This window comes from Nocardia sp. NPDC051052 (genome assembly GCF_044456045.1).
In the GTDB taxonomy this organism is placed as follows: Bacteria; Actinomycetota; Actinomycetes; order Mycobacteriales; family Mycobacteriaceae; genus Nocardia.
This window is the reverse complement of record NZ_JBITFL010000001.1, coordinates 179,871-237,541: the sequence shown is the minus strand read 5'-3', so window position 1 is coordinate 237,541 and position 57,671 is coordinate 179,871. Positions and strand designations below refer to the sequence as shown.

At 67.2% G+C, this 57,671-nt stretch carries 45 protein-coding genes and 1 tRNA gene (1 of these 46 only partly in view); 13 read left to right on the top strand and 33 right to left on the bottom strand.

Annotated features, from left to right (window positions below; translation table 11 throughout):
* Positions 1 to 179: 179 nt before the first annotated feature.
* Positions 180 to 253, bottom strand: a tRNA-Ile gene (locus ACIBCN_RS01090).
* A gap of 118 nt (positions 254 to 371) precedes the next feature.
* Here ACIBCN_RS01090 and ACIBCN_RS01085 point away from each other — a divergent pair.
* On the top strand, positions 372 to 803 hold the full coding sequence (locus ACIBCN_RS01085; protein ID WP_396989417.1) for a nitroreductase family deazaflavin-dependent oxidoreductase: 432 nt from the start codon (positions 372 to 374) through the stop codon (positions 801 to 803).
* A 6-nt stretch (positions 804 to 809) separates the two neighbouring features.
* On the opposite strand, the gene ACIBCN_RS01080 is transcribed toward ACIBCN_RS01085, so the two are convergent.
* Both ACIBCN_RS01080 and ACIBCN_RS01075 read right to left on the bottom strand, forming a co-directional pair.
* Positions 810 to 983 carry a hypothetical protein gene (locus tag ACIBCN_RS01080; RefSeq protein ID WP_396989416.1) on the bottom strand — a complete coding sequence of 58 codons (174 nt, stop codon included), beginning with the start codon at positions 981 to 983 and terminating at the stop codon, positions 810 to 812.
* Between the two features lie 55 nt (positions 984 to 1,038).
* Complete coding sequence (locus ACIBCN_RS01075) at positions 1,039 to 2,046, bottom strand: zinc-binding dehydrogenase (RefSeq protein ID WP_396989415.1); 1,008 nt, start codon at positions 2,044 to 2,046, stop codon at positions 1,039 to 1,041.
* A gap of 552 nt (positions 2,047 to 2,598) precedes the next feature.
* Here ACIBCN_RS01075 and ACIBCN_RS01070 point away from each other — a divergent pair.
* Complete coding sequence (locus ACIBCN_RS01070) at positions 2,599 to 3,111, top strand: hypothetical protein (RefSeq protein ID WP_396989414.1); 513 nt, start codon at positions 2,599 to 2,601, stop codon at positions 3,109 to 3,111.
* Here ACIBCN_RS01070 and ACIBCN_RS01065 read toward each other — a convergent pair.
* From ACIBCN_RS01065 to ACIBCN_RS01055, 3 genes are read right to left on the bottom strand one after another with little or no spacing between them, the layout of a single operon-like run.
* Positions 3,108 to 4,886: an SDR family oxidoreductase gene (locus ACIBCN_RS01065; protein WP_396989413.1), complete on the bottom strand. Its 1,779-nt coding sequence runs from the start codon at positions 4,884 to 4,886 to the stop codon at positions 3,108 to 3,110. The genes ACIBCN_RS01070 and ACIBCN_RS01065 overlap by 4 nt on opposite strands.
* Positions 4,887 to 4,917: 31 nt before the next feature.
* Positions 4,918 to 6,024 (bottom strand): PDR/VanB family oxidoreductase, encoded by a 1,107-nt coding sequence (locus ACIBCN_RS01060; RefSeq protein ID WP_396989412.1) that lies wholly within the window; start codon positions 6,022 to 6,024, stop codon positions 4,918 to 4,920.
* Positions 6,021 to 6,923 (bottom strand): metal-dependent hydrolase, encoded by a 903-nt coding sequence (locus ACIBCN_RS01055; RefSeq protein ID WP_396989411.1) that lies wholly within the window; start codon positions 6,921 to 6,923, stop codon positions 6,021 to 6,023. Before ACIBCN_RS01055 ends, ACIBCN_RS01060 begins: the two co-directional genes overlap by 4 nt.
* Before the next feature lie 247 nt (positions 6,924 to 7,170).
* On the opposite strand from ACIBCN_RS01055, the gene ACIBCN_RS01050 reads away from it, so the two are divergent.
* Positions 7,171 to 8,562: a wax ester/triacylglycerol synthase family O-acyltransferase gene (locus ACIBCN_RS01050; protein WP_396989410.1), complete on the top strand. Its 1,392-nt coding sequence runs from the start codon at positions 7,171 to 7,173 to the stop codon at positions 8,560 to 8,562.
* 55 nt (positions 8,563 to 8,617) lie between these two features.
* Here the strand turns inward: ACIBCN_RS01050 and ACIBCN_RS01045 are convergent, their stop codons facing one another.
* Both ACIBCN_RS01045 and ACIBCN_RS01040 read right to left on the bottom strand, forming a co-directional pair.
* Positions 8,618 to 9,514: an alpha/beta fold hydrolase gene (locus tag ACIBCN_RS01045; protein WP_396989409.1), complete on the bottom strand. Its 897-nt coding sequence runs from the start codon at positions 9,512 to 9,514 to the stop codon at positions 8,618 to 8,620.
* An 86-nt stretch (positions 9,515 to 9,600) separates the two neighbouring features.
* On the bottom strand, positions 9,601 to 10,059 hold the full coding sequence (locus tag ACIBCN_RS01040; RefSeq protein WP_396989408.1) for a MaoC family dehydratase: 459 nt from the start codon (positions 10,057 to 10,059) through the stop codon (positions 9,601 to 9,603).
* A 204-nt stretch (positions 10,060 to 10,263) separates the two neighbouring features.
* Here ACIBCN_RS01040 and ACIBCN_RS01035 point away from each other — a divergent pair, with 204 nt between their 5' ends.
* A complete protein-coding gene (locus ACIBCN_RS01035) occupies positions 10,264 to 11,010 on the top strand; it encodes a glucose 1-dehydrogenase (protein WP_396989407.1) in 747 nt (248 codons plus the stop codon).
* A gap of 27 nt (positions 11,011 to 11,037) precedes the next feature.
* Here the strand turns inward: ACIBCN_RS01035 and ACIBCN_RS01030 are convergent, their stop codons facing one another.
* Positions 11,038 to 12,051: a YdcF family protein gene (locus ACIBCN_RS01030; protein ID WP_396990150.1), complete on the bottom strand. Its 1,014-nt coding sequence runs from the start codon at positions 12,049 to 12,051 to the stop codon at positions 11,038 to 11,040.
* 237 nt (positions 12,052 to 12,288) lie between these two features.
* On the opposite strand from ACIBCN_RS01030, the gene ACIBCN_RS01025 reads away from it, so the two are divergent.
* Positions 12,289 to 13,503, top strand: a complete 1,215-nt coding sequence (locus ACIBCN_RS01025; RefSeq protein WP_396989406.1) for a lipase family protein — start codon at positions 12,289 to 12,291, stop codon at positions 13,501 to 13,503.
* A 72-nt stretch (positions 13,504 to 13,575) separates the two neighbouring features.
* Positions 13,576 to 14,604, top strand: a complete 1,029-nt coding sequence (locus tag ACIBCN_RS01020; protein WP_396989405.1) for an FAD-dependent oxidoreductase — start codon at positions 13,576 to 13,578, stop codon at positions 14,602 to 14,604.
* Between the two features lie 53 nt (positions 14,605 to 14,657).
* On the opposite strand, the gene ACIBCN_RS01015 is transcribed toward ACIBCN_RS01020, so the two are convergent.
* Together ACIBCN_RS01015 and ACIBCN_RS01010 are read right to left on the bottom strand one after the other, a co-directional pair.
* Positions 14,658 to 14,909, bottom strand: a complete 252-nt coding sequence (locus tag ACIBCN_RS01015; RefSeq protein WP_396989403.1) for a CsbD family protein — start codon at positions 14,907 to 14,909, stop codon at positions 14,658 to 14,660.
* 239 nt (positions 14,910 to 15,148) lie between these two features.
* Positions 15,149 to 15,781, bottom strand: a complete 633-nt coding sequence (locus ACIBCN_RS01010) for a LysE/ArgO family amino acid transporter (RefSeq protein ID WP_396989402.1) — start codon at positions 15,779 to 15,781, stop codon at positions 15,149 to 15,151.
* Positions 15,782 to 15,854: 73 nt separating this feature from the next.
* Here ACIBCN_RS01010 and ACIBCN_RS01005 point away from each other — a divergent pair, with 73 nt between their 5' ends.
* The 3 genes from ACIBCN_RS01005 (at position 15,855) to ACIBCN_RS00995 (ending at position 18,095) form a co-directional block, all read left to right on the top strand.
* A complete protein-coding gene (locus ACIBCN_RS01005; RefSeq protein ID WP_396989401.1) occupies positions 15,855 to 16,727 on the top strand; it encodes a LysR family transcriptional regulator ArgP in 873 nt (290 codons plus the stop codon).
* A gap of 133 nt (positions 16,728 to 16,860) precedes the next feature.
* On the top strand, positions 16,861 to 17,193 hold the full coding sequence (locus ACIBCN_RS01000) for an Lsr2 family protein (RefSeq protein ID WP_396989400.1): 333 nt from the start codon (positions 16,861 to 16,863) through the stop codon (positions 17,191 to 17,193).
* Between the two features lie 170 nt (positions 17,194 to 17,363).
* Positions 17,364 to 18,095 (top strand): PaaX family transcriptional regulator C-terminal domain-containing protein, encoded by a 732-nt coding sequence (locus ACIBCN_RS00995; RefSeq protein WP_396989399.1) that lies wholly within the window; start codon positions 17,364 to 17,366, stop codon positions 18,093 to 18,095.
* Between the two features lie 29 nt (positions 18,096 to 18,124).
* On the opposite strand, the gene ACIBCN_RS00990 is transcribed toward ACIBCN_RS00995, so the two are convergent.
* Entirely contained in the window at positions 18,125 to 19,759 is a 1,635-nt protein-coding gene (locus tag ACIBCN_RS00990; RefSeq protein WP_396989398.1) for an acyl-CoA dehydrogenase family protein, read from the bottom strand.
* An 85-nt stretch (positions 19,760 to 19,844) separates the two neighbouring features.
* On the opposite strand from ACIBCN_RS00990, the gene ACIBCN_RS00985 reads away from it, so the two are divergent.
* Positions 19,845 to 20,864, top strand: a complete 1,020-nt coding sequence (locus ACIBCN_RS00985) for a crotonase/enoyl-CoA hydratase family protein (RefSeq protein WP_396989397.1) — start codon at positions 19,845 to 19,847, stop codon at positions 20,862 to 20,864.
* A 6-nt stretch (positions 20,865 to 20,870) separates the two neighbouring features.
* On the opposite strand, the gene fabD is transcribed toward ACIBCN_RS00985, so the two are convergent.
* The 9 genes from fabD to ACIBCN_RS00940 form a co-directional block, all read right to left on the bottom strand.
* Entirely contained in the window at positions 20,871 to 21,713 is an 843-nt protein-coding gene (gene fabD, locus ACIBCN_RS00980; RefSeq protein WP_396989396.1) for an ACP S-malonyltransferase, read from the bottom strand.
* 10 nt (positions 21,714 to 21,723) lie between these two features.
* Entirely contained in the window at positions 21,724 to 22,689 is a 966-nt protein-coding gene (locus tag ACIBCN_RS00975; RefSeq protein ID WP_396989395.1) for a zinc-binding alcohol dehydrogenase family protein, read from the bottom strand.
* Entirely contained in the window at positions 22,686 to 24,332 is a 1,647-nt protein-coding gene (locus ACIBCN_RS00970) for an FAD-dependent monooxygenase (RefSeq protein ID WP_396989394.1), read from the bottom strand. Before ACIBCN_RS00970 ends, ACIBCN_RS00975 begins: the two co-directional genes overlap by 4 nt.
* Entirely contained in the window at positions 24,329 to 25,867 is a 1,539-nt protein-coding gene (locus ACIBCN_RS00965) for an FAD-dependent monooxygenase (RefSeq protein WP_396989393.1), read from the bottom strand. Before ACIBCN_RS00965 ends, ACIBCN_RS00970 begins: the two co-directional genes overlap by 4 nt.
* Positions 25,864 to 30,354, bottom strand: coding sequence for a beta-ketoacyl synthase N-terminal-like domain-containing protein (locus ACIBCN_RS00960; protein ID WP_396989392.1), 4,491 nt, complete (start codon positions 30,352 to 30,354; stop codon positions 25,864 to 25,866). Before ACIBCN_RS00960 ends, ACIBCN_RS00965 begins: the two co-directional genes overlap by 4 nt.
* Positions 30,355 to 30,382: 28 nt before the next feature.
* Entirely contained in the window at positions 30,383 to 31,519 is a 1,137-nt protein-coding gene (locus ACIBCN_RS00955) for a phosphopantetheine-binding protein (protein WP_396989391.1), read from the bottom strand.
* Positions 31,516 to 36,384, bottom strand: a complete 4,869-nt coding sequence (locus ACIBCN_RS00950; RefSeq protein WP_396989390.1) for a beta-ketoacyl synthase N-terminal-like domain-containing protein — start codon at positions 36,382 to 36,384, stop codon at positions 31,516 to 31,518. Before ACIBCN_RS00950 ends, ACIBCN_RS00955 begins: the two co-directional genes overlap by 4 nt.
* Positions 36,385 to 36,404: 20 nt before the next feature.
* Positions 36,405 to 37,655: a multidrug effflux MFS transporter gene (locus ACIBCN_RS00945; protein WP_396989389.1), complete on the bottom strand. Its 1,251-nt coding sequence runs from the start codon at positions 37,653 to 37,655 to the stop codon at positions 36,405 to 36,407.
* A 175-nt stretch (positions 37,656 to 37,830) separates the two neighbouring features.
* On the bottom strand, positions 37,831 to 38,574 hold the full coding sequence (locus ACIBCN_RS00940) for an AraC family transcriptional regulator (protein WP_396989388.1): 744 nt from the start codon (positions 38,572 to 38,574) through the stop codon (positions 37,831 to 37,833).
* Positions 38,575 to 38,651: 77 nt separating this feature from the next.
* Here ACIBCN_RS00940 and ACIBCN_RS00935 point away from each other — a divergent pair, with 77 nt between their 5' ends.
* Complete coding sequence (locus tag ACIBCN_RS00935; protein WP_396989387.1) at positions 38,652 to 39,830, top strand: MFS transporter; 1,179 nt, start codon at positions 38,652 to 38,654, stop codon at positions 39,828 to 39,830.
* Positions 39,831 to 39,858: 28 nt separating this feature from the next.
* On the opposite strand, the gene ACIBCN_RS00930 is transcribed toward ACIBCN_RS00935, so the two are convergent.
* From ACIBCN_RS00930 to ACIBCN_RS00895, 8 genes are all read right to left on the bottom strand, one after another.
* Positions 39,859 to 43,632 carry an NACHT and WD repeat domain-containing protein gene (locus ACIBCN_RS00930; RefSeq protein WP_396989386.1) on the bottom strand — a complete coding sequence of 1,258 codons (3,774 nt, stop codon included), beginning with the start codon at positions 43,630 to 43,632 and terminating at the stop codon, positions 39,859 to 39,861.
* A 245-nt stretch (positions 43,633 to 43,877) separates the two neighbouring features.
* Positions 43,878 to 44,144 (bottom strand): hypothetical protein, encoded by a 267-nt coding sequence (locus tag ACIBCN_RS00925; RefSeq protein ID WP_396989385.1) that lies wholly within the window; start codon positions 44,142 to 44,144, stop codon positions 43,878 to 43,880.
* A gap of 28 nt (positions 44,145 to 44,172) precedes the next feature.
* Entirely contained in the window at positions 44,173 to 44,706 is a 534-nt protein-coding gene (locus ACIBCN_RS00920; protein ID WP_396989384.1) for a hypothetical protein, read from the bottom strand.
* Positions 44,707 to 44,756: 50 nt separating this feature from the next.
* The gene (locus tag ACIBCN_RS00915) at positions 44,757 to 49,913 is read right to left on the bottom strand and encodes a hypothetical protein (protein WP_396989383.1); all 5,157 of its coding nucleotides are present in this window, start codon (positions 49,911 to 49,913) and stop codon (positions 44,757 to 44,759) included.
* A 106-nt stretch (positions 49,914 to 50,019) separates the two neighbouring features.
* Positions 50,020 to 50,319, bottom strand: coding sequence for a hypothetical protein (locus ACIBCN_RS00910; RefSeq protein WP_396989382.1), 300 nt, complete (start codon positions 50,317 to 50,319; stop codon positions 50,020 to 50,022).
* 259 nt (positions 50,320 to 50,578) lie between these two features.
* On the bottom strand, positions 50,579 to 51,028 hold the full coding sequence (locus ACIBCN_RS00905; RefSeq protein ID WP_396989381.1) for a winged helix-turn-helix domain-containing protein: 450 nt from the start codon (positions 51,026 to 51,028) through the stop codon (positions 50,579 to 50,581).
* A gap of 116 nt (positions 51,029 to 51,144) precedes the next feature.
* Positions 51,145 to 52,167 (bottom strand): HD domain-containing protein, encoded by a 1,023-nt coding sequence (locus tag ACIBCN_RS00900; RefSeq protein ID WP_396989380.1) that lies wholly within the window; start codon positions 52,165 to 52,167, stop codon positions 51,145 to 51,147.
* A 162-nt stretch (positions 52,168 to 52,329) separates the two neighbouring features.
* Entirely contained in the window at positions 52,330 to 53,544 is a 1,215-nt protein-coding gene (locus tag ACIBCN_RS00895) for an MFS transporter (protein ID WP_396989379.1), read from the bottom strand.
* A 209-nt stretch (positions 53,545 to 53,753) separates the two neighbouring features.
* On the opposite strand from ACIBCN_RS00895, the gene ACIBCN_RS00890 reads away from it, so the two are divergent.
* Positions 53,754 to 54,275, top strand: a complete 522-nt coding sequence (locus ACIBCN_RS00890; protein WP_396989378.1) for a MarR family winged helix-turn-helix transcriptional regulator — start codon at positions 53,754 to 53,756, stop codon at positions 54,273 to 54,275.
* A gap of 11 nt (positions 54,276 to 54,286) precedes the next feature.
* On the opposite strand, the gene ACIBCN_RS00885 is transcribed toward ACIBCN_RS00890, so the two are convergent.
* The 3 genes from ACIBCN_RS00885 to ACIBCN_RS00875 all read right to left on the bottom strand — a co-directional run bounded on the left by ACIBCN_RS00885 (position 54,287) and on the right by ACIBCN_RS00875 (position 56,064).
* On the bottom strand, positions 54,287 to 54,853 hold the full coding sequence (locus ACIBCN_RS00885) for a tetratricopeptide repeat protein (protein ID WP_396989377.1): 567 nt from the start codon (positions 54,851 to 54,853) through the stop codon (positions 54,287 to 54,289).
* Between the two features lie 24 nt (positions 54,854 to 54,877).
* The gene (locus ACIBCN_RS00880; protein WP_396989376.1) at positions 54,878 to 55,075 is read right to left on the bottom strand and encodes a hypothetical protein; all 198 of its coding nucleotides are present in this window, start codon (positions 55,073 to 55,075) and stop codon (positions 54,878 to 54,880) included.
* A gap of 530 nt (positions 55,076 to 55,605) precedes the next feature.
* The gene (locus ACIBCN_RS00875) at positions 55,606 to 56,064 is read right to left on the bottom strand and encodes a hypothetical protein (protein WP_396989375.1); all 459 of its coding nucleotides are present in this window, start codon (positions 56,062 to 56,064) and stop codon (positions 55,606 to 55,608) included.
* A gap of 346 nt (positions 56,065 to 56,410) precedes the next feature.
* Here ACIBCN_RS00875 and ACIBCN_RS00870 point away from each other — a divergent pair, with 346 nt between their 5' ends.
* Complete coding sequence (locus ACIBCN_RS00870; RefSeq protein ID WP_396989374.1) at positions 56,411 to 57,385, top strand: hypothetical protein; 975 nt, start codon at positions 56,411 to 56,413, stop codon at positions 57,383 to 57,385.
* Positions 57,386 to 57,388: 3 nt separating this feature from the next.
* Here ACIBCN_RS00870 and ACIBCN_RS00865 read toward each other — a convergent pair whose 3' ends face one another.
* A protein-coding gene (locus tag ACIBCN_RS00865) for a class I SAM-dependent methyltransferase (protein WP_396989373.1) crosses the window boundary here: on the bottom strand, positions 57,389 to 57,671 show its 3' end. 428 nt of this gene lie beyond the right edge of the window; 283 of the gene's 711 nt are visible here — the last part of the coding sequence; its start codon lies beyond the right edge, outside the window; the stop codon is at positions 57,389 to 57,391.

The window sequence follows — 57,671 nt, the reverse complement described above, 5'->3', positions numbered from 1 at the left end:
GCTAGGCAACACCGAGCAAGTCGCCCGACGGTATTACGTCCAGCCCACGCACCAGGGTCCGGATGCTCGGGACCGCTTCGATGCCTTCGCGCTGCCTGGTGAAAATCAAGAGTAAATATAGACCTGGGCCCGTTTGCGGCCAGGTTTCGCACCCATTCAAGCTGTTCAGCGGGGGTTTGTGGGGCGGGCGGGGCTCGAACCCGCGACCAATGGATTATGAGTCCACGGCTCTAACCGACTGAGCTACCGCCCCTCTTCTGCGGTGCACCGCAGGCGTGGGGGATGCTACCGGCTGGGGTGGGGCTTGCACCAGTTGGGGCCGGGCGGGCGGTTAGGGTTGGGCGTCCGGCAACCGTTGTGGAGGGTCGACCATGTCGAGTGTGTTCGCGAATGTGCTGAAGGTGCATCAGTGGGTGTATGAGAACAGTGGCGGGTTGGTGGGGCATCGGGTGCTGTTCGGGAATCCGACGCTGCTGTTGCGGACGGTGGGGCGCAAGACGGGGCAGGCGCGCACGTCGGCGCTGACGTATGGGGTGGATGGGGCGGATTATTTGGTGACGGCGTCCAATGGTGGGTCGCCGCGGCCGCCGGGGTGGCTGGCGAATGTGAAAGCCAAGCCGGAGTGTGAGATTCAGATCGGGCGGCGCACGATACCGGTGGTGGCGCGGCCTACTTATCCGGCGGATCCGGACTACGCTCGCCGGTTCGCGATCGTCGATAAAGTCAACAAGGGGCGCTATGCCGCCTATCAGAAGATGACCAAGCGGCCCATCCCTGTGGTGGTGTTGACGCCTATCGGCTGAGCTGGCTCAGTCCCGCTCGTCGTAGCCGTCGTCGCGCTCATCCCAGCGGTCGTCGTAGTCGTCAGGATCGTCTCTGTCCCAACGCCTCCCGTCGGACGGAGGTCTGCTGGCGATTTGCACGACAACGACGACGACGGCGAGCACCGCCAGGACCGCACCTACAACGATCAGAGTCTCCACCCAGGGCACCCTAGCGCCGTGCCAGGGTGCCCGCTAGGTGCTCGACTGACAGGTCTCAGACGGCAGAATCCACGGTCAGCAGGGTGCGGCCGACAGCGGACCTGGATTCGATGGCGGCGTGCGCACTTTCGGCGTCGCCGAGCGGAAAGGTTTGGCCGATCACCACTTCCAGCCGCCCGGCCGCGGCCTCGGCTAGGGAGCGTTCGGCTAGCGCCGCCCAGTCGGTACTCGCGTCGGTGATGTCGAACAGGGCATAGACGGTGATGCCGCGCGCCGCCGCCGACGCGGTATCCAGCGCGGCGAATTCGCCTGCGGAAGCGCCGTATCCGAGGAATCGGCTGTTGTCCGCCGCGGCGTCGAGTGCGGCCTCACCTAGCGCGCCACCCGCGCCGTCGAGCACAACGTCCGCACCGGCACCACCGGTCGCCGCACGGGCCTCGGCCGACCAGCCTGGTTCGGAGTAGTCCACGACGACGTCGGCGCCGAGCCGTTCGGCGAGTGCCAGCTTGGTGCGGCCGCGCGCCGCGGCGATCACGTGCGCACCGGCCGCATGGGCGAGCTGGATCAGCAAGGTGCCCAGGCCGCCACCGGCCGCGGTGATCAGCACCCATTCCCCGGGTCGAATCGCGGCCCGATCGAGCACCGCGAGCGCCATCTTGCCGTCATGGGCGAGTGCGACGGCCTGCGGCAGGCTCAACCCCTCGGGCACGGAGGTCAGCGATTCGGCCTTGGCCAACGCCTTTTCGGCGTAGCCACCGATCGGCTGCCCACCACCGATCTTGCTGGCCGCGGTCGACGTGGTGACGCGCCTGCCGACCCAGGACGGGTCGACACCGGCACCGACCGCGCTGACCACGCCTGCGACGGCAACGCCCGGCACGTACGGCGTGGCCAACTTGAAGAACTCGCCACCCCAGCCGCTGCGCAGCCGAGTGTCCAGGAACATCACATCGGCGGCGGCCACGTCCACGACGACCTCGCCCGCCCCGGCGACCGGCTCCGGCACGTCACGCACCGTAAGCACTTCGGGTCCACCGAATTCCACTGCCTGCACTGCCCGCATGACCATCCTCCATTGCTTCCCTGTTCCGCTGACAGGGACCAGCATGGGACCTCAATCAACGTTGAGGTCAAGTCGTGCGGGAGCCATTCCGCTCAGCGCGAAATCAGGACCGCATGCCGGTCAGGAACTACCGCCACCACAGCTGCTACTGCTACCGCCGCCACAGCTGCTGCTACTACCGCCACCACAGCTGGAACTGCTCCCACCACCGCAGCTACTACCGCCGCTGTCGTGATGACCGCCGTGATGGTGATGGCCGCCCCCGCTCCCCGAATCCCAGCCCCCACTACAGCTACTCGACGAACCGCCATCCGTACCGGCGGCCCCCGCCGCCCAGTACGGGCCCGAACTGTCGTAACCCCCGGCGTAGCCCCGTCGCCGACGCCGGTTGGGCGGCACCCGCCTGCCGCTGCGGAAGGCCCCGAAGATCAAGCCGATGATGACAAACGGCGTCGCGACGACGAGCAGCACTATCAGCATCGCGAGCACGAGCATTACGACCTCACCCATGCATGAACCGTAACGGCCCACCCCGTCTGCGTACAGTGAACTGTGCCGTCTTTCAGCTTCCGCAGACCCCGGCCGCGCGCCATCGACCTCGCCGCGGTCAACGCCGCCGTCGCCGCGCTGGAGCTGCCCGAGGCCGTCTACAAGACCTCCCCCTGGCAGCCACGCGAACTCGTGGAAATCGGCCTGCGCCAGTGGCTGCGCTGCTGCGGCGCGGCTATGCGCGACGGTCAGGTCGTCGGCATGCCGTCACACGCCGTCGATGAGGCCTGGCACGGGTTCATCCTCTGCACCGAGCGCTATGCCCAGTTCTGCGCGACCGCCTACGGGCGCTTCCTCCATCATTTCCCGGAAGGCGCTGGGCCGCCGAAGGATTCGCACGGCTCGATGGGCGAGCAGCTCGGCCGGACCGTGGTGGCCTGGGCGCTGGTCGCCGAGCCCGGCGAGTCCTGCGTGCTGTGGGACCTGGACCGCAGGGTCGGCGTCGAACACCCGTGGGGCGTCGACGCCGAGCGCGTCGCGGCCATCGAGGCCGACCTGCGCACCCTGGCCGACTAGGTCAGCTTCACCCGCGCCGCGACGAACCGGCCGACCGCGGGCGCGAGCCTGCTGAAGTGGTACTGCAACCGCGCCTCCGGTGTCACCGGAACGATGCTGCGGTCCTTTTCCACGGCACGCACGATCTGCTCGGCCACCTTCTCCGGCCCGTAGCTGCGCTTGCGGTAGAGGTTGTCGTAACGCTCCTGCTTGCGCTTCTCCTCCTCGGCGCTGACACCCGAGAACTTGGTGTTCGCAACGATATTGGTGTGCACGATGCCGGGACAGATGGTGTGTACCGAGATCCCGCGACCGGCAAGTTCCGCACGCAGGCAGTCGGAGAACATGAACACCGCCGACTTGCTGGTGGAGTACGCGCTGAAACCCTGCTGCGGACTGTAGGCCGCCATGCTGGACAGGTTGACGATGTGCCCGCCCAAACCACGCTCGGCCATGGCGGATCCGAAGGCGCGGCAGCCGTTCAGCACCCCACCCAGGTTGATCCGCATGACCCGGTCGAACTCGGCCGCCGAGGTGTCGAAGAACCCGCCCGCCTGGCCGATTCCGGCGTTGTTGATCAGAATGTCCGGCACGCCATGGGTTTCCAGCACGATCTCGGCGTGCGCGTTTACCGCGTCCGCGTCCGACACGTCGAGCTGATACGGGTGCGCCACACCGTGTTCGGCGGCGATCAGCTCGGCGGTCTCCTTGGCCGAGTCGAGATTGATGTCCGACAGCACGATTTCGGCGCCGCGCCGCGCGAGGGCCAGTGCGGTCTCGCGACCGATACCGCTGCCGCCACCGGTGATCACCACCAGCTGATCCTCGAAAGACCGTGCGCTGCGGCCGACTTCGGCACGCCGCAGGCCGCGCGGCACCGTCCCGCCATTGACCGTGTCGATCAGTTCGGTGGTCGCGGTCGCGAGTAATTCGGGGTGGGAGAACGGCATCCAGTGCCCGGCGGGCACGTCGCGTCGCCACAGCCGCTGCACCCACTTGCGTTCGTCGTCGTATCCGGCGGGCCGGACCGCGACGTCACGCCCCGCGACGATCAGCTGCACCGGCACCTCGGTGTGCCGTTCCCGCGGCGAGAGGATGCGCTGCACGATATTCGCCCGGTAGATCAGCAGGCCGTCGACCATGTCCTGCCGGAACGTCGGGCCGAGCGTGACATTCGAGGGCGGTGTCTCGTTCATGATCGAGACGACGCGCTGCCACCGCTGTTCGGTACCGAGCAGCCCGAAGACGGCCCTCGGCAACCCTGGCGTCATGAAGAAGAAGGTGTAGGCCGAGGACAGCAGCTGAGTGAACGGCTGCCAGACGTTGCGCGGCGTCGGCCGGGACAGCCTGCCGCGCATCCAGTTCGCGACGTGGTCGAGGTTGGGCCCCGACACCGAGGTGAACGACGCGACCTGCGCGGCCGCCCTCGGCTCACAGACCGCCTCCCACACCTGCACCGAACCCCAGTCGTGCGCGAGCACGTGTACCGGCCGGTCCGGGCTGACCGCGTCCACCACGGCGAAGAAGTCGCCGGCCAGCACGTCGAGCCGGAAGTCCTCGGTGCGCCGGGTCCTGGTCGATCGCCCGTGCCCGCGGGTGTCGTAGGTGACCACGTGGAAGCGCCGCGCGAGCAGCGGCACCACCGCGTCCCAGAGGTGGTTGGTGTCCGGCCAGCCGTGCACCAGCACCACGGTTTCCGCGGTCGGGTCGCCGTATTCGTAGACGGCGAGCTCGAATTCGCCGCTGCGCACCGTCCGCTCGGCGGCCACCAGCTGCGGTGGTTCGATGGTCGTCATCGGTTTCTCCCTTGCTGACCAGAGGTCGTGGTTACAGATCGAGCACCAGTCGCCCACCGGGCGAACGGGTTACGCAGACGAGCATCTCGCCCGCCGCGTGTTCGGCCGCGGTGAGCACGGTTTCGCGATGCTCCGGCTCGCCGGACAGCACCCGGACCTTGCAGGTGCGGCAGAAGCCCTGGCGGCACGAGTAGGGACGATCCGGGCGAGATTCCAGGATGGTGTCGAGCGCGGAGCGATTCGCGGCCACCTCGACCACCTCACCGGTAGCGGCGAATTGGATCTCGAACGGCACGCCGTTCACGATCGGCGGTGGCGAGAACCGCTCGGAATGCAGTTCCACCCCGGGCATTTCGCGCACCGCGGCGGCAACGGCCATGGTCATCGGCACGGGGCCGCAGCAGTAGACCGCGGTGTCGGCGGTGACGCCGGGCAGCAGTGCGGCGGCGTCGGGCAGGCCGTGCTCGTCGTCGGTGCGGACGGTGACCCGTTCGCCGAATCCGGCGATCTCGTCGAGGAAGGGAATGGTGTCGCGGTTGCGCCCGGTGTAGACCATCGACCAGTCGATGCCGAGCCGCCGCGCCAGCCGCGCCATCGGCAGGATCGGCGTGATCCCGATCCCGCCCGCGATGAAATGCAAACGGGCAGCGGGTGATCCGTGACCCGGCACGGCGAACGGGAAGGCATTGCGCGGCCCGCGCACGATGAGGGGTGCGCCGACCGGCAGCCCGTCGTGCACCTCTACGGACCCGCCGAGCCCGTCCGGAATGCGCCGCACCGCAACCCGATAGGCACGGGTGTCCGCCGGATCGCCACACAGCGAGTACTGCCGCAGCCGTCCCGACGGCAACTCGAGATCGAGGTGCGCGCCCGGCCGCCACGGCGGCAGTTCCCGCCGATCCGGCGCCTCCAGTCGCAGGCTCACCACGTCCTGATCGTGCGCCTCGATCCGTCGCTCGGTCACCACCAGCGCCAGCCGATGGTCGTCCACCTTCGGCGCGAGGTCACGCCGGTTGATCATGGTGGTCCACTTCAACCGCGCCGAGGCGACCGCGTCGAGCACCCGCACCGCCCGATCCTGCTCACGCTTGCCGAACAGATCCGCGGGCAGTTGTTCGGGGACAGGGCGCAAATTCACGACGCGATCGCTTGCGCGGCAGGCGACTTCGCGAGATAGGCCACCGCCTGCGCGGTGGACCCGACCGAGCCAGGGTTGTAGCCGGGCTTGAAGGTCGACAACGCGCTGCGCAACAGCGACGGCACACCGGGCAGCGCACCGCGCCACATCGCGCCGAACACCCGCGTGAGCAGTCGCGGGTAACCGAGGTCGGGCAACGCGGGGTCCTGATGCACCATGAATTTCGTGCCGCGCACCACCAGCGTGACGAAGATCGGGAACACGAATGTCATGACCGCGGCGCGGCGCACATAGCCCGCGCCGAAATAGACCGCGACGTCGTGCGCCACGTGCCGGTGCTCGACCTCCTCGGCGCCGTGCCAGCGGAACAGGTCCGCGATGCGCGGCTCCGCGTCGAACTTCTCCAGGTCCGCGTTCAGCACCCAGTCACCGAGGTAGGCGAAGAAGTGCTCCAGGCAGGCGATCACGGCCAGCCGCTCGACCAGCGTCTGACGCTGCTCGATGCCCTCGTTCTCTCTGGGCCCCAGCGTCTTTCGGAACAGATACTCGGCCTGCCGCACATAGGGCTCCGGATCGATGCCGTGTGCGGCGAGCACCTCGGTGAGCACCTTGTCGTGCGTCTCGGCATGCATGGATTCCTGGCCGATGAAGCCGAGCATGGCCTCGCGCAGCTTGTCGTCCTTCACGAACGGCAGCGCCTCGGTGTAGGTGGCACAGAACATGCGCTCACCCTCGGGCAGCAGCAGGTTCAGCGAGTTGATCAGGTGCGAGGCGATCGGCTCGTTCGGCATCCAGTGCAGCGGCGTATCGGCCCACTGGAACTGCACGTTGCGCGCGTGCAGCGCGACCTCGCCCGGATCGATCTCCGGTAACCGCTCACCTCTACGAAGTAGCTTCATCGGTACTCCTCTCACGACTGCGTCGTCGCGCGCCTTCCTGCATGGCCGTAGCAATCATCATACACATATATGAAACCCTGAGTTACATAAAGATCCACAGTGGCTCAACCAGGCATTTCACCCAAACGCCCCACCCGAACCCGCACCCGCCAATATCGTTAGCCCACTTGACAATAGGGTCCACCACTGTGATCCACTTCGCTTCCATTCGTCCATAAACTAGAACGCGTTCTAGTAGTCTTTCGCTATGGAGCGACTAACCGGATTGGATGCCAGCTTTCTCTACCTGGAAACCGGGACACAACACTTGCACGTCTGTGCGCTGCTGATCCTCGACCCCAGCTCAGCGGACTATTCCTTCGAGAAATTCAAGGCCGAACTAGGCAGGCGGCTACCCCTGATCCCCCAGATGCGCCGCCGCGTCTACGAGGTGCCGTTCAATCTCGATCACCCGGTCTGGGTCGAGGATCAGAACTTCGACCTGGACTATCACATTCGGCGCATCGGCATCGCGGCCCCGGCGGGCCGCCGCGAGCTGGCCGAGCTGGTCGGCGATATCGCCAGCCGCCCGATGGACCGGGACCGGCCGCTGTGGGAGATGTCGGTGGTGGAGGGCCTCGACGACGGCAAGGTCGCGGTGATCTGCAAATACCATCACGCCGCGGTGGACGGCATCACCGGCACGAACATGATGATGCACCTGTGCGACCTGGAACCGCACGCGGCGAAGACCCCGCCCGCCGAGGAATGGCGCCCGGAATCCACTCCGAACGACTGGCAATTGCTGGCCAAGGCGGTCGTCAAGTTCCCGACCAAGGCGGGCATCGTCGGCATGGTGCCGAAAACCCTGGGCATGGTGGCCGGTTTCGCGAATCGGCGGCGAAACGACAAGGCGGGCATGGCGTTACCGTTCTCCGCGCCGCGCACCCCGTTCAACCTGGCCATCACCCCGCATCGCGCGGTCGCGTTCACCGAGGCCGAACTCGGTGCCGTCAAGGAGATCAAGTCCGCGTTCGGGGTGAAGATCAACGACGTGGTGCTGACGGTCGTCGCCGGGGTGCTGCGCGCATACCTGGAGAAGCACGACGAACTGCCGGACCGTTCGCTGGTCGCCTCGGTGCCGGTCTCCGTGCACGAATCGTCGCGGCACACCGCGGGTATCAACAAGGTGTCCACGCTGTTCGCCCGGCTCGGCACCGATGTCGCGGACCCGGTGCAGCGCCTGCGGCAGGTGGCCGAGGACAACCGCGGCGCCAAAGCGGAGCACGACCTCATCGGCGCCGACTTCCTCCAGGATTGGTCGAAGTACGCCCCGCCGAACACCTTTCAGCTCGCGGCACGGGTCTACTCGTCGCTGAAGCTGGCCGAACGGCATCCGGTGGTGCACAACCTGGTGGTGTCGAATGTGCCCGGTCCGCCGATGCCGCTGTACTTCCTCGGCGTGCGGGTGGACGGGATGTACCCGTTCGGTCCGGTCTTCCACGGCGCGGGACTGACGGTAACCGTGATATCGAACAACGACGACCTGGACTTCGGCTTCATCGCCTGTAAGGAACTGGTGCCCGACGTTGCTGAGCTGGCCGACGCGGTCCCCGGCGTAGTCGCCGAATTGCTCGCCGCCGCCCGCGAATTGGGTTGATCTACCCGAGTGGCCCTGTTCGCCATCGCCGCCGAACAGGAGCCGAGGCCGTGCCTCACAGTCTCGCGGCGACCGCCCCGCAGGCTTCGATGAGCGCGGGCACGAAGAGATCGGCCTCCAGCACACAGGCCGCATGCCCGCCTCTGATCAGATGAATGCTCGCTCCGGGGATCATGGTCGCCATCTCCAACTGCCGATAGACCGGGATGGCCCGATCCTGCGTCGTGATAACGACGGCGGTCGGCATGGTCAGGGTCGATAGCCAGTCCGTCGCATCGAAACGGCCGACTTCGCCGATCACCTGGGTGATCGCCCAGCCGCTGGTACTGCGCAGCTCGGTGAGCGCCCACCGATCCAATCGTCCCGGCGCCCAGGCGATTTCCGGCATCTCCGGCAGCCGTCCGGCGAATTCCTCGATGCGCCGGAAGGAATACGGCCCGACTGCCTCGGCGAACGCGCCGAACGCCCGATGGAAGGCGCGCTCGCGCCACTTCTCCTGGAACCGATACGGCGTGGAGCACAGCACGAGTCCGTTCACGCGGTCCGGATGCCGATGCGCCGCAGCCAGACTCACCACCCCGCCGAGCGAGTATCCCGCGCACACCGCCTGTTCCACGCCGAGCGCGTCGAGCACAGCGACGACGTCGTCGGCGCAGTCGTCCACGAGGAAGCGCTCGGAGCGAATCCCCCGACCGTGCCAGCGCTGGTCGAACAGGATCACCCGGTACCGCTCGGCCAGCGGCGCCAGCGCCGGAAACCAGTTCAGGTAGGCGGTGCATCCGGTGCCGTGCAACAGGACCAGAGCCGGAGCCCCTTCTGGTCCGGCGATATCGACCACATAGGTGCGCCCGCGTCCTGGCAGCTCGACCAGCCGCCCGCCCGGCACCTCGGCGATATCCGGTACCCGCCGGGCGAAGCGGCGTAGCGCCGCCGAGGATGGTGAGTTCGTCATCGTGCGCCTCCCGCGAATCGCGGACAGAATTAGAACGTGTTCTACACGATGATGCCATAGCGGGTCAGGGCGGCACGCGCGAACGCCTACGCCAGGGCCCGGACAATCGATTCGGCGATGCACACGGGCCTATCGGAGCCTTCTCGCTCGATAGTCGTCGCGATCACCACCTGAAGGCCCCCCGGCACTTCGTCGACACTGACAATCGTAGCCCGCCCGCGAATGCGGGATCCGGCGGGAACCGGCGACGGAAACCGAACCTTGTTGAGGCCGTAGTTGATTCGCGCGCCCGCGTCGGCGATCTCGAAGATTTCCCGCATCACCGCCGGGAGCAGCGACAACGTCAGGTATCCGTGCGCGATGGTCGTGCCGTACGGTCCATCGGCCGCGCGTTGCGGATCGACGTGGATCCACTGCCGATCCTCGGTGGCCTCGGCGAACGCGGTGATGCGTGCTTGGCTGATCTCGATCCAGCCGCTCACGCCCAGGTCGGTGCCCGCGGCGCCGCGCAGCGATGCCATGGTGAAGGTGGTGGGCTCACTCATGCGAGAACCCTAAATCGAGCGGCCCGCCGCGGCGAGAGCATCGGCGGATATTCCATCACCGCAAGCCCGCTGGCCCGCAACGACATTCCCGGCCGCCGACTCCGATGTGGCACCATCGGACGCGAGGCCAACGCCCGATTCGGCACATTTCTGTAACGTGTTCCAGTACGTTGGCGTGAACAAGCGAAAAACGGAGGTGCCTCGATGGGGCGGTTGACCGGCAAGGTGGCGTTGATCAGCGGCGGGGCCCGCGGCATGGGCGCGGCACACGCCAAGGCCATGGTGGCCGAAGACGCCCGCGTGGTGCTCGGTGACGTGCTCGACGACGAAGGCGCCGCGGTCGCCAAGGAATTGGGCGACGCCGCCGCCTACGTGCACCTCGATGTGCGCGAGCCCGCGCAATGGCAGGGCGCGGTCGCCGAGGCGGTGCAGCGATTCGGCTCCCTCAATGTGCTGGTGAACAACGCGGGCATCGCCAACGGCAACCTGCTCGTCGACTTCGAACTGGCCGAATGGCAGCGGATCATCGACATCAACCTCACCGGCACGTTTCTCGGCATGCAGGCGGCCACGCCGGCGATGACCGAGGCAGGCGGTGGGTCGATCATCAACATCTCCTCCGTCGAAGGCCTGCGCGGCAGCCCCGGCCTGCACGGCTACGTCGCGAGCAAATTCGCCGTCCGCGGCCTGACCAAGTCGACGGCACTCGAGTTGGCGCAGTACAAGATTCGGGTCAACTCGGTACACCCCGGCCTGATCAGCACCCCGATGACCGAGGGCATTCCCGCCGACTTCCTGCAGATCCCGCTAGGCCGGGCCGCCGATTCGTCCGAGGTCGCCGCACTGATCACCTTCCTGGCCAGCGACGAATCCTCGTATTCGACCGGCGCCGAGTTCGTCATCGACGGCGGTCTCACCGTGGGCATTCCACACAAGACCTTCGATTCGTGAGCCGCACGCGACCGAACCGCGCCGACCTCAGTAATGGTGTGGCAGGTCGCGAGTCAGGACCAGCGCGAGTACCGGCAGCGCCATCAACGCGAGACAGGCGAGCACGTTGATCCACTTGTAGGCCACGACGACCGCGGCGAACTCACGCAGGATCGCCGAGGGCAGGTAGTAGAAGGCGGTCCGCGCACCGGTGACCTCGGCGTCCAGGTCGAGGCGCCGGGCCAGGATCGCCGTGCGCAGAATATGGAAGTTGCTCGTCACCAGCACCATTCGGGTGGACTCGCCGCGCTCGCCCAGTAATCGCTTGGTGTAGAGCAAGTTCTCCCGCGTGGTGGTCGAACGGTCCTCCAGCACAACGCTGTCCGCGGGCACCCCCTGATCGATGAGGTAGCCCGCCATCGCCGAGGCCTCCGACACGGCCTCGTCGGAACCCTTACCGCCACTGGTGATCAGCAGCGGCCTGCGCCCCGCGGCGATCTCGGCGCGGTACACCTCGATGGCCCGGTCCAGACGGCTGGCCAGCAGCGGCGGCACACGCGCGCCGAGCAGGGCGGAACCGTGCACGACGATCGCGTCCATGCCAGGCCGGTACGGCAGCGACCCGTAGAACAACGAATACAACAGGAAGCTCGCGAACAGAAACCCGACGTAGCTCACCGCCATGGTCCCCGACGCCAAAAGCACGACGACCCAGATATCGCCGGTGAAAATGGCCACCGCGAGCAACACATAGGGCACCAGCAGCGCGACCCCGATTCCGAGCGGAAGCAGGTTTGCGATGCGCAGCCCTTCCCGGCGAATCATCTGCACCCCGTTTACCATCAGCAACCCGGCGAGCACCAGCACGAGCAGCGGCGAAAGCAGCACGAGCAGGCCGGCCAGCACCACCGGAAGATCACCCTTGGCGCCGGATCCGAGCACCCACACGCCGGTGAAAGCCAAGCCGAGCAGCAGAAACACACCGTTGCTCAACCGCCGCCGGTCCGTGCGGAACCTCAGCAGGAACACACCGAGCAGGACAAGGCCGACAACGAGCAGCATCACCGAACCACCGTAACCGGCGCGGCGGCAACCATGCGGCGATGCCACGCCACCGCGGTGCGGATCGGCGGGCTCGCACGGCGCGGCTCCCTCTGGCCATTCCATTTTTCCCATATCGTGTCGCTCGTCCGAACATCGGCCGGGCGATTATTCACGGCCACTTTTCGGATTATCGACTTTCCACATGCCCAAACAATCCCCCGTGCATGTCGTGATGAATGGGAGTCGCTCATCGCTATGTTTCGACACATCCGCCCCGCGCTCGCCGTTGTCGCCCTGCTGATTTCGGTCGCACACGTGGCCGTCGTGCCGGGTTCCGCTGCGGCGCAACCGATCTATCCCAAGCCGGACCCCGACCCCTTCTACGCGGCACCGCCCGACCTCGATCGGACCAAACCCGGTGACGTGCTCGCCGTCCGGCCGATGCCCGCGCTGCTCGGATTTCCCGGAACCACGGTCACGATGATCAAGTTCCGGTCCACCAATTCGGCGGGCAATCCGATCGCGGCCACCACCACCGTGCTGACCCCGCACGACCATGCACCCGGCGGCCCGCTGCTGTCCTATCAGCACATCATCAACGGCCTCGGCACCCAGTGCGCCGTCTCGCGGGTGCTGTACACCGGCGACCCGAATCTCGCGGTGCGCGAGGCGCCCGCGCTCAATACGGTGCTGCTGCGCGGCTGGTCGGTGGCGCTGCCCGATCATCTGGGACCGACCAGCGCCTACGGGGCGGCCAAGCTGGGCGGCATGATCACCCTGGACGGCATTCGCGCGGCCCGCCAGGTCGCGGAGCTCGGTGTCGCGCGGAGCCCGGTCGCGATGTTCGGCTATTCCGGCGGCGGCATGGCCACGGGCTGGGCGGCGGCACTGGCGCCCACCTACGCGCCGGATCTCGCCATCGTCGGCGCGGCCGAGGGCGGTGTCCCGATGAACCTGGTGAAGATGACCGAGGGGCTCGGCTACACCAGGCACCCGGCGTTCGGGCTCGCGCTGGCGGCGGCCATCGGACTCGAGCGCGAATACCCGACGCGGCTGCCGATCAGCGACAGCCTGAACGCCTTCGGCCGGGCGACCCGCGATCAGATCGCCAACGGCTGCACCAACGAGATCCTGGCGGCCGGTGCCGGGCACAACGTGCTGGACGTGGCCAGCTCCACCTCGCTGGCCGACGACCCGAGCGCGCGCTCAGTACTCGAAGAGAACAGCCTGGAGCTCTACGAAGGTGTGCCGAAAATGCCTATCTACCAATGGCGTTCGCAGGAGGACGCGCTGATCCCGGTGGCCTCGATCGACAACACGGTGCGCCGGTATTGCGCGGCGGGCGTGCGCGTGCAGTCGGAGCTGTACCCGAGCCCGGACCACCTGACCACCGCGGTGCTCGGCTCGCCTGCCGCGATGGCCTGGATCGATGACCGGTTCCGCGGCGTGCCCGCGCCGACCGACTGCTGATCGCCACGAAGGCGCCCACCCTCGGGTCGCAGGACGCCACCGCGTCCCGGGGGTGGCACCTAAGGTGGGTGCATGGTCACGATCATCGGCGGTGGAATCGCGGGTACGTTGCTTGCTGGTGCGCTCGCGCGCGACGATCGACCGGTCACGGTCTATGAGAGTCAGCCGACCATCGGCGCGGGACACTTTCTGGCACTGGATGATCGGGCACATGCCGCGTTGACGCGGCTTGGGGTCGGCCTCGATCGGCTGCACGCGGCATCGCACGCACTGACCGAACTGCGCGCGGCCGACCGCTCCGGTGTGCTTCGCAGCGACTCCCGCACCGAACGCAGGCTGTACCTGCGCGCCGACCTCATGCGGGCACTGACCGAATTCGCCGTCGATACTACGGCCGTCCTCAACTACGGCACCCCGATCACCGAGCTGAACAACGCAGAAGGGACACTCTTCAGCGGCGATAGCCCCGTTCCGGCCGACGACGTGATCATCGCCGCCGACGGCATCGACTCCCCCGCCCGGCGTCACCTCGAACCCGAGCGCATCGCCGAATACTCCGGCCAGATCATCATTTACGGCATCACCGATCGGCCGATCCAGCCGACCACCGATCCGTCCGTTCTGCACTTCCACCGCCAGCTCGACGACGACGGCCGACCCGCCAGCACCTTCGGACACTTCTGGAACGACACGATCTCAGTGTGGTTCACCCGCCTGACCCGCGAACCACTCGCTATGCGGGACACCGGATCTCAGCCGCTCGACGGGTGGGCGGCGCCAATTCTGGCGGGTGCCGGCGCGATCCCCGAACTCGTCGAGACCATGCTGGGCGCAACCAGCACCGTGCACGTATCCAACGCGCGCACAGTGCCGCTCGCCGACGCACGGCCCCCGCAGGCGCCGGTGATCCTGTGCGGCGACGCCGATCACGCCATCACGCCGGCCGCGGGAATCGGTGCCCGCGACGCCATCGAGGACGCCGCGGCACTCGCTGAAGCCATCACCTCCGGCGGCGCACCGGCCGCCGCGATGGCCGAGCGACGACGCCAGATCCTCGCCGAGCGCGAGCAGGCAGCCCAAATGTTCCGCAGCGCAACGTAAAACGGCGGCGCGGGGACGAATTTTCGTCCCCGCGCCGCCGAAGCTCTGGCGACTTAAGATTCCTTGCCGCTCTCGTAAGCACTCTGGCGAGCCTCGTTCAAGTTGGCCTCGGCGCGAGCCTTCTCCGCCTCGGCCTCCTTCTTGGCTGCCGCACGCTCGGATTCGGCCTTGTCCTGCTGGGCGCGGCCCTCGCTCTTCAGGCCGTCGTTCCCGGTGATGATGCCCGCGGCTTCCTTCGCCTTGCCCTTGACGTCCTCGACGACGCCTTCGACAGCCTCGCGCGGTCCGCTGTTGTCCTTGGTCATGGCAACTCCTCCAGCTCGGTGTTGGCGGTCATTCGCCGCATACCCGGGCCCCTCGGGCCCAATCAGTACGGGACGCGAAACAGGCTGTGTCTCGCATCACGCCAGTAGCACAGCCAACCCCGTTCTCGCTGAACAACACTCGATACTCCACGACTGCAACATTCGAGTTTCTTGCTGCCCGAGCCCGATCTCGCTTGTCTACGGCCCTGGAACCGGGACCGCGGCACCCAGTTTCGATGTCACAGCGAGGGTCCCGCGAGCAACAAGGCCAGGCCGAGCAGCGTCATCACCACCGCGATAGCGGAATCCAGCACCCGCCACGCGACCGGACGCGCGAACAGCGGGCCGAGCCGTCGGGCACCGTACCCGAGCGCGGTGAACCAGAGGACGCTGCCGAGCATCGCGCCCGCACCGAGGAACCAGCGATCGGGAGTCGCATAGGTGCTGGCCAGGGAACCGAGCAGGACCAGGGTGTCCAGATACACGTGCGGATTCAGCCAGGTCAAGGCCAGACTGGTGGCTACCGTGGCCCCGAGCGCGACCGTGGTGCCCGCGGAACCGACGATCAGCGCCGTGGACGCGAACGCCCGGCGAGCCGCGAGCACGGCATAACCGAGCAGGAACGCGGCACCCGCGTACCGCACCACCGTGACCACGGCGGGCACCGATTGGACGACAACGCCGAATCCCCCGACGCCCGCGGCGATCAGCACGATGTCCGACAGCGCGCACACCGCGACCACCGCGAAGATGTGCTGTCCGCGCACCCCCTGACGCAGCACGAAGGCGTTCTGCGCGCCGATGGCCACAATCAGCGAGAGCCCGAACCCGAGACCGGAGAGGGCCGCCAGCGCGGCCGAGGAGACTTCCATGTCCCTCGACGCTAGGTCCGGCATTATCTCCAGGCAAACTAAAGTTTCTGCACTACCATTACGATTCCTTAACATGGACCTGCAGCTGGATCAGCTCCGCGCGTTGAACGCGGCGATCACCGAGGGCACCTTCGACGCCGCCGCGAAGAGCCTGCGGATCACGCCGTCCGCGGTGAGCCAGCGCATCAAAGCGCTGGAGGACGCGGCCGGTCGCGTCCTGGTGCAGCGCACAAAACCGGTGTGCGCCACCGAATCCGGGCTCGCGGTGCTGCGGCTGGCCAGGCAGATCGAGCTGCTCGCCGCGGACACCGCCACCGAGCTCGGCGAGGCGCATCGGCCGACCCGGCTGCCCATCGCGGTCAACGCCGACTCATTGGAAACCTGGGTGCTGCCCGCGCTGGCCGAAGCGCCGCCCGGCGTCTGTTTCGAAATTCATCGCGAGGACGAGGAACACACCACCCGGCTGCTGCGCGACGGCACGGTGATGGCGGCGATCACCGCCACCTCCACACCGGTGCAGGGCTGCACAGTCGAACGGCTCGGCGCGATGCGCTATCGGCCGATGGCCGAACCGCGATTCGCGCGCACCTGGTTCGGCGACGGCGCCACCGCCAAGTCCTATGCCGCGGCACCGGTGGTGCTTTTCGACCGCAAAGACGATCTGCAAGACCGCCACCTGCGCCGCCGCAGCCGGCAACCGCTGGATCCGCCGCGGCATTATGTCCCTTCCTCGGCCGGTTTCCTCGCGGCGGTTCGGCTGGGATTGGGCTGGGGCATGTTGCCGGACCTGCAAACCCGCAATTTCCGAAGCACCGAGCTGGTTGCCGTCGACGGCGAGGCATTCATCGATGTCCCGCTGTTCTGGCAGCAATGGCGACTCGACTCACCGGCATTGAGCGCGGTTGCCTCCGCGATAGCCGCGACAGCGGCAGAATCGCTGCGCTGAGTACAGCGTATCGGATGCACGATCACTTGGTCTTGCACTTCTACGCCACAGTACATTTCTCCTCGCCGAGTTCGATAAGATACGGTATTAGTATTTCGAGCAATTACTCGTGACTACGCGAAGGACGCATCCCATGGCCAAGAAAGTCACCGTCACCCTGGTCGACGACTACGATGGCAAGTCGAAAGCGAATGAAACAGTTCAATTTTCGATCGATGGCGTGGCCTACGAGATCGATCTGTCCACCAAGAACGCGGGCAAGCTGCGGGTGACGCTCGAGCCGTGGGCGGAAAAGGCGCGCAAGACGGGCCGGGCGAAGCGTAAAGGCACCGGCAAAGCGACTTCCGCGACCGATCGCGAGCAAACAGCCGCGATCCGCGAATGGGCCAGGAAGAACGGGCACAACGTATCGACCCGCGGCCGGATCCCCGCCGACATTGTCGCCGCATATAACAACGCGAACTAGCGCTACCACGGGATTCGTGCCTCGGCCCGGCAGATCGCCGGTGCCGCCGGCCACCGCGGACTTCGGGTGGGCGATGTCTCGCGGCGGGTCGTGGCGCGCTCGTCTGTAGAATTTCGGGTTCGCCCGCCGGAGTTCGGCAGGCGGTCACTCGGATAGGACGGGGTGTGGCGATGCGCGTGCGGAAGCTGACCGCTCGGTCGGCAATTCTGAGTGCGTTGCTCGGGGCGCATCCAGCGGAGGCACCGGTCAGCTGGATCGTTTCGGTAGCCGAGGAACTCGGTCTGCGGCAATCGGCCGTGCGGGTCGCGCTGACCCGGATGGTCGCCCTGGGTGATCTGGAACGCGCGAATGGTGTGTATCGGCTCTCGGATCGGCTGATCGAGCGACAGCGCAGGCAGGACGCCGCGGTGAGTCCCGTGGTGAAAGCCTGGGACGGCGAATGGTTTCTGGCGGTGGTGACGGCCGTCGGCGACGACGCGGCTGCTCGGACGGCTTTCCGCGACACGATGCGCACCCGCAAACTCGGCGAATTGCGTGAGGGTGTGTGGACCCGGCCCGCGAACATTGAGATCGTTCTCGGGCCGGGTGCCAGTCGGCGCGTTTCGGTGTTCACCGCGGTACCGATGGACGCATCGGTCGCGCTGGCCGAAACCCTTTTCGCACCACAGCTTTGGGCTCGCGACGCGCAGCGGCTGCTGCACGAGTTCGCGACTTCGTCCTCGTTGCGGGAGCGGTTCGAGGTGGCGGCAGCGGCGGTGCGGCATATTCTCGACGACCCGCTGCTGCCCGATCCGCTGCTCCCCGCCGACTGGCCCGGGCTACCGCTGCGCGCCGAATACGCGGCGTTCCGAACCGAATTCATGGCATTCGCGGAGCAGCTGCTCGTCACCTCGGAGGCGTAGTGGCAATCGGGGAACTGCGCCGGTCGGTTTCAGTCGCTCGTCTTGGGTGTGGCGCGTTGAATGATCGCGGCGCTATCAATACCTGTCGGTAAGGTGCCGAAAACGTCGCCGTGTTCGCCGCCGAGCCTGCTGACGGTGAACGCGTCCGCGACCGCCGGGTGGCCGTAGCGAACGAGCAGCGACGCCTGAAGTACCTGCGCCATATCGCCGACGATGCGGCGGGCGCGATGCTGGATGGTGTCGAAGTCGCCGAATTGCTGTTCCAGCCGGACGATCGCGGCGTCGAGGTGCGTGTCGGCGCCCGAGGCACGTTTGACTTCGTCGAAAAAGGCGCCCAGGGTTTCCGGCTGTTTGGCCATGGCGCGCAACGTGTCGAGCGCGGCGACATTGCCCGACCCCTCCCAAACCGACATCAACGGCGCTTCCCGATAGAGCCGCGGCATCCGCGATTCTTCGACATAACCGTTGCCGCCCAAGCATTCCAACGCCTCGGCGGCATGGATCGGGCCGCGTTTGCACACATAATATTTGCTCACCGCCAACGAGATTCGGCGCAACTGGTCGGCGCCGTCCGCCCCGGCCGTCGCCCGATCGGTGAGATCGGCCAGCCACATGGCGACCGTAGTCGCCGCCTCCGCTTCGATCGCGAGATCGGCGAGCACATTGCGCATCAACGGCTGATCCGCCAGCGTCGCACCGAAAGCCGTGCGATGCGCGGCATGGTGCGCGGCCGCGGCGACTCCGGTGCGCATCGCGGTGGCGGTGCCGATAGTGCAATCCAGCCGGGTGAGGTTGACCATTTCGATAATCGTCGGCACGCCACGACCTTCGGCGCCGACCAGCCAGCCGAGGGTGTTGTCGTATTCGACCTCGCTACTGGCATTGGAATGATTACCCAGTTTGTCCTTGAGCCGTTGCAGCGCAAAGGTATTGCGGGTGCCATCGGGCAGCACGCGCGGGACGAAGAAGCAGGAAAGCCCGCCGGGCGCCTGCGCCAGCACCAGGAACACATCCGACATCGGCGCGGAGGTGAACCACTTGTGCCCGGTGATCCGGTAACTTCCGTCCGGCATCGGGGTGGCGGCGGTGGTATTGGCTCGAACGTCGGAGCCGCCCTGCTTTTCGGTCATCGACATCCCGGCGAGCAACCCGCGCTTGGACAGCGGCGCTCGCAGCACCGGGTCGTATTCCTTCGCACACAACAGGGGTTCGTACTGCGCGGCGAGTTCGGGAGCCGCACGCAGGGCGGGGACGACCGCATAGGTCATCGAGATCGGGCAGCCGTGGCCCGCGTCGACCGGGCCCCACACGCTTAATTTCGCGGCCCGCGTCAGGTGCGGGTTCGGCCGGGTGTCCGCCCACACCGCGCCGTGCAACCCGAAGCCGACCGCGTGCGTCATCAACCGGTGATAGCTCGGGTCATAGCCGACCTCGTCGATCCGGTTGCCGTAACGATCGTGCGTCTTCAGCGTGGGTGGATGCGCCTCGGCGAGATCACCCAGCTCGATGGCTTCGGCGCTGCCTGCCAGCCGTCCGATCTCGTGCAGCTCGTCGAGCGAGTGGTCGGCGCCCGCGCGGTGCAGCGCCTCGAGCAGCACCGGCTGCTCGGCGGCGTCGTAGTCGACGAGCGGGGGAACCTGATTCGTTACCGCGTGGGTGGGCATGAAAATAGTATTACAGCGTTCCGTCAATTGACACAAGTATGTAATATTAGTGGGGAGTTTGCCCCGTCATAGTCAGGAAACCCTGTTGTCAGACTTCGAGAATCATTCCGGCACCCGCCCGGCCGCTTGGTATGAGGGACTTACCGAAGCGCCCGATTCGCCTTGGGCCGACCGCGCACTGCCGCCGACGGAAACCAGCTACCGCACGCTCACCTACGAGGTCACCGGCCGGATCGCGCGGATTACCTTCAACCGCCCCGAACGCGGCAACGCGATCACCGCTGACACTCCTATCGAGCTCGCGCACGCGGTCGAGCGGGCCGATCTCGATCCGCGCGTCCACGTGATGGTGGTTTCCGGGCGCGGAAAAGGTTTCTGCGGCGGCTACGACCTGTCGATCTTCGCCGAGAACGGACTGGAACCGGCGGACGGCGCGGAGTCGCCTACCGGCACCGTGCTCGACCCGCAGGTCCAGGCCCGCAATCACAATCCCGCGGGTACCTGGGACCCGATGGTCGACTACGCGATGATGAGCCGATTCAACCGCGGCTTCGCCAGCCTGCTGCACGCCAACAAGCCGACGGTCGCCAAGCTGCACGGGTTCGCCGTCGCGGGCGGCACCGACATCGCGCTCTACGCCGACCAGATCATCTGCGCCGACGACACCAAGATCGGCTACCCGCCCACCCGGGTCTGGGGCATTCCGGCCGCTGGCATGTGGGCACACCGCCTCGGCGACCAGCGCGCCAAGCGACTGCTGTTCACCGGCGACTGCCTGTCCGGCAAGCAGGCCGAGGAATGGGGCCTCGCCGTCGAATCCGTGCCCGCCGATGAGCTCGATGAACGCACCGAGGCGCTGCTCGAACGCATTGCCCGGATGCCGATCAACCAGTTGGTCATGGCGAAGCTGGCGTTGAACAGCGCGCTGCTCGCCCAGGGGGTGGCGAACTCCGGCATGATCAGCACCGTCTTCGACGGCATCTCCCGGCACACCCGCGAGGGTTACGCCTTCCAATTGCGTTCGGCCACTGTGGGTTTCCGGGAGGCGGTGCGGGAACGCGACGAGCCGTACGGGGATTGGAAGCGGGCGCAGTTCGACAAGTAGTCGCGGTCAGGCGGCGATCTTTTCGATCATCGGAGTGAGCACGCGGCGGGCGCCGGTTTCGATGAAGCGGGTCTCGCCGCGGCGCAACAGCAGTCGGATGCTGTCGGCCCAGCGGACCGGCGCGCAGATCTGTGCGGCGAGCGAGGCCCGCAGGCCGGCGTCGGCGTGGAGTTCGCCGGTCAGGTTGGCGACCACGGGAATTCGGAGATCGCGGATCGGTGCGGCGGCCAGGACCTCCGCGAATCGGGTCCGGGCGGCCGCCATCAGCGGCGAGTGGAAGGCGCCGCTCACCGGTAGCACCACGTAGCGGGCCGCGCCCGCGGCGAGGAAATGGTCGCGCGCCGAACGAATGTGCTCGGCGCTGCCGGAGATCACCACCTGGTCCGGTGTGTTCAGGTTCGCCACCCAGATGCCGCCGCCGGGGCTATCCGCGGCGGTGGCCTCGATCCGCTCGGCGGTGAGCCCGACCACCGCCGCCATCGCGCCACCGCCGGCGTCGCCCATCAATTCGCCGCGCCGGGCCACGATTTCGAGCCCGGTGGCGAAGTCGAACGCGCCCGCCGCGAACAGCGCGCAGTACTCGCCCAGGCTGTGGCCGAGCAGATACGACGGAGGCAATACCGCCTTACGTTGAAAACGTAAGTAGGTCAAGACATTCACGGTGTAGATGGCGGGCTGGGCGTACCGGGTCATGGCCAGGCGCGCGCCGCCTGCCTCCGTGCACACGTCGCGCACCGAGTAGCCGAGGACCGCGTCGGCCTCGCGCACGAGATCGGGAAACTCGTCGAACAGTCCCTTGCCCATGCCGGGGAACTGCGAACCTTGGCCGGGGAAGACGAAGACAGGCATCGTTCGGCGCTCAGTCGCCGAGTTCGGTGAAGACGAACTTGTCGTTCGCCCCCGCCGCCAACTCGCGATAGGTCTCGATCGCCTGGTCCAGCGGCCGGGCGACGATGCCGGTCGGCGCAGGCAGGGCACCCGAGTCGAACAGCTCGCTGAGGCTGTTGAGCGAGGCGGCGCTGGTAATGGTGTCGTGCCTGGCCGAGTTGACGCCGACGAGGGTGCCGCCGCGGCGGTAGAGGTCGAGCACCGGCACTCGCTCGTGACCGTCGGCGGGTGCGGCGATCACCGCGATGTGACCGCCGGCGCCGAGCGCGGTGATCGCCGCGGGCAGCCAGAAGCCGGTGGTGTCGAATACCGCCTGGGCGCCGTCGCCGAAGCGGTCACGGACCTGTGCGGCGAACTTCTCGGTGTCGTCCAGCACGATCGCCTCGATACCTTGGGCGCGCAATTCCGCTGCATGTTCCGAACGGCGTACGCCGGCAACGACATCGCCACCGCGCGCGGTGGCGAGCAGGTAGGCGGCCGTGCCGACCGAACCCATGCCGATGAGAACCAGGCGGGTGCCCGCGCCGACGCCGATCCGTTCGACGGCCTCCCACGCGGTCAGGTAGGGCACACCGGAGGCGGCGGCCTCGGCGAAGGACAGGCTGGTGGGTTTCCGTGCGGCACCGGCCGCGGGCAGCGCCAGGTATTCCGCGTGCGAGCCGTCGCGGACGAACCCGAGTTCGCGGCCGCTGCCCCACACTTCCTGGCCGATCAGCCCGGCCGGGCCCGCCACGATGACACCGGCGAAGTCACGGCCCGGGGTGCGCGGCACGGTCGTGTACGGGAACTTGCCGAGTACATTCTTGAAGTCGCTCGGGTTGACGCCCGCGGCGTGGATGCGCACGACGACCTCACCCGAGACCGCTTGCGGCCGAGGCACTTCGGCCAAGAACAAGGCATCGAGGGAACCGATCTGGTCGAAACGCAGTGCCTTCATTGTCCGTCCTCGGTGTGCGATGTGAGTAGGTCCCAATAGGCCTCGAGCGTTCGATGGTCGCCGTGCCGGAATACCGCCGCCACGTAGCCGTCGGGGCGGATCAGCACGCCGGTGTATGGCGGCACCCCCAGCTGTGCGCGCCATCGTCCCGAAACGTCGAACAGTACGTTGCCGCCGTGCGGTCGCCGGTACTTCTGTCGTGGCGACGGCCGGTCGTAGACGACATAGCTGAGCGTCCCGTGCTCGGCCTGGGTCGTGCACGCTTCCGGTGGGACGGTGTCCTCACCGGCGAAGATGAGCAGCACGTGCCGGTAACCGCCCAGTTCGGCCAGGAGCCGCAGCGGGTCACCGTTCGCGGTCTCGAAGGCGCAGTGCGGCATGCGTTCTCCCACGCGCACCCGAGGCCCGCCCGGTGTGCTGCCCGGTGCGGGGCGTGCGAAAAGGCCGCCCGCGGGGTAGCCGACGCGGTACTGGCTGACCTTCGCGAGTTCTTCGGCATGGAACTTGGGTAGGCGGAGTAGATAGTTCTGATAGCGCAGCAACCGCCGCTTGAGGCGATTGCGGCCGAAGATGCGCTCGCTGAGCATGTTGTTGTAGGCGAACAGACCCATGGCCACCGGATGCCGTTCGTCGTGATAGCTGCGCAATATCGCGGTGCCGCCGTGGCGCAGCGTGCTGCCGAGCTTCCAGGCCAGGTTCATCGAGTCCTGGATGCCGGTATTCAATCCCTGTGCGCCGATCGGGCTTTGGACGTGGGCGGCGTCGCCGACGAGGAAGATGCCGCCCACCTGTAGGCGTTCGGCCAGATATTGGCGTGGATTGAAGCGGGTGAGCCAGAACGGTTCGCCGAGTTTCACGTGCGCGAGGCCGACGGTGCGCAGCAGCTCGTCGAATCGGCGCAGGATGAATTCCTCGTCGACTGCCGCGGCGGCGGTGCGCGACGTGGAGATCAGGCGGAAGTAGCGTCCGTCGATCGGCAGGATGGTGAAGAAGGTGCCTTCATCCAGATAGAACGCGTGCCGATCCTCGGGATGATATGGGAAACCGGCCATTTCGATGTCGGCCATGATGAAGGTCTCCGACTGTTCCGCGCCGTCGAAGGGCGTGCCGATCACCTCACGCACCCGGCTCCGGCTGCCGTCGGCGCCCACCACATAGCGTGCTTCGACCGTCGTGCGGGTGCCGTCGGCCGCGGTGAGGGTGCAGACATGGGCTGCCCCCGACTGCGCGACCTCTGTGAGGGCAAGGCCACGTTCAACGAGGATGCCGCGTTCGGCCATTGCGGCGGTGAGGATTTCGATCGTTCGGCGCTGGCTCAGGTGCAGCACACCGTGGAACTCGCCGTCGAGTCCGGCCAGATCGGTGACCGCGATGGGGTTTCGTCGCTCGGTGTAGTGATGGATGCGACGGGAGAGGATGCCCTCCTCGAGGAAACGGTCGGCGACGCCGAGCATCCGGAAGCATTCGAGCGTCCGTGGTGTCAGCGTCATCGCCTTGCTCAGCTCCGACCAGTGGTCGAGCTTGTCGACGATGCGGAATCGCACGCCATTGCCCGCCAACGCCAAGGCCATGGTAAGTCCGACCGGGCCCGCGCCCACGATGAGGACGTCGACCTGCCCTGTGCCGTTTCGGCTTTCGATCACCGGGCACCACCACGGGACAACTGCCACGCCGACAGGCATTCGGCGATCCGAGGGGCCATGGCGTCGCGGTACGCGGCGAACACGAATCGGTCCGGCCGCAGCACCACGAAATCGGCGGCGCCGATGGCGCGCACCAGATCGCCGGTGGCGTCGTCGAGCACGAGCACCCCGGGTTTACTCGGTTCCCCGTGTGCGCGTACCTGGGCGACCACCGTGTCAGCACCGAGCAGCGCGCGCCAGCCGATGGCGGAGATGCGGCTATGGGTTCGTGCCAGTACCGCGAAGCCGTGGCCGAGGAGATCGTCCAACGGTTGGGTGATGCCCTCGTGCAGAACCACAGGCTGCGGGAACATCTTTCCGCCGCCGGCCTTTTCGTCGAAGAAGCCGATGTCGTATTCGGGTGCGGGTTTGGCGCGACGCTGGTCTGCTACCGACAGTTCGAGCGCGTCCGGGGCCTCGCCGCTGTCCCCCTCGATCCGGCGGGCGAGGTGCCGCACGAAAGCCACGGTGCGGGTGAGGTGGCCGCCGCGTTCGGTGTCGTAGCTGTCCAGGATGTCGGCGGGCAGGCGGTCCTGCAGCACGAAGGCGATCTTCCAGGCGAGGTTGATCGCGTCGCGAACACCGGAGCACAGGCCTTGGCCGCCGTAGGGCGGAACGAGGTGCGCGGCGTCGCCGAGCAGGAAGACGTTTCCGTGGCGTAGCTGTCCGGCGTGCCGGAAGTAGCGTTCGTATACCGCGGCCCGCACGACGTCGACCGGGTGATCGGCGACCAGTGGTCGCAGTGCCTCCTGAATATATTCTTGGCCAACGGTTTCGGCTCGTTCCGCCGCCCCGAGCCGGCATTCGATGCGGCGCAATCCCGCGGGGAGGGAGATCGACACCATGGGTTGGTCGGCGGTGTCCTGATGGCGGTCGCGCATGGCCGCCGCGAGGACGTCGTCGTCACGCACGTCGACCACCAGCCACTTCTCCTGCTGGGTGTCGCCGAGGAGCTCGACGCCCAGTTGCTGGCGTACCCGGCTGCGGCCGCCGTCGCAGGCCAGCAGGAATCGGGCGGACGCGCGCAGTTCGTGGCCGTCGGCGTCGCGCATCAGGGTGACGATTCCGCCCGCCTCGTCGAAGTCGATGAATTCGGTGCCCTCGCGCAGTTCGACCGTGGGCAATTCGGCCAATCGGGTACGCAGACCTGCTTCCAGGCTCGGCTGGAGGAAGGTAGCGAGGAATGGATGTCCGAACGGGCCTGGCGTGGCGGGCGGCTGAAAGCGCGAATAGCCCGCCGGGGACAGGTATTCGATGGTTGGCGAGTACCTCAGTTGCGGCAGTTGCGTTTCCGCGATGCCGGTTGCCTGCATGGCGCGCATGGTCTCGTCATCGATGCCGATCGCGCGTGGGTAGGTGTACATCTGCTGTCGGCGTTCCACCACCAGCGTGTGCACGCCGTATTGGCCGAGCAGTACGGCGGTGAAGAGGCCGACCGGGCCCGCGCCGACGATGATCGCTTCGTATTGCGTTGGGGTGGTGCTGGATCCGTTCATCGGGCGCCCCTCGCGAGAATGTCCAGCACGTCCCCTCGGCATTGTTCGGGGTGCAGGAAGAAGTGGTCGCCGTCGAGGACGTGCAGGTCGAACTCGGCGGATGTCCAGGCGGACCAGTCCCGCATGTTCGCTTCCGTGACGCGATCGTCGTTGCGGCCGTGCAGGGCGGTGATCGGCACCTCGAGGGCCTTCGCTTCGGCCTGGCGGAAGCTGCCGACCATGCGGATGTCGTTGGCCAGGATGGGCAATGCCATCCGCAGGAATGCCGCGTCGGCGTCGGCGGCGGGGAAACGCAGTAGGGCGGCGAGGTTTTCGAGTTGCGGCTCGGTGAGGTCGCGGATCTCGTTGTCACTCGGCAGGTCTGGGTAGCCTGCCTGCCGTAGCTCTTCCCGGCATGCCAGGTAGAAGGGGTTTCCGGTGTGGTCAGGGCTGCTGAACGCGCCGATATACAGGTGCCGTGGTCCGGGGTGGCCGCGGTCGCGCAGGTTGAGGGCCAGGAGGTAGCTGATCAATCCGCCCGCGCTGTGGCCGTAGAGTGCGAACGGTACGTCGCCGGAGCGCAGTACCTCGTCGGTCAGTTCGTGCACGATGCGGTAGACGTCCGGCACCAAGGGTTCGGCGAGTCTGGTGCCGCGACCGGGTAATGCGACCGGGCATACCTCGATGTCGGCGGGCAGTAGGGATTGCCAGCCGTGGAACAGAAGGGTGCTCCCGCCGCCGTAGGGGATGCAGAGGAGCCGGAATGGCGCAGCGGAATTGCGCTGTGGAAGATACGGTTTCGCATTCGAGCGGAGTTCCTCAGCGGCAGTTGCGGAGCGCAGTCGGGCGGCCAGTTCGGCGATGGCGATGCCCTGTACGAGATCCCCGAGCTCGACTCGCTGGCGCGGGTCGACCGGTTCCAGCGCTCGGTACAGCCGGGTCGCCTGGACAGAGTCGATGCCGAGCGCGGCGGTCGTGTCGGCGGAGCTGAGGTCGGCGGTCGGGAGGCCGGTCAGTTCGGCGATCAACCGGCCTATCGCGGCCTCGAGGAGAGTCTGAGCCGCAGGCCCGTGGGCCGCGTTTATCTCGGTGATCTCGGCCGATGACAAGCGCAGCGTGTCCGCCGAGCCGTCCGAGGCCGCGATGACCGAGTCGATGCCACTGTCGATCCAGCGGACAGTGCAGGCTCGGCATTCGACGATGGTGGCCGCGTCCGCGTCCAGTAGGGCGAACCGGCCGATCACGCTCTTGCCGTCGGGGGCGAGCTCGACGCCGTCGACCCGAATGGTGTGCGGCGCCACCGGTTCGCCGGGTCGCACGATCAGACCCGCCATCCGTTCGACCATGAACGCGGCGCCCGCCGGCACGACGTCCGGCATGAGGACGTGGAAGACCTGGGCGCACGCGTCGAGGATGCCGGGGGCGACGCGGGTCGCCGCGCGCTCCGTACGGATGGCATGCGCGGAATCGATATCGGCGATGGCGACGGTGCCGTGGCGGCGCACGGCGCCAACCGCACGAACGCTCGGCCCCAGCCGCAGACCGCGGTCGTGCATGGCGGCATAGAACTCGGGGCCGGTGTATGCGGTATCGGATCCGACTGACGCGCCAGCGATTTCGGCGAAGACCGCTGGCGGGTCAGAACGCTTCGCCAGTACTCCGGAGACATGATTCCGCCAGCGGTTCGCCTCCGAGTCGACTAGCGAATAGAAGTCGAACCGTGGTGTGGCGGAGTCGATGTCGTCGAAAGTCAACCGCACCGAAACCGGCGTGTCCGCCACGATGAGCGCGGCGCTGAAGGTCATCTCCGCGATGTCGAAGCGAGCATCGGGGGCGAGCCGGTCGGTCGCGCGGAGCAGCATCTCGACGAAATACCCGATGTGCACGATGTTGTGGGTGTCGGCCAGCGGGAGCACGCTGTTCGCGAGTACGAAGTCCAGCTCGGAGCTGTCGCCCGGTGCGGGATGGGTGCGGGGTTCCAGTGGGTCGCCGAGAGGTACCGCGGTTGGCTCCTCCCGCAGCGACTCCAGGACGTAGACGGACTCCTCGTAAGCCGAGGTTGGCACCTGGACTCGCTGAGCCCCGGTGCCTTCGTACCAGGCTGCCCAGTCGACCTCCGCGCCCAGCTCATACAGGCGGACCAGGGCTGCCAGCAGCGCGTCGGCGTCCGAAGCGAGTTCGACCACGGAGAGTGCGTCGGCCATCGGTCGAGTCGGTGTCGATTCGAGGCCGAGCACCACGGCCACGCGCGCTTCATGGCCGACACAGAGACGCGCGGTGCGAGCGAGATCGGGTGTTGCTTGTGCGGCTTGCCGCCAGTAGTCGGGATCCAATGCCGTGCGTGGGCTGAGGAATTCGCCGGTGGCCGGGCAGATCACGGCGGCTTCGAAACGGAATGCCTGCGCGGGCTCTCGCGTTGCCGGGCCGGTCCCTTCCGGTATCCGCAGGGCGGCAACACCGGTCGGCGTCAGCAGGCCCGGCTCGTCTCCCGCCGCGGCGAACAGGTCGATCAATTCGCCGACGAGGCAATCCGCGCTGCGCGCACCGGTTTCGATAGCCGTCGCGTACATGCCGATGCCGTCGGGGCACCAGATCTCGGGCTCGATGCCGAAGCCGCGCCACATCCGGATCAGGCCGCACAGCACGGCCAGTTGGTGGCACGCCGCCGTCACCGGGCGGTCGGCGCGGGTTCCCCTCGGCAGTGGCGTGCCGCGATGTGTCGTCCATGCGGCGGCGACGGCGTCGAAACCGTCGCGGAATCCGCTGAACGAGCGATGCCAGCTATCCGCTCGCGAATCCGGTTGCCGCGGAATCAGTCCCGACACGATGAAGACCGGCTTCAGCGGGCCGGTTCGGGTCAGCACCGATCGGGTCGTGAAATGGGGCGTAGCGGAAAGGGTTTCGAGTGCGTCGAGCAATTCGGCGCGATTCGTGCCCGTTACGTAGCTCCGATAGGGGCCGTGCGCGCGGCCGGTGGCGTAGGTGAAGCACACGTCCTCGGCGTTCGCGTCGGGCGTGGTTCGGAGGTATCGCACCGCGTCTTCGATGGTGGTCGCCAAAGTGTTCGCGGAGCGGGTACCGAGGAGCAGGGCGTGCGTGCGTCGCTCGGTGCTCGCGGTGCGTGGCCGCTCCTCGGGGCTGCCGATCACCGCGTGCGCGTTGGTTCCGCTGAATCCGAATGAGCTGACCGCGGCGATCAATTCGCGTCCGGGGACGTCTAGCTGCGCGTTGGGGACGCGCAATCCCAGCTTGTCGAAGTCGCTCGGGTGGCTGAGCGCGTCGTATCCGGGTTGGGCCGGGATGCGGCGATGTTGCAGCACCAAAACCACTTTGAGTAGTGAAGTCAGTCCCGAAGCGGCCTCCAGATGGCCGATCTGGGCTTTGTTCGATCCGACGATCAGTGGCCGGTCCACCGGACGATCCTGGCAGTAGGCCGCGCTGGCCGCCGTCATCTCGATCGGATCACCCAATGGTGTTCCGGTTCCGTGGGTTTCGAGATAGTCGACCTCCGATCCGCGCAGGCCAGCCTTGCGTAACGCCTCGGTCAGCAAGTGTCGCTGCGCTCGTCCGTTCGGCACCGTCAGACCGCTGCACCTGCCGTCGTGATTGACGGCGGTGGCGCGCACCACCGCGAGTACGCCGTCGCGATCGTTGTTCGCGTCGGACAACCGCTTCAGCACTACGACGGCACCGCCTTCGCCACGCCCGTACCCCTGGCCGTCCCCGGTGAACGGGTGGCAGCGGCCATCCAGCGACAGCGCGCCGAATCCCGCCAGCGCACCCACCACCGACGGGTCCAGCAGTAGATTCACCCCGCCGACCACCGCGATGTCGCAGTCACCGTTGCGGATGCCCGCGCAGGCCAGATGCAGGGCGACCAGGGACGACGAGCACGCGGTGTCGATGGACAGCGCGGGCCCGGCGAAGTCGAAGGTGTGGCTGATGCGCCCGGACACGACGCTGTCGAGGGTGCCGGTCGCCACGTAATGGCCAGGCTCCCCGGACTTCCGGGCCAGCGCACCGTATTCGCCGCCGATCACGCCGAAGTAGACGCCGACCTTGCCCGTCATCCGCCACGGGTTGTACCCCGCCCGTTCCAGTGCCTGCGCGGTGAGCTTCAACGCCAGCCGCTGAGTCGGGTCCATGTCGCGCGCTTCGTTCGGCGAGATGTTGAAAGGCCTTGGATCGAAACGCATTACGTCGCGATCGAGATAGTTCGCCGTCGCGTAGGCGGCCGCCGCGGGATGCTGCGCGAAATACCGACTGTGCACGTTCCGCAGCCACTCGCTCGCGGGAGCGTCACGCTCACAGGACTTTCCGGAGTTCAACAGTTCCCAGAAGGCTTCCGGTGAATCGACACCGCCGGGCAGCTCACATGCCGTGCCGATGATGGCAACAGGACCCGCGGCAGCGCCGCCGGTGGCCGTCTCCCGGTTCAGCTCTCGAATCGTCGCGAGCGACTTCCGTAGCAATGCTCTGAGCTGTGCATTTTCTTCTTCGGGTGTCATCTGGATTCCTCGATCGAATAGCCGGGCGTCAGAGGATCGCGGTGAGCACGCGCTCGAGTTCCACCGGCGACAGCTCATCGATGGTGGCGGCGTCCAATGCGGTCAGGACGTTCTCGCCATCGGCGTTGTCCTCGACGAGAGCCTCGGGTAGCTGCTGGGCCGAAAACGACTGGGCTACCTCACTATCGAGCGAACGCTCGAGGTACTCGGCGAACTCGGCAATCGTCGGATAGTCGAATGCCGTCGTCTCCTCGGGGGCAAAACCCAGCGCGGCAGAGATCCGGCCACGAACCTCCTCTAGATGGATCGACGTCATACCGATGTCGAAGAACCCCATGTCGACGGCGGGCAACTCCCCCTCCGGGTAGGCAAGAGCGGCGCCGATCCACCCCTGGAGCCGCGTGCGAAGCAGCTGGCGCCGCAATGTCGACGGCAGATCGGCCAGCTCAGACCGCAGGTCGCCGGTGCTGATCGCCGGTACGACGGTCGTGGAGGTGGCAGTGGTAGGCGCGGTCGCGGCCTCCACCTCGGGAGTGGCGACGACAGGCGCGGGAGTGAACGTAGCGGGCGTATCGGTCGACACCCAGGCGGTGGAAGTCTGTCCGGGCTGCTGCGGCGCCTGCCGGTCCGCGTGTCCGATAGTGGCCGCTGCGGGCCAAAACCGTTGGCGCGACAACGGGGTCGGCGGTAGGTAGGCGGGTAGCTCCATGTCCAGTTCCGGGTGGACGATGCTCCAGTCGATCGGAAATCCGACCGACCACAGGGCGGCCAGCCGGTGATAGGAGCCGTCGGTGGCCAGTTGCCGAACATAGTTTTGGTCTGCGGGCGACCCATCGCCGAACAGGTTCACCTCGGCTCGGCTCGCATAGATTCCCTTCCCGCTCAGTCGGTTTCCGCTGTCCTCTTGTTCGGCGAAGAAGCGAAGGGACTCGACCGCGCCGGACAGCGTGGCCGCCACGAAGGCGAATCGGTGCGGGAGCCCATCTCGGTGTCGCAGCAGAGTCTTGGCCACGGCGGCGAGTGTCACGGTGGTAGCGAATGCCGCTCGACGGGGATCCCGTTCGGTCGCGTCCAGATACGTGGCGAGGGTGTTCGCCTGGGCTGCAAGGGTTTCTGCGGTACGACTGGATACGCCGATGATGTACCGAGGCACGGGTGCATTCATGGCTGGTACTCCTCGATCAGGACATGAACATTGGTGCCGCCCGCGCCGATCGAGGACAGTCCGGCGCGGCGCGGGGTGGCAGGTGCCCCCATTCGTGCGGGATCCCAGTCCTCGAGGGTTCGTTGGACGTAGACCGGCGAGTTGGTGAAATCGATGGCCGGATTCGTGCGCTCCGCGTGCAATAGCGAGGGGACCAGGGTGCGATTGTGCAGTTGCAGCAATACCTTGGCCAGCTGCGCGACCCCGGCGGCAGCCTCGGCGTGACCGATATTCGATTTGACCGAGCCGATCGCGCACTGCTGTCGCCGCGGCGTCGCCATCTCGAAAGCGGAACGGATGGCGGCGATTTCGACCGGATCGCCCAGGCGGGTGCCGGTGCCGTGCGCCTCGAAGTAAGTGATCGTGTCCGGCGTCCAGCGGGCCTGCCACAGCGCGCGTTCGATGGCCGTGGTGTGTGCCGCCGGGCTCGGCACGGTGAAACCGTTGGTCCGGCCGCCGTGGGTGAGCGCACTCCCCCGGACCACGCCGTAGACCCGGTCACCGTCACATACCGCGTCGGCCAACGGCTTCAGCAGAAACGCCCCCACCGCCTCCGCGGGCACATACCCGTCACCCCCTTCGCCGAAGGCGCGGCAGCGGCCATCCGAGGAGAGGAACTGATACTCCGCCAGCATCTGATATTTCGATGGGTGCAAAGTGAGATTCACACCGCCGGCCACCGCGAGCGAGCATTCGCCACGGCGCAGGCTTTCACACGCCAGGTGCAGCGCGTACAACGACGACGAGCACGCCGTGTCCAAAGTCAGACTGGGACCGCGGAAGTCGTTGAGATACGAGACGCGGTTGGCCACCGCATAGGTCTGCGAGTTGATCGGCACATACGAATTAGCGCCGGCCGCTTCGTGCTGCACGAGCTGGTAGTTGTTGAAGCTCGCGCCGACGTAGACGCCGACCTCATTGTCGTGCGCTGCCGCGAGCCGCTCCCGCGAGTAGCCCGCGACCTCCAGGCACCCGCGCGTGGCCTCCAGGAACAGTCGTTCCTGCGGGTCCATGAAGGCCGCCTCGACCGGGGCGATGCCGAACGCCGCCGCGTCGAAAAGGTCTACGTCGGACAGGAATCCGCCCCACTTCGAATAAACCTTGCCCGGCACATTGCGCCGCGGATCGAAGTACTCGGCATGGTCCCAGCGATCGCGCGGAATCTCGGCAACAGAATCGACTCCATCGCAAAGGTTCTGCCAGAATTCCGGCACCGAGTCGGCACCAGGGAATCTAGCGTCGAACCCGACCACGGCAATACCGTCTTCAGTCGACTCCCGCCGAATCCGCTGCCGCACAACGGGCCGCTCGGCCGGAGGCGCGGCAACTCTAGACGCCGGTTCAGGTGCGGGCCTGGCGGCCAGTGTTGCGGCGGGAGGTACGAGTTCGGGTGGCACTGCGAGCGCGGAGAGCGTTGCGGGCACCCGTGTTGGTGCAGTTCCAGGCACTGAGATGGGTGACGGCCCGGACGCGGGTGCCGCTCCGGGTGCGTGCGGCGCTGCCGGTGCTGCCGCCGGACCAGACTGCACGGTCCCACGCCGGTTGGCCGCTGCCACTGCGGGGCCAAGCGAGGGCACCGGTGCGAGCGCCGCTCCAGCCACGGGCACCGGTGCGGATGCCGAGCCGAAGTATGTGTGGACGCCCTCGGCGTAGTCGCGCTCGATTCGGCGGGCGACCTCGCCGATGTTGCGGCATTCGAAGAAGAGAGTGGCGGCGATGTCGCCGAAGCGTTCGGAGAGTTGCAGGTTGAGGGTGTGGATGATCAGCGAATCGATGCCGATATCCGCGAATGCCGTGGCTATGCGCAGCTTCTCGCGGGGCGAGCGGGTTGCTTCGGCGATCAGATCGATGAGGAGTCCTTCCAGGCGCGCACCGAACTCCGCTTCGTGGGCATTCGCCGAAACCGGCTCCACCACGGTTTTTTCTGCGAATGCCTGGCCAAAATCGGGACTTTCAGCCGAACCGTCACCGTTCGATTCCGACATTCGCTGGAGTGACGGGGTGGTGGATTGCCCGGCCGACGAAGTCGCGTCGCATACCGGCAGCGTGGTCACGTCCACCGCTGACCGAGTCGTCGGATCCACCATCGGCACCTGACCGTCGATGCGGAGATCAGTGTCCTCGTGCCAGAAAGAATGCTGGTCGAACACATAACCGGGCAGTCCCGGCAGTCGAGGCGTTTCGTCCAGTTGCGGCCCGGCCCAATCGACATCGCAACCGCGCAACCACAATTCGAGGAGCGCGGCCGTCATAGTGCGTGGTTCGCCGTCTGCGATGTGCACGAAGTCGAGCGCTGGCTCGACATCCCATGGCCCTAGGACGACCACCGCCGAAGACCGCTCGGCGAGCGCGGCGACGGCGGCCGCAACGTCGGCATCCGGGGCCGGAAGCTCCAGCCTGCGCCCGGCATAGGCCTCCTCGGTTCGCTTCGTCAGCGCGCCGAACCGGGTGAGCCGCGTCGATCGCACCACCGCTCGACCGCGCGCACTCTCCGCCAGCTCCGTCAACTCCGCATCCCCGAATAGCGCTGCCACGGCATCACTTCGGTCCACGATGCCGTCACAGATCAGCACGGCCAGCTCCGCGGTCGCGGGCGGCAGCCACCCCGGCGGCGTCAATCCCCACGCGCGGTCGATCTCGCCTGCCGCGACATTCACCGCAAGCGCGAGCACCGCGAGCTGTTCCGGCGTGAGTTCCGGCGCCACCTCGGCGAACCGGCGGATCGCGTCGACCACCGAAAAGCTGCGGGCGGACAGCAACTGCTCCCACCGGCCGAGCGCCCTCGCGAAGGTGTGCTGGTGGTCGAGCAGCAGCGCCGCCTGCGTGATGTAGGGCGTGACCTCGGTCAGGGTGCTCGCACAGCCGGTCACCAGCTCACGCAGGTAGTCCGCGTCGATCTCGTTGGGCAGCAGGCATTCCCCGCCGATCAGCACGGTGTGCCGCGGTGGCGTCTGTAGCACCGGTGGATCGTCGACGAGCAGGGCACCGACCGCCTCCTCCATCGGGATCGCCTGCGCGTGTACCAGCGCCGCCGCCGCGCCGACCGCGTCGAGCGCGACCACCTCGGTGATCGCCACCCGGCGCCGACCCAGCTCGGCAAGCCCGTCGAGGTGCGCCACGAACCGGGTGAGGCGGCCGTCCGCGATGGTCTCACCGTCCCGGTCGGCGATCAGCGCGCGCAGTTCTCGACCGGCGACGGAGTCGGACACGGTGCTGAGACGCGCTGCGGCACTTGCCGAATCGTGCGGCGCGAGCACTACCATCGGCTCTGGCGGCCCCGCCACCTGACGGACGGCGCTCAGCTCGCCCCGCCGTACCGCTGCGAGCAGATCCGCGATGCCGTCCGCCGCGACCCCGAGCCGGTAGGGCAGGCTCAGCAGCCGCTGGTTCGCCGCATGACACAGCTGCGGCACGAATTCCGGTTCGGCCCAGCGCGGTTCGTCCGCCCACGCGGCGAGCGTCTTACGCAGTGCGTCAGGCGATTTCGCCGCCACCGTAAAGACCGCCGGTCCGCGTCGCGACGCCGGGGTACGACGGCCGACCGGCGCCTCGTATTCCTGCACTACCGCATGGCAATTGACACCACCGAAGCCGAACGAGCTGATCCCCGCGGTACGCGGGCCGGGCTCGCCGGGCCAGTCGACGAGGGCATTCGGGAACCGAATAGTCGCACCGACGGCGTGCAGCAGCGGATTATGGATCTCCATGTTCAATGTCGGCGCGATGCGACCGTGCCGCAGCATCAGCAGGACCTTGATCAGCCCGGCCATCCCCGCACCCGCCTCGACATGGCCGATGTTCGTCTTCACCGAGCCGACGGCGAGCGGCGTGCCGCGGTCCCGGCCGTACACGCTGTTCAGCGCTTCGATTTCGATGGGATCGCCGAGACTGGTGCCGGTCCCGTGCGCCTCCACATAGCTCACCGCGGACGGTTCGACACCCGCGGCGGCCAGCGCGCGGTTGATCACGTCCGCCTGGGCAGCGACGCTCGGCGCGGTGAGGCCTCGGTTGTGCCCGTTGTGGTTGGTGGCGATGCCGCGCAGCACACCGTAGATGTGGCAGCCGAGGCGCTCCGCCTTCGCGCGCGTAGTCAGCAGTACGACGCCGACGCCCTCCCCTGGCACATAACCGTTGGCGCGCCGATCGAAGGTGAAGCACCGTCCGTCGGGGCTGAGCATCCGCGACTGCGAGAACGCCAGATACCGCCACGGCGAGCAGATCACGTTCACCCCGCCGACCAGCGCGAAATCGCAGTCCTCGGTGAGCAGGTCGGCCCGGCCCTGCGCCAGCGCGACCAGCGAGGCGGAGCAGGCGGTGTCGACGGTCCGACTCGGCCCGGTCAAGTTGAGCAGGAACGAGATTCGGTTGGCCGCGATGCACGCGTAGTTGCCGGTGGGGTCGAAGGCGTCGACCTGCTTGTTGTTGGAGATCACCTTGATCAGGTAGTCCTGCGCCATCAGCCCGACGTTCACCGAGGTACGGCCCGACTGCAGCAGGTCGATCGGCAGCCCGGAGTCCTCGACGCAGTGCCACGTCTCCTCCAGCAGCAGTCGATGCTGCGGATCGATGGCAACGGCCTCGCGCGGGGACAGGTTGAAGAACGCGTTGTCGAAGTAGCGCGCTCCGGCCAGCTTGCCAAGCCATTTCGTGTTGATCTTCCCGGGGTTGCGGTCGCCCGGCGCGAAGAAGCGCTCCCGATCCCATTGATCGGGGCCGACTTCCGCGATGTCGGAGTGTCCGGTCGCTAACGTCCGCCAGAACTCGCCGGAATCGCGCGCGTTCGCGTATCGGCAGGCGAGGCCGACCACGACGACATCTTGTTCCATCGCCCTCGCCTCCCTGGCCTTCAAAAAGCACCGTCGACGCGAATCTCCGGGCGGCACAACACCGTTCGGATGACCACGGCGAGCGTGCACAACGTGACGGCAACAACGCCCATGGGGACCGCGCTGACCCCACCGAGCCCGACCAGCGGCGCGACCACGGCGCCGAACAGGAACTGTGTGCACCCGAGCACGGCCGAGGCGCTACCCGCCGTCGCGCCGTGCGGCTCGAGCGCGAGCGCGGTGGCGTTGGGCATGATGAATCCGATCGAGGACACCATGAGAAACAGCGCGGGCACCAAGAACCACAGGCCCAGGCCGCCCACCGTGACGACAACGAGCACCGCGATACCGCCGAGCACTAATCCCACCAGGCCGATATCGAGCAGCGACCGGGGCGTGCCGCGATTCAACAGCCGGGCGTTCACCGCATTGGCAACCAGGATTCCCGCTCCGTTGATCGCGAAAAAGACGCTGAACAACTGCGGCGACGCCCGGTAGACCTCCTGGAATACGAACGACGACGCGGAGATATAGGCGACCATCGCACCGAAGGACAATCCGGCAACGAGGGCATAACCGACAAAGGACCGATCCCGCACCACCTGGCGCATATCGTGCCCCATCATCACGAGCCCGCCGCCGCGCCGGTTATCGACCGGCAAGGTCTCGGGCACCCAGCGATACGCCAGCGCCAGAAACACCACCCCCAGTCCGGCGAGCACCAGAAATACGCCACGCCAGTCCACGAAGCGCAACAGCTGACCGCCCACGACGGGCGCGATGATGGGCGCGACGCCGTTGACGGCGAGCAGGATCGAGAAGGCTTTTCCGGCCGCCGCACCGTGGTACACGTCACGGACAACGGCGAACGAGATGACGATGCCCGCCGCCCCCGCGAGCCCCTGCAGCAGCCGAAACAGGTCGAATACCAGCACATTCGGCGCGATCGCACACAGCAGCGAGGTGGCACAGAACAGCACCATGCCCGCCATCAACGGCCCGCGCCGTCCGCGCGCGTCGCTGATCGGGCCGACGAGCAGCTGACCGAACGCGAGTCCGATGAGGCACGCGGTGAGCGAGGACTGCACCCCCGACTGCGTCGTGTGTAACGCCGCGGCGGTTTGCGGGAGGCTCGGCAGGTAGAGGTCGGTGGTGACCGGACCGAACGCGGACAGCGCGCCTAGCACGGCGATCAGTCGAACATCGCGCATCCTGTTGCCGGCACCCTGTTCGAGAGTGCCGGTGCCCACGTCACCCACAGCGACATCCACGACGAACCTCCACCGGCCCTCCAGCGAGGCTCGATCCAACGTATGAATTCCCCCGTAACCCCCTTGGTCGAAAAGTTTACTGAGATCGGCTTTAACTCTCGGTGAACTGTCCGTGGATAAGGCGACCGGGCTCTATGACTGGCGTCACGAGTCATTGCCGACAAATCCTCGACCGCTATTTCAGGTCACGGTTCGCGCGGAACGCGCCGGGGGTGTGTCCGAGCGCGCGGTGATAGACCTCGATGAACGCGCTCGCCGAGGACCAGCCGCAGCGGTGCGCGACGACGGTGACCGGTACTTGATCGGCGAGTAGATGCATGGCGTTGTGCAGGCGCAGCTGGGTGCGCCATTGCGGGTAGGTCATGCCGAGTTCGGTGCGAAAGAGGCGGGTCAGCGTTCGTTCACTGGCACCGACTCGACGGCCGAGCCCGGCCAGCGTCCATACCTCGGTCAGGTCGAATTCGACCAGCGCGCAAGCCTTTCGGAGTCGCTCGTCACGGGCGGCGGGCAACCGGAGCGGCTGCTCGGGGCTGCGGCGCAACTGATCGAGCAGCACCTGGCGCAGCAGCACCAGCTCGGTATCGGGCAGCTCCGGCGACGTCGAGCAGGTGATGATGAGCTCACGGACCAGCGGCAGCGCGGCGAGCACCGACGGCGTGATCCAGTCCGGTGCCAGCTCGGGCGGGAAACCCACCGTGTGGAACCGCGTCGGACCGTAGAAGTGATGTTCATGCCAGCTCCCGGCGGGGATCCAGATCGCGCGGTCTGCCGGGGCGATCCAGCTACCGGCGTCGGTCCGGACCTCGGCCACCCCGGAACTCGGATAGACGATTTGGTGGTCGACATGTCGATGCCGATGGATGCGCGCGCCTCCGACGAGCGTCTTCACGACCGTCGAATCCTGGCTGAATATCGACATAATCAGGCAGTTTATCGGAAGCCTGCTCACTCATACCTTTCCTAGGCTGCCTGAATGGCTACAGGAGGAGGTCGGTAATGGTGAGCACGAGTGCGCAAGAAGCGACGTCGGTGGCGACGACTCCGACGTGGAAACGTATGCGGTACTGGGTGATTGCGCATGCGGTCGACGATTTCTATCAGGGCTTGGTGCCCGCGAGCATTCCGTTTTTCGTGCTGGAGCGGCACTACAGCTATGTCGCGGCCTCGGGTCTGGCCCTGGCCGCGGCGTTGGGTAGTTCGCTCCCCCAGCCGGTGCTCGGCCTGCTCGCCGATCGCTGGCGTCTGCTGTGGCTCGCACCCGCCGGGGTGGCGGTCGCGGGACTCGGTGCCGGACTGGCCGGGCTGGCGCCGACGTATCCCGTGGTGTGGATGTTGCTGCTGCTGTCCGGGATCGGCGTCGCCGCGTTTCACCCGTCGGCAGGACGGGACGCGCGCCGGGACGCGGGCAACAGCGCGTCGGCGATGAGCCTCTTCGCGGCGGGCGGCAGCGTCGGCTTCTTTCTCGCCCCCGCGCTCGCGACGCCCGCGCTGGTTTCCTACGGCGTCGGCGCCACCGCCTTCTTCATCCCGCCGGCGGTGCTGATGGGCTTCGTGCTGTGGCGTTACCAGCTGCGGCAAACCACCGGCGCACTTGCCGCGAGGTCGGCCGTCGGCCAGGACCGATGGGTTCCGTTCCTGGTGCTCACCGCCATTGCCGTGGTGCGCGCGATCATCTCGTTCGGTCTGAGCACCTTCCTCGCGCTGTATTGGATCAACTCGCTCGGCGGCTCACGTTCGCTCGGCGGGGCCGCGTTGACCGCCTTCATGGCCGGTGGCGTAGCGGGCACGCTGCTCGGCGGCCGGATCGCCGACCGCATCGGGATGCTTCGCACCGTCCAAATCGGCAGTGTCGCAGCGATTCCCGCATTGGCGGCGCTGCGCATCGTGCCGGATCCACAGCTCGGCCTCGCGGTGGCCGTGCTCACCGGCGTCACCGTGAACATCCCGTTCGCGGTGCTGGTCAAGCTGGGTCAGGACTATCTGCCCAATCGCCCCGGCACCGCCGCGGGCGTCACCCTCGGTCTCGCGGTCAGCGCGGGTGGGGTGTTCGTGCCCGTGCTCGGCATGATCGCCGATCGTCTAGGGCCACCAGCTGTCCTCACCACGCTGTGCTTCGTGCCCGTCGCCGCGGTCGGCCTCGCGCTGATCCTCCCCCAACCCGCCGACCGCGGCTGAGACCTTATTCGTCACGGCCACAAGCGAATCAGCAGGTGGCGATGTAGCGCACGGACGGGAGCAGCTCTCGCCACGTCCGCTCATCGATCTGTGCGGCCGCGGCGGCGCACAGTTTGTCCGCGACCGCGTCCGGGTCGGTGTACCAAAGTGCCGACAACTCGTCGCCGACGCCGAACAGGCGCGACTCGTCGCTCGGGTCGAATTGCAGGAACCACATCCAGCCGATCGCCGCGGCGATCGGGTCACCGAGCGGCTGGATGTCGGACGGGTCGGCGATATTCCACAGCCGGGCGGTCTGGTCGTCGCCGCCGGAGGCCAGGCGGTGGCCGGATCGATCGATCGCCAGGGTCCGGATCGCCGCGGTGTGCGCGCGTACCGAGCCGAGGTCATGGACCCGGGCCAGGTCGGTGACGTCCCAGGAGCGAATCATGCCGTTGTCGTCCGCGCCGAAAAGGGTGCTGCCGCCCGGGGCGAAGACGAGGCTGCGCACGTTCGCGCCGCCGGCGTCGAGTGCGGTCTCGACCGGCTTGCCCGGATCGGCTATGTCCCACAGGTGGATTCGCGATCCGTCGTCGGCGGCCGCGATGAGCGCCCGGTCGGGTGCGAACACCGCGCGCTCGAGCACGCGGTCGTGTCCGGTCGACAATTCAGCGAGCGGGCGCGCGGCGGCGGGATCGGCGACATCCCACAGCCGCAGCGACCGGCGGTCGACGCCGGTGAGCAGACGCTTCCCGCTCGGGTCGAAGGCGATCGGCCCGCCAAGCCCGGTACCGGGGAGCGCGCCGATCGGCACCGGCCGGGTGGGATCGGCGAGATTCCACAATCGCACCTCACCACCACCGCCCGTCGCCAGCAGTGTGCCGTCCGGCCGCAGCGCGACCTGCGTACCGTGCGGGTCGGGCGGGCCCGCCGTCACCCCACCCACAGAACGGCTGTAGAACGGGTTGCTGATATCCCAGACGTTGACCTGGCCGTCGCGAAGCCCGCTGGCCAGCAGCTTGCCCGCCCGATCGAAGCCGACCGAGCTGAGCGAACCGGCGAACACGATGGGCACGTTCACCCCCGCATGGCTCCAGGTCCTGATCCGCCCGTCCGAGCCCGCGGTCACCGCCTGGGTGTCGGAGACGATCACGAAGGACTGGGCCGAACCACTGCTGCCGTGTATCTCCCGCCCGATCGGCGAAACTCGATCGCGGCGAGCGGTATTGAGTGCGCGCAGGGTGCCGCCGGCATCCGCGATCGAGAGCATCTTCCCATCCAGCCAGAACTGCAGCTTGGTGATCGGCACCGGCCGCGATTGCTGCCTGCCGACGAGCTGCGCACGGCCCTGATCGTCGATATTCCACACCTGCACCACGCCATCCGCGGTGCCCGCCCCGAGTCGGCCGTCCGGACCGAGCGCGACGGCCTGTACCGCGCTTTCGCTGTCGACCGGCGCCCCAAGCGCAGTCGGGTGGTCGGCGTCTGCCACGGCCCACAATCGCACGCTGCGGTCGCCGCCCGCGCTGGCAAGCACCGGCCGGTCCGGCGCCATCGTCAGCACCTCGACCGCGCCGGCCTGCGCGGCGATCGGCGTCCCGCGGCGCTGAATGGCTTGCGGCACTTCGATATCGAGGAAGCTGAGCGTTCCGTCTGCGCCGCCTGCGACCACCGTTCGGCCATCGGGCAGATAGGCGATGGCGGTGGCGGCCGTGCCGTTGACGAACTCACCGAGCTCGCGCGCCCGGTGCGGATCGCGGACATCCCAGAGCCGCACGGTGCCGTCGTCGCCCGCGCTCGCGAGGACGTTGCCATCCGGGCTGAACGCGACAGCGTTGACATTGCCACGATGACCACTGAGTTCCGGTCCGGCGGGGGTGATCGCTCGTGGATCCGAGACGTCCCACAGCCGGAGGAAACCGTCGCTGCCCGCGCTCGCCAGCAACTTCCGGTTCGGGCTCAGCGCGAGGTCGCGGACCAGCCCGTGGTGTGCCACCGCCGAGGCGATGTCCAGCGGCAGCACCTGGGTCGCCAGCAGCCGGGCTCGCGCCATCGGGTCGTCCGGGCTCAACCGATACGCCGCGAGCGCGAGCTGCGCGGACAGCGCCGGGTCGACGCTCTGTACCCGCTGCGACTGCTCGACGAGTTGGCCGAGCACCACCCCCCGGTGTTCCTGGGCAACGGAGACACGTTGCACGACAACCACTCCCGACAGGACCAGGGCCAGCGCGGCAAGCACCGCGACAACGGACCAGAGCACCCGTCGGCGCACCGTGCCGGCGCGCTGCCGAGCCAACGAGGCGGCGACGAACTCGCGGGTCAGCAGATTCGGCGAGTCCGCGCGGCGCATCCACGCCGCCGCGTCCTCGAGCCGGGTGCGCGAGTAGAGCAGCGACATCGGCCGGTCCTGGCGCGCCCATTCCCTGGCGTCCGCCTCGATGCGCTGGCGGGCGGGCGCGAATTCCTTCTCCTCGGCCAGCCAGCCGGCCATCCTCGGCCAGCCGGCCAACAGCAGATCGTGCACCAATTCGATGTCGCCGCCGCGCTGCACCACTATGCGCGCTCGGATCAGCCGGGCGATGGTGGCCCGGGTGGCATCCGGATCCGTCGACTCCTCGATCAACTGCTCGATCGGCATCCGATTGCGCACGATCGTGGTCGGCCCGATGATCGTGAGCGCCACCAGCACATGGCGTGCGGCGTCGCGTTGCCGGTCGGTGAGCCGGGACCAGAACGCTTCGGCACCGACCGCGCAGGCCCTGGCCAATCCACCCGTTTCGCGGTAGGCCTCCAGGCTCAGCGTCCGGCCCCGCCGGTTCGCCCAGGTCGCGGCGAGCGCGAAGGACAGCAGCGGGAGCCGGACCGAGCTGTGCGCGTCCATCGAGTTCAGATCCTGTAGCAGCGTATCGACCAGGCTGTCCTCGATCCGCAGGCCGGTGGCGGCGGCCGGACGGACGATCGCCTCCCGAAGTTCCTGCGGTGTCATGGGATTGAGCAACATCGCGTGGTCGCGCAGCACCATCGTCAACAGCGGGTAGCGCAGCAGCTCCGGCAGGTGCGCGGTGTCGAACGCGACGACGACGGTGGTGGGTGGCTCGGCGTCGGTGGCGGCGAGCGAGGCGAGCACGGTCAGGAACTGTTGCCGCAGTGCCTCGTTCGCGCACCGCGTGAACAGTTCCTCACCGCGATCCACCAGCAGCAGGCAGTGACCGGACGGCCGCGCGTCGAGGGCGGCTTCCAGCGCCACCATCGGGTCGTCACCGGGGGTCATGGCGATCGGGGTCCGCGCGCCCGGCGCGGCCTGCAGCCCGGCGGCAAGCAAGGAGGATTTTCCGACGCCCGCCGGGCCGAGCAGCACCGCCATCGCCGGTGACTGGCTTGTTTCGGCGTTCGAAATCAATTCGAGCAGCTGGCGTTTCGCGTCATCGCGGCCGAAGAACAGATCACGGTCCTCGACCCGGTACTCCCATAGGCCGCGATAGGGCTCGCGACCGATGTCGATGCTCGGCGGCTCGACCTTGGCCGCCTTCCAATCCTCGTGCCAGCGCACCAGATCGAGCAACGAAGGGTCGAGCCGCGGGTTGTCGGCGGCGCGGCGGCGGGCCTCGGCGATCAGGACCTCCAGCACCGGCCGCACCGCGATGAAGGTGGCAGGCGTGCGGTTGCCGCGCCGCCAGTCGCTGATCCGTTGCGGGGTGACCTTGCTCGCGCCGTCGGGGACGCGGGCGTTGGCGGCGCGGACCACCGATTTCGCCGGCGGCGTTCCGGCGGCGGCGAACAGTTCGCCGAACCGGGCGGCGAAGTTACGACGACCCTCGTCCATCAGCGGCCTATCGCCGCGGGGAGGTCGTCGCGGCTGCCGCACAGACCAGCGAAGGGGACAATCGCATGTTCTCCGAGGTGTCGGGTGTCCTGGACATTGCCATGCCGAGCTGACGATGCTTCATGTGTGCGCGATAGCCCGAACGTATCAGTCAACGTCATCGACTCCGGTTTGCGACGCGATTGCCACAGCGGCGTGACGCGCACCGTGGCGGGCACGGTGCGCGTCACGTAGCGCTGTGCGACCTACGTCAGACCCATCAGGATGGCGTTCTGCACCGCGGGCAGGAAGCCCAACGAGGTCACCAGCGCCATGCCGACGCCCACGCCGAGCCGCCGATGCCGGTTCCACCAGCCGACCGGGCCGACGCGGGTCTGGTCGTGACACCGGGCGATGGTTTCGGCGTCGCTGGCGTTCTGTTCGTAGTAGCCGAAGCCGACCGGTGCCGAGCTGATGTCGAGCAGTCCACCGAGCGGATCGGCGGTGCTACCGGAGAACCTGGTGTCGAACATGATCGAACCTCCTGGTGGCTGCGATGGATCAGCGGATGGTGTCGGACCAGGGCCGCATCAGCGCGTCGTAGACCTCCCTGGTGAACTTGCCGCGACCGACCAGGTCGCCGAGGGCCGCGGCGGTGACCGCCCGATTGACCGTGACCAGCGCGCCGATCGAGGTGAGCGACTTCAGCAGCCCGCTCAGATCATCGGCGCCGGGTCCGGCGACAGGCGACACCGCCTGTCCGGCAATGGTTCCCGCGATCTGGATATGGCGGGCGCGGCCGAACTCCTTGGCCGTCTCGGCGGCGATCTGTGCCGGTTGTGAGTCGTCCGAGGCGCCGCCGAGACCGGCGAACAGACCGGCCAGGCCCGCACCGCCGGACAGCCCGGACAAGCCCTCCTGCAGTCCGTTGCCTGCCGCGACGTTGAGCTGTTCACGCTCGTCCAGGGTGAGTTGTGCGGCGCGCTCGACGATCTTGGCGACGTCGCGCCACTGCGGGCCGTACAGGTACTCCAGGTGCAGGGTCGGGTCGTCGGGGTTGAATTCGGTGTCGAGGTTGGTCGGTTCAGATTTCATGATGGACTCCTATGTTTGTATTGTGTTGCGGGATAGTGATTCCTGGATCTTCAGAGGGACAGTGCGACCAGTCGCCGGTCGTCTGTGTTCGTGATGCGCCCATCCGCCGCGTCGTTCCCGACGAACGGGATCTCGGCGCGCGGCGCGGCCACGGCGTGCGCTTGCGCGGGGGCGAGCGCCTTCTGCAGCGACGCGATGAGATCTTCGAGGCTCGCGGTGTCCTGGATGTCGTCCAGGAACTGGGTTCCGGTGGGCGTCATCCCGCTGTTGGAGTCACCGCGCGGGGTGTTCTGGTCGCGCCACGCCCGAATCGCGGAAACGATGTAGGACTTGACGTCCGGGCTGGACAGCCCGACCAGCGGCACCACGACGATGACCGCGAGGACCAGCAGCGGCAGCACGACCACCACCGGCAGCACGCCGGCCAGTAGCGCCGTCGCCGCCGCGGCGAGCAGCAGCGGAGCACCGACAAGCGCCGCCCCACCGGCGGCCAACCCGAGACCGGCAAGCGCTGCCGCGCCGAGAGCCCCGGCCACACCGACCGGCACCGCCACCGCCAGCAGCGCCGCGAGCAGCGCCACCGTCAGCAGCGCCGCCAACGCCGCAGGCACCCCGAAGGCGATGAGCGGCAACCCGATCACCGCGGTGACCACTGCGGCAGCCACGGCCACCGAAGCCGCCACCGCGACGGCCGCGGCCAGCGCCAGCAGCGGCAACGCCGCCAGCGCCAGGGCGACCAGCCCGGCCGCCACCCCCGCGCCGAGCAACGCGACAACAGCACCGACGGCGATGGCGCCAACCACCAGCGGCGCGATGGCGAGCGTCGCCAACGTGACCGCACCGACGGTCAACAGCACCGCCGTAGTAATCACCGCACCGAGCGCCAGCGCCCCCAGCAGGGTTGTGCCCGTGGCGATCGCGGCCAGCCCGAGCGCACCGAACACGAGCAGCGCGGGCAGCGCCGCGGCCAGCGCGAACGCACCGAAGGCGAGCAGCCCCGGCAAAGCCAACGCGGTCGCCACCGCAATAGCGCCAAAGGCCAAGGCACCCAACGCAATCGCCACCGGCAGTCCAACTGCGGCGGCGGCGGCCAGCGCGAACGCACCGAACACGAGCAGCCCCGGCAAGGCCAACGCGGTCGCCACCGCAACCGCACCGAAAGCCAAAGCACCCAACGCAATCGCCACCGGCAGACCCAGTGTCACCAGCGCGCCGAGGGCCAGCGCACCGAACGCGGCGAGCGCAGGCAGTCCGAGCACAGCCGCGGCGACAACCGCACCCAGCACCAGCGCACCCAGCACCAGCGCACCAAGCACCACCGCAACCGGCAACCCCAGTGCGGCAAGCACAACGACCGCGCCGATCGCCAAGGCGCTCAACACGATCGGTGCCACGATACCCAGCACGGCGAGGGCGACAGCACCTGCGGCAAGCAGTGCACCGACCGTCGCGACCGCACCCAGCGCAAGCGCACCGAACACGAGCAGCGCGGGCAATGCGACTGCGGCAAGCCCGACCAGCGCCGGAATCGCCAGCGCCGCCAACACAACCGCGCCCACCGCAAGCAGTGCGCCAATCGCGAGCACGGCTCCCACGGCGAGGACCGCCAATACCACCGGTACGGCAACCAAAGCCAGCACCGTCAAGGCGATGGCACCTGCGGCAAGCAGCGCACCAACCGTCGCGACCGCACCAAGAGCCAACGCGCCCAATGCGATCAGAGCGGGCAGTGCCAGCGCGATTGCACCGAGGACGAACGGAGCGGCGAGTACGGCCAGCGCCAGCGCACCAAGAACGAACGGTGCCGCGAGTGCGGCCAGCGCCACAACTCCGGCGAGAAGGAGCGCACCGAGCACGATCGGCGCGGCAACCAGAGCCAGCGCACCGAGGGCCAACGCGCCGAGCACTGCGAGAACGGGCAGCGCCAGCGCCGCGACAGTGAGCGCACCGAGGATGAACGGTGCCGCGAGTACAGCGAGCGCCGCAGCGGCGATTGCCACCGCGACAGCCAGGCCGGCGAGCGCGGTGAGCACAGGTGCGCCGAGCACCGCGGTGACCACCAAGGCGGCGAAGGCGAGGCCAGCCAGCACGGTCAGCGTGCCGACCGCGAGTCCGGCGACCACCACGGCAGCAGCGGTCAGCGCGGCGGCCACCACAAGCACTGCGACCACCGCGATCGCGCCTAGCGCGAGGAGCGCAGGCAATCCGGTCCAGCCCGTCAGCAGCACCACCGCCGCCGCGGCGAAGGCCAGCACGCCAAGGGCGACAACAGTTCCCAACGCGAGCGCGCCGAGCGTGGCCACTCCCGCGAGGGTCGCCGCGACAACCGTGACCACGGCCGCCAGCGCCAGTGCGGCCAGTCCGATCGCGCTCGCGACGCCGAACACCGTCAGTGCGATGACCGCGGCAAGGGTGAGCGCACCGAGGACGATCGCACCGACGACACCGATCGCGGCGAGTGCGATGAGCGCCGGTATGCCGGTCCAACCGAGCAGCACGACCACCGCCACTGCGGCAAACGCGAGCACCAGCGTCGTCACCACGCCGGCCAGCGCAAGCGCACCGAGGGTCACCGTCCCGGCCAGCCCCAACCCGAGCGCGCCGAGCACGACCGCCGCGGTCACGGCGAGCACCGCCAATGCGGCGGCCCCAAGCCCGAGCAAGATGGGTGCCGCCGCGATCGCCAGCACGACCGCACCGATGGCCAACGCGGCCAGCACGGCCGCACCCGTAGCGAGCAGCGCACCGGTCCCGATCACAGCACCAAGTGCCAACGCGCCCAACACAATCAACGCGGGCACCGCCAGCACGGCAAGTGCGACGACTGCCGCGACCGCCAGCGCCCCGAGCACAAACGGCGCAGCAAGCACAGCCAACACCCCAAGCCCGACCACCGCCGCAATCGCGAGTGCACCAAGCACAAGCGGCGCAGCAAGCACGCCGAGCGCAACCACTGCCGCGACCGCCAGCGCACCAAGCACAAGCGGCGCAGCAAGCACAGCCAACACCCCGAGCCCGATCACCGCCGCAATTGCCAACGCACCAAGAACGAACGGCGCGGCAATCGCAGCAAGCACCAGCGCTCCCACAACGCCAGCGGCAACCAGAGCCAGCACCGGCAATGCGAGCACGGCCAGCGCAACCACTGCCGCAATCGCGAGCGCACCAAGCACGAACGGCGCAGCGATCACAGCCAACACCGCGAGCCCGATCACCGCCGCAATCGCCAGCGCACCAAGCACAAACGGCGCAGCTAGAACAGCGAGTGCGATCAGACCAACTACCGCGGCCACGGTGGCCACTGCGGCGAAGGCGCCGAACGCGAGCAGCGCGGGGCCGCCGAACACGGCGATCACGACGAGCGCGGCGAAGGCCAGCGCCGCGAGGGTGACCGCGCCACCGACTGCGAGGGTGGCGAGCGTGGCCAGCAGGGCGGTCGCGAACGCGGCGATCACCACTATCGAAGCCACCACACCCGCGGCGACCGCGATCGCGGCGACCGCGGCGATGATGCCGATAACGATCAGGGCGGGCAATCCCGTCCAGCCCAGTGCCAGGAAGACGATCGCCGCCGCAAGGGCAAGCACGCCGACAACCGCCGCGACACCGAACGCGATGGCGGCGAGCGCGATTACCGTCGGCAACCCCAGCGCGAAGAGTGCGGCCAGCGCCGCGAAGGTCACCGCGGCGATCACGATCAACGCGGCCACGGCCAGCGCGGCCAGCGCGATCGTCTCCACCACGGCGAACACCGTCAGCGCGGTGACCGCGGCAAAGACCAACGCGCCGAGCGTGATCACACCGACCAGGCCGATCGCGGCAAGCGCGATCAGGGCGGGCAATCCGGTCCAGCCGAGCAGCAGCACGACAACCAGCGCGGCGAAGGAGAGCACCGCGACCGTCGCGACACCGGCGAGCGCCAGCGCGGCCAGGGTCACCGTCCCCGCGAGGCCCAATCCGACCAGGCCGAGCACGGCCAGCGCGGGCAACGCGACCGCGGCGAGCGCGATACCGCCGAGCACCACCAGGACGGGCAGCGCGACAACGGCCAGCACGACGCCGATGACAATGAGCGCGGGCACCGCGATCGCGGCCAGCACGATGGCACCGACCACCAGGGCCGCGATGATCACGGGTGCGGCCAGCAGGGCGACGGCGCCGATTGCCAGGACACCGACGATGCCCGCGATTACCACGGCGGCGATGACGGGGAGCGCCAGCAGCGGCAGAGCCGCATGCCGAGTGCTGAACAACCCGTCGTTGTTGAGCATGCCGCGGATGTCGGTCAGCACTGGCGCGAGGGCGGCGTGCAGCGAGGCTCCCGGATCCGCGATGAGCTGCCGGATGCCTTCGGCCAAGCCCTGCAACGGATCTCCGTCACCTACGGTCTGGCCGAGCATCGGCGTCAGCACATCACGGAGCGCCTGGATGGGGTCGGCGCCGTCCTTGGGGAAGTCGAAGAGGGTGCGCGCCTGACTGATCAGGTCCTCGATGGGTGCGGCGATCGGGTCGCGGCGGGCACCGGCCTGCTCGATCGCTTGATTGACGAACGAGAGCAGATCCTCGACGGGCTGACGCAGCGGGCCGCTCGGGAAGGTCTTGTCGGCCCAACCGGCCAGTTGCTTCAGATCGACGCCGGTGCTGATGACCTGCTGCGCGACGGCGGCCATCTCGGTGACCGAGGACGGCACGAAGCCGATCGGGCCCGAGACGGCGGTGGTGCCGGGCGGCGTGGCGGCGAGGGGCGTGCCCGCGGGCCGGGACTGCTCGGCCGGGGTGGCCGGCGGCGTGGTGAAGCCGCGGATCAACTGGCCCGCGCCTTCGGCAGGGGTGCCTGCGGTTACCGTGTCCAGTGCGCCCAGTGCCTGATCGACGGCGTTCTGTCCGGCCGGTCCGAGGTTCGTCGCGATCTCGCCGAGTTCGGGAACCGCCGCGGCGATGTCCGGTACCGATCCACCGAATTCCGTGACGGCACCGTTGACCGCGTCGCCGAGGCCGGGCGCGGTCGAGTTCAAGCCGGGGATGAGTTCACCTGGAATCGAGGGAAACGCGGGCGCTTCGGCCGACGCCTCGCCGGTCGACACCATGGCGGTGGCCAGCGACGCGAACGCGGCCGCCGCGTAGAGGCCTCGGCGATTACGTTTGGTCACCTTGCGATGCCGCGCGGCGCTCTTGGTTGTTCGAGAACGTTCGTTGACTGCAGACATGGGAGAACCTTTCGATCGAACAGGTGATGCAGCGAATACACAGCCGGATTCGACTGGGCATGCTGAGCTCGCACAGAGCTCTCCGAACGACGACGATTCGTGTGGGTCAGACCGGTCCGCGTTCGCCGGTCGCGCAGACGGCTCGGGACCACCCACCGTTGGCTCCTACGGTGGTCCCGATCCGGGTGTGCATTACGCCGCCGATATCGCGGCAGCGGATGTACGCGTGCTGCCCCACGCCGGCCCCGGGCTCACACGTGATCGTGAGCTGATTCGGCACCGCGTAGTCGGAGGTGCAGCCGGCGGGAGGTGGGTCGGCCGAGGCCGAGCCTGCGACGAACCCCGAACACACGAGGGTCGATACATAGACGACAGCTAATGCTGCGCAGGTGGTGTTTCTGTTCATGCATTCAGGCTTGAGACACGACATGGGCGCGTCAACAAAAATGTTCGAGGATCTGCATATCCTCGCAGGTAGAAGCCCTACGACTACTAATCCTCCGCGGATTATCCTTACGGGATGCTGACGTGGACAACCATTGACATCTCGTTTTAGTGGCACAGCTCACTGCCGCCCGAGTGCAATTCAGCTACTTCATAGCTAACAACATTTGCGCCGTTGCATCCAGCTCTCAACCGCTACCAAGCGGTGCGGAAACCGGCGGCTAGCCGATGCGCCCGTTGCTCAACCCGAGTCGCTCGCCGATGTCGGCGATGCTCATGCCGTGGTCGTGGGCGTCCTCGATCGCGGTCTGGCGGATGCCGGACAGTTCGGCGATGCGGAGTTGGTAATGGGTGATGAGGTTGGCGGCGAGTTGCGCGCGGCGGATCGGATGCGCCACCGAGCGAATTTCATCGACATCGTCATCGAGCTGGAGGGGGTCGGGCTGACTTACCGGCGTTTGCGCGACGACGAAGGTGCCGCGCCGCGGCACGGTTCGCACGAGTTGCTGGTTGCACAGCACTTGGATTGCCTGCCGGATCACCGAACGCGATACGCCGTGCCGCTCGGCCAGCTCAGCGTGGCTGGGTAGCTGAGCATCGCCGGGAAGGGTGCCGTTGCGAATCCGCCGTGCGTAGTCGTCCGCGATGGTGAGGTAAGCCGCGTCGGCCATCGCGTCGATCCCTTCATCTTCGGTAACTGCGTTCGAGCGTACGGCGGCGAATGCGATCACGTCGGGGTCGACGATGGGAGCTGTTGCGTTTCAACGATTCTTAAAGGTCTGGGTAGCTACGCTTGCCCGCCCGGAGGGATGACCACACAGCGCCACGGCAGTTCAGGAAGTTCCGCCAGCTGCTCCGCCCGGAACCCGACCGGGATCCCCGCCACACAGGCGGTATCCAGGTAGAGACGGTCGAGCTGGTAACTCCAGCCGAGCGACGCGTCCGGGTGACCATCGGCGAGCAGCTGCCAGCTCAATGGGTCGCGGCGAAGGCGGCGAGTCGGTTCGGCCGTTCGCGGATCGGTGAGCAGCACTGTCCACAATTCGTCATCGGTCATCGACGCGATGGCGGCCGCTCGTTCAGGGCCGTCGTCGAGCAGGACACCGACCAGCCCGCGCAGCGCGCCGTTCGCTAGCGCGTTCTCCCAGCTGCACAGATACAACGCTTCGCCGAGCGCCAATTCCGCCAGATAGTCGGCGGTAGCCCGATCGGTGTGCACCGCCCCATCGACAAGTCGCAACTTCGCCAAAGTCTCCGGTGGCGGTTCGGACAATCGAGCGTGCGCGCGACCACTGCGGACGAACGACTCGAGGTGATCGAGTTTGAGTCCGCCCGGCAGTCCCCGTAGGACCGATACGGTGTTCGACTCTTCCATCCGCAGCACGGCATCCACCGCTATGCCGTGTTCAGCCAGCAGCGGTGCCAACCCCCGGATGTACTGCCGACCCAGCTCGTGGTGCCGCAGCCCGGCCACGCCTTCGAAAGTGTGGCTGAACGGCAGATGTCCGATGTCGTGCAGCAGCGCCGCGACCCGGGCAACCTCGTCGTCCGGTGCGAAATGCGCCACCAGACTGAGTAACCCGAGACTGTGCTCGAGTCGGCTGTAGGTCTGATGCGTCGTCACGGCGGCCGCACCGGCGTGGGTGATGAACTGCAGCCGCCGCAGCTCCCAGGTGCGCAACAACTGTCGTTCCACCGGCGTCAGCCGAAAAGCCACCGCCCACATCGGATCTCGATACCAACCGTCGCGCCCGAGGATCCCGGACACCGAGCGGGTGTCGCCGTTCAAGCCGATTCCGTTGCTACGCAAGTCTCTAACCCCCGGGGTCCGCGAACATAGGCACCGTTCGACACTCTGCCAGACACCGCAGCAGTTAGCGCACGACGCGGTATGGGCATCGAGTCCGCGCCTCACGATCCGGGTACGGCCCCCGACGGAACCGTCGAGGGCCGTCAGCAAGATCGGCCCGGCTTACCCAGTGGCGACCAACACCTCATCCGGCGCCGGGCGGGAGCTCTTTCGGCGAGTGCTGAGCGTGAGGAGCAGCGAAGCCGCGGTCAGTGCCACCCCGTACCAGAAGACACTTCGGACCCCCAGATGATCCGCGAACAGACCACCGAACAGTGCGCCGAGCGCAATGGATGTGTTGTAGCCCAACGTATTCAGTGACATGGCGGCCTCAAAAGTGTCCGGCGCGGCGGCGAGCGTCATGTTGATCTGGCACAGGTTCATGGCGCCGAAGGACACTCCCCACAGAGCCAACGAGACGATCAGTCCGACCGGCCCATGACCGATGGTGAGCAGCAACAGCAGCGATGCCACGAGTCCCGCGCAGGCGATGATGAAGCTGGCCCTGAGATTCTTGGTCACGGTATATCCGGCGATAAAATTCCCGGCCACCCCGCCTGCGCCATAAACTATCAACAATCCGGTGATATACGCTGGCGTGACAGAGGAATTGCCTTCCAAGAATGGGCGAATGAAGGTGTATGCCCCGAAATGACCGAGCACATACAATATGACGGCAAACATCACCACACGCAGCTGCACATTCCTGAATGGCAGTCCGAATACTTCCCTGACCGAGACCGCGTTGTCCGATGGTAGCGACGGAACGATCGCAGCGACCGCGAGGAAGACCAGCGTGCTGAGGCCACTCCAGATGAGAAACGTGGTTCGCCAGCTGGTGAGACTTTCCAGGAATGTGCCCAGCGGCATGCCGACCACCGTGGCGATCGAGATACCGGACAACGCGATCGCGGCCGCCCTGCTCGCGTGCCGTTCCGGAACAAGACGCATCGCCATGCCGACGCCGATGGCCCAGAACACGCCATTGGCGAATCCCATGACCAGCCGCGCCGTCAGGACCAGCGGATAATTCGGCGAAATGGCGGTGATCAGGTTGCCGAGCGCCAATATCGCCAGTAGTGCGGACAGCAGCATGCGTCGGTTGACGCGCCTGGTCCATGCCACGATAAACGGCACGCCGAGGCCGGCTGAGATGCCGTACAACGTAACCATCAACCCGGCGACGCCCACCGATATGCCGAGGCTGGTGCTTACCGGAGTAAGCAGGCCGACGGGCATCAGTTCAGTCGTGACGAAGACGAATAGGCTGGCAGTGATTGCGGAAACGCCCAGCCATGATCGCAGGGCCGAATGCGGATGTTCATCTTGTGTAGCCAACTGCTTCTTTCTGATTGTTCAGGTCAGCGCGATGCTCTCGAGGTCGACCGATCGAAATTGCACCAATTGTTGGGGCAGCGACCGGCCACACGGAAACAATTCAGCCGTCACCGAATAGACGACTCCCCGGCCCCCCTCGGTAGGAGGTCACATCAGAGGTTAGTTTCCATGGAAGATAGATTACTTTCCACGGAAGGTATAGTCAAGGCATGGCCGTAGATCGCACCCCACCAGAACCCGACGACGTCGATCAGATCGTCGGCCAGTGGCGCACCGAACGCCCCGACCTCGACCCGAGCCCCATGCAGGTGATCGGCCGAATCACCCGCTTGCACTGGGCGTTCGATGAGCAGCTCAACCGAGTCTTCGGCGACTACGACCTGGGGCGAGGTGAATTCGACGTACTCGCCACGCTGCGCCGCTCCGGCCCCCCGTTCGAGCTGACCGCCGGCGAACTGCGCGATTCGACGATGGTGACCTCCGGCGCGGTCACCAAGCGTGTCGACCGCCTGGAACACACCGGCCTGGTCAACCGGCGTGCGGCCGCGGACGACGCCCGTGGCCGCCTGATCCAGCTGACCGACCGAGGCCGCGACGTCATCGACAAGGCAGTCGAACAGCACCTGCTCAACGAAGCACGGCTACTCGCCGGCCTCACCGCTGATGAGCAGCAAGCCCTAACCCACCTGCTGCGCAAGCTAACTCAGACGTTGCCGCCGTACGGCGGCTGAGCCTGCTGCCCCTACTGGTGACAATCTTCGGTTCGCCCGTGCCAGTAATCGGTCTCGTCGACCGTGCCGCGTTCGGCAAGCAATGTGCGAAGGCCGTTCATCGCGCGAGGGTGGTTTCCGCAGGCGGCCCAGCGGAACCAGCATTCGGCATCGTCCATCTCACCGCGGTCGGCGTGTATGACGGCCAAGTTCGTCATTGCGTCGAGGTGGCCGGCGTACGCCATCTGGCGGTACCAGAATTCGGCGTCGTTATTCTGTAACCGCCCGGCGCGCATGATGTCCAGGTTCATCATCGCGTGTGGACAGCCTGCGGCGCCGGCTTGCCGGAACCAATATTCGGCACTGCGCTTCGCACCGCGCTCGGCGAGAAAGAGGCCGAGGATATTCATCGCCCACGGGTCGTCGGCGTTCGCGGCGCGGCGGAACCAGTTCTCCGCCTCCGGCATCTCACCGCGCTCGGCGTGCAGGATCCCGAGGGTGCACATGGCGCGTGGCTGCTCGGCGGCGGCCTGACGATGCCAGTATTCGGCCTCAGGTGTCTCACGACGCAATGCGAGCAGGATTCCGAGATCGGTCATCGTCGTGGTCTCCGCAGGTCCGTATCAGGGCTTCTGTTGTGCAACGTTGATTGTGTTCAGTTCGCGCTCCATTGCCCGCGCCGCGGAACGGCAGCCACTGGCACGGAGCGCCGCGATGCGCGCCATCACGGCCTCGGGGCCATAGGCGGCGATGATGTCGAGCAGACTGATTCGATCGCCTAGCCTCGAGTTCATAGTTGTCGGAAATGCACTGATATTCATACTTTCCCCCAAACGGAAATGACAGCTGATGCGAGAGGCTCCCCAAAGGCCTCGCGCGAAACATTGTCGAATTGCCTTCGCGCACTTCGGAAACAGCGCCCGGCTACGCGCCGATCTCACCCCTCTATCATTGGGATCGGTGCCCGGGAGTATCGCTGTGCAAACCTGCCCGCGTCGCGGTGTGCGAAGGCCGCGTTCCTGCGGTGGCGATCGCTGCGAGCCGAATCGTTGTCGTGTCCGGCGCCGGACGTCGGCTGGTAGTCGACCAGATCGCCGCGATCCGTGGCTCGATCCCCTCCGTCGAGCCCGATCCCGTACGTCCCGCAATGTCCCACCGGTCAGGCAAGCCTCGAGTCCGCCGGCCCCGCTGATGGACACAGCCCTGACACGCGCCACGCACAGATCGCGGTGGGGCTGTTCAGGCGGCATGCGGGCTCCCGTTTCTAGCGTTGGTAAGTACTATCTCGCCGGGTCGAGCGTCCGCCGGTGGCCAGCAGCAGGCCGAGGACGGAGAATTCACCTTCGCGTAACTAATACGGTGGTGGTTTGGTACTCAATTCCGTCACAGCGGTAGGTGATAGTTGGGTTCGCTGCTGCCCCACGGTGAGCGAGAGCGCCGTGGCAAGTACTTGTGCGAGGCCTAGCGCACCGGCGGCGTCGAGTTCGCCATCGCTGCCGAGTCCGGTATCGACGACGTAACTCATCGGGTTGTGCTCGATACCAGCGCGACTGACGCACTCGGTGGCGAGCACCATGAAGCTGCCATGATCAGTGCCAGGAATGGGGAAGGTGTGCCGGTGGACCCGCATCAGGTCGTCGCCGAGGGCAGCATCGTCTTCCCAGTCATGACCGTCCGGGCGCTCGCACCAGTACGGGCAGCGTCGCAGCGGCGCCGTCATCGACGGCTGCTGGTTCGGTGTGCGATCGGCACAACTCATCTCGGTCAGGACGTGGATGCCGCCGGGATCGTTCAGCGATGCGGTGCTCATGGAGTCACTCCATACTCCTGATAGGGCGACCCCCGGCGCGGAGAAACACACTCTGAGCAGGCGTTCGGTGGCTCCCTGACAGGCCGCAACGCACTAATGTCTCCCCAGACAGTGCGGCGTTTCCTAGTCGATATGGCACTCCCATTGCTATGAGCCCTCCCCGTCAGACGCAACCGAAAGCTATCCCCAATCTGCGGGGATCTCTGCTTCCGGGCGTGGGAGTCGCTCACCAGCCGGTGCGCCCAATACTTTAGCAGCACCGGCCACCGACTGCGACAGTCCAAAGCTGACGTCGCTGACCACAACCTATTCTTAGTTCGGCTCGAAATGACTACGCTGCGTCGGTATGCAGCTGCCCAGACGTTGGTTCGGCGTCGATGTGATCGCCACCCTCCTGCACGAGCAGATCGTCATCCATTCGTCGGACGGACATCGAGTAGCGCGTCCTTTACGCCGTGTCGCATCGCAGCTGGGATTCGACCGTCAGGGTGAAGCACTGTTCACCGGCGTCGTCACCGACATCCTGGCTGGGCCGCAGGTGGACCACGTGCGAGCGGACGGGGGTATCGAGTGCCATACGCATTGGATCGAGGCTCCCGACGGCCAGGCGGTCGGGCTGGTCGTGTGGATAGCGGCACCACCCACGACCACTCGTCCTGACTACAACTCGTGGATTCTCGATTTGCAGAAGGTGGCCACCCGCAGCGGTGGTGACAACCTCAGCATTATCGGCGACGGCCGCCAGGCCGGGGAGGAACGTGCGATCCGGCACCTGCTGCGGAATATGATCCCCGATGACGCCGGCGAGTTCTTGGCGTTGTATTACGGCGCCCAGGACGGTAAAGAGGGCAGGCTCACCGAGGCCACCTGGTCCGTACGTCGCCCCGACGACCCCACCCAGTGGGTGCATTTCTGGTCGACCACAACGGCTTTGGGCGCGCCCGACGACAGCAACCGCACCGTGTACGGGCTTACCGCACAACTGCGTCATCGCGAGATGGACACGCGCATGGGCACTCTCGTTCAATACACGCACTCCACCCTGCTGATGGTGGACGCCAGGACCGGGTTCACCGTGACCACCACCGGCGAACTGGCGCCGGCTTTCGACAGCGATGAACAGCTGCTCGGCAAAGTGCTCAATCAGGTCGACCTGCACCGGATCCCCCCGGCGGCGTCGCATGAAACCGTTGTGGAACAGACGATTTCGATCGAGGGGGACCAGTACAACGTCGCTTTGTTCGCGGTGCCGAACGCTCGGCAAACCACCGCGGCTCCGGTGGCGATTCTTCTCGTGCCCGCGAACCGCAGAGCCGACTAACGATCAGGGCTGTGGATCCGTGGCGATGGCTGCGTCCGGTTGCATTGCGCGGCGCGGCTGGCGGGCGGTCCACAGCGCCGTCGAGCCGATGGTATTCACCTCGACGGCGGCAAACGCACGCTCCAACGCGTCGACCAGGCCGGTGAGATCATCATCCTGGTTATGGAAAACGCCGCGCCGCTGGAATGCCCTGCCCGTGGCACGGCTGAGCGCGGTGTCCGGAACGCCGTACGACAGGACTGTCGCGCCGAAGAACACCCCGTCGTCGGTGGTCGCGTCGGCGACG

What these genes read in the sequence shown, in the direction of transcription:
- ACIBCN_RS01005 (WP_396989401.1), top strand. Translation starts at nt 15,855, where the DNA reads ATGGACCTGCAGCTGGATCAGCTCCGCGCGTTGAACGCGGCGATCACC.
- ACIBCN_RS01000 (WP_396989400.1), top strand. Translation starts at nt 16,861, where the DNA reads ATGGCCAAGAAAGTCACCGTCACCCTGGTCGACGACTACGATGGCAAG.
- ACIBCN_RS01075 (WP_396989415.1), bottom strand. Translation starts at nt 2,046, where the DNA reads ATGCGGGCAGTGCAGGCAGTGGAATTCGGTGGACCCGAAGTGCTTACG.
- ACIBCN_RS00875 (WP_396989375.1), bottom strand. Translation starts at nt 56,064, where the DNA reads ATGAGCACCGCATCGCTGAACGATCCCGGCGGCATCCACGTCCTGACC.
- ACIBCN_RS01040 (WP_396989408.1), bottom strand. Translation starts at nt 10,059, where the DNA reads ATGAGTGAGCCCACCACCTTCACCATGGCATCGCTGCGCGGCGCCGCG.
- ACIBCN_RS01030 (WP_396990150.1), bottom strand. Translation starts at nt 12,051, where the DNA reads ATGCTGCTCGTTGTCGGCCTTGTCCTGCTCGGTGTGTTCCTGCTGAGG.
- ACIBCN_RS00915 (WP_396989383.1), bottom strand. Translation starts at nt 49,913, where the DNA reads ATGTCTGCAGTCAACGAACGTTCTCGAACAACCAAGAGCGCCGCGCGG.
- ACIBCN_RS01015 (WP_396989403.1), bottom strand. Translation starts at nt 14,909, where the DNA reads ATGACCAAGGACAACAGCGGACCGCGCGAGGCTGTCGAAGGCGTCGTC.
- ACIBCN_RS01065 (WP_396989413.1), bottom strand. Translation starts at nt 4,886, where the DNA reads ATGACGACCATCGAACCACCGCAGCTGGTGGCCGCCGAGCGGACGGTG.
- ACIBCN_RS00955 (WP_396989391.1), bottom strand. Translation starts at nt 31,519, where the DNA reads ATGAATGCACCCGTGCCTCGGTACATCATCGGCGTATCCAGTCGTACC.
- ACIBCN_RS00995 (WP_396989399.1), top strand. Translation starts at nt 17,364, where the DNA reads ATGCGCGTGCGGAAGCTGACCGCTCGGTCGGCAATTCTGAGTGCGTTG.
- ACIBCN_RS00890 (WP_396989378.1), top strand. Translation starts at nt 53,754, where the DNA reads ATGGCCGTAGATCGCACCCCACCAGAACCCGACGACGTCGATCAGATC.
- ACIBCN_RS00960 (WP_396989392.1), bottom strand. Translation starts at nt 30,354, where the DNA reads ATGACACCCGAAGAAGAAAATGCACAGCTCAGAGCATTGCTACGGAAG.
- ACIBCN_RS01010 (WP_396989402.1), bottom strand. Translation starts at nt 15,781, where the DNA reads ATGGAAGTCTCCTCGGCCGCGCTGGCGGCCCTCTCCGGTCTCGGGTTC.
- ACIBCN_RS01020 (WP_396989405.1), top strand. Translation starts at nt 13,576, where the DNA reads ATGGTCACGATCATCGGCGGTGGAATCGCGGGTACGTTGCTTGCTGGT.
- ACIBCN_RS00905 (WP_396989381.1), bottom strand. Translation starts at nt 51,028, where the DNA reads ATGGCCGACGCGGCTTACCTCACCATCGCGGACGACTACGCACGGCGG.
- ACIBCN_RS00910 (WP_396989382.1), bottom strand. Translation starts at nt 50,319, where the DNA reads ATGAACAGAAACACCACCTGCGCAGCATTAGCTGTCGTCTATGTATCG.
- ACIBCN_RS00990 (WP_396989398.1), bottom strand. Translation starts at nt 19,759, where the DNA reads ATGCCCACCCACGCGGTAACGAATCAGGTTCCCCCGCTCGTCGACTAC.
- ACIBCN_RS00885 (WP_396989377.1), bottom strand. Translation starts at nt 54,853, where the DNA reads ATGACCGATCTCGGAATCCTGCTCGCATTGCGTCGTGAGACACCTGAG.
- ACIBCN_RS00950 (WP_396989390.1), bottom strand. Translation starts at nt 36,384, where the DNA reads ATGGAACAAGATGTCGTCGTGGTCGGCCTCGCCTGCCGATACGCGAAC.
- ACIBCN_RS00870 (WP_396989374.1), top strand. Translation starts at nt 56,411, where the DNA reads ATGCAGCTGCCCAGACGTTGGTTCGGCGTCGATGTGATCGCCACCCTC.
- ACIBCN_RS00965 (WP_396989393.1), bottom strand. Translation starts at nt 25,867, where the DNA reads ATGAACGGATCCAGCACCACCCCAACGCAATACGAAGCGATCATCGTC.
- fabD (WP_396989396.1), bottom strand. Translation starts at nt 21,713, where the DNA reads ATGCCTGTCTTCGTCTTCCCCGGCCAAGGTTCGCAGTTCCCCGGCATG.
- ACIBCN_RS00920 (WP_396989384.1), bottom strand. Translation starts at nt 44,706, where the DNA reads ATGAAATCTGAACCGACCAACCTCGACACCGAATTCAACCCCGACGAC.
- ACIBCN_RS01085 (WP_396989417.1), top strand. Translation starts at nt 372, where the DNA reads ATGTCGAGTGTGTTCGCGAATGTGCTGAAGGTGCATCAGTGGGTGTAT.
- ACIBCN_RS00925 (WP_396989385.1), bottom strand. Translation starts at nt 44,144, where the DNA reads ATGTTCGACACCAGGTTCTCCGGTAGCACCGCCGATCCGCTCGGTGGA.
- ACIBCN_RS01050 (WP_396989410.1), top strand. Translation starts at nt 7,171, where the DNA reads ATGGAGCGACTAACCGGATTGGATGCCAGCTTTCTCTACCTGGAAACC.
- ACIBCN_RS01055 (WP_396989411.1), bottom strand. Translation starts at nt 6,923, where the DNA reads ATGAAGCTACTTCGTAGAGGTGAGCGGTTACCGGAGATCGATCCGGGC.
- ACIBCN_RS00935 (WP_396989387.1), top strand. Translation starts at nt 38,652, where the DNA reads ATGGTGAGCACGAGTGCGCAAGAAGCGACGTCGGTGGCGACGACTCCG.
- ACIBCN_RS01045 (WP_396989409.1), bottom strand. Translation starts at nt 9,514, where the DNA reads ATGACGAACTCACCATCCTCGGCGGCGCTACGCCGCTTCGCCCGGCGG.
- ACIBCN_RS01025 (WP_396989406.1), top strand. Translation starts at nt 12,289, where the DNA reads ATGTTTCGACACATCCGCCCCGCGCTCGCCGTTGTCGCCCTGCTGATT.
- ACIBCN_RS00880 (WP_396989376.1), bottom strand. Translation starts at nt 55,075, where the DNA reads ATGAATATCAGTGCATTTCCGACAACTATGAACTCGAGGCTAGGCGAT.
- ACIBCN_RS00930 (WP_396989386.1), bottom strand. Translation starts at nt 43,632, where the DNA reads ATGGACGAGGGTCGTCGTAACTTCGCCGCCCGGTTCGGCGAACTGTTC.
- ACIBCN_RS00975 (WP_396989395.1), bottom strand. Translation starts at nt 22,689, where the DNA reads ATGAAGGCACTGCGTTTCGACCAGATCGGTTCCCTCGATGCCTTGTTC.
- ACIBCN_RS01035 (WP_396989407.1), top strand. Translation starts at nt 10,264, where the DNA reads ATGGGGCGGTTGACCGGCAAGGTGGCGTTGATCAGCGGCGGGGCCCGC.
- ACIBCN_RS00940 (WP_396989388.1), bottom strand. Translation starts at nt 38,574, where the DNA reads ATGTCGATATTCAGCCAGGATTCGACGGTCGTGAAGACGCTCGTCGGA.